Source organism: Empedobacter sp. UBA7252, assembly GCF_002472765.1.
In the GTDB taxonomy this organism is placed as follows: Bacteria; Bacteroidota; Bacteroidia; order Flavobacteriales; family Weeksellaceae; genus Empedobacter; species Empedobacter falsenii_B.
Genome location: NZ_DKSQ01000009.1, coordinates 1 through 52,689, shown reverse-complemented (window position 1 = coordinate 52,689; position 52,689 = coordinate 1). Strand labels below are relative to the sequence as shown.

The window sequence follows — 52,689 nt, the reverse complement described above, 5'->3', positions numbered from 1 at the left end:
TTCCAAATAAATTTCTTAGGAGCAGCAGGCTTGAACATTCCGTTCATATTTGCCCAAATCATAATAGGACGACCAATAATATGATCTTCTCCAACATAACCAAAGAAACGTGCATCTAATGATTGATTTCTGTTATCACCAACCATAAAATAGTAATTTTGTTTGATTTCGTATTTATCTGTTTTTTGATCATTGATAAATACATCAAACTTACCGTTTGTAGAATCAACTCTTAATGTATTGTTTTCATAGCGACGAATAATGTTAATATATTGCGCTAAAGTCTCTTTGTTAACATCAACTACATCACCTTTTTTCGGAATGTATAAAGGTCCGTATTGATCAGGATTCCAGTTTTTGTTTACTGGAAAAATAGTGTTTGTACTATCAATTTTTCCATTTACAATATGTTCCGTTTTTTCACCTACAGGTTGTAAAATAGGTTCAACAGAAACTACATTTGCATTAGATTTCATTGCTGTAACATGAGCATCAGTCAAAGCTGCAAATTGATAAATAAATGTTCCGTCACCTTGTTTTGCAGCATTATAATCTGTACTTATGATTCCAAAATTATCGTATAATAATTTATCACTGAAAGGAGTTTTTACAACAACTGTATAAGCATGCTGAACTTGTGCATCTTTTTTCGGAATGAATTTTTTATCGTTTACATATAAAACTCCATTACGAATCTGTACAGTTTCTCCTGGTAAACCAACTAAACGTTTTACATAAGCATCTTTACGATCGATCGCATTGTAAATAGAATCTGTAGGATAGTTGAAGACAACAATGTCGTTCGATTTTAAATCTCTCCAACCTGGAATACGCATATAAGGTAGGCGTGCTTTGTCGATAAAACCATCACGGTAAATAAATTCTGAGAATGGAATTCCGATTGGTGTCATAGGAACACGCGCTCCGTGACTTACTTTTTCTACAAATAAAGCATCACCAATTTTGATTGTATTTTCCATCGATCCTGTTGGAACAATCATTGGTTGGATAAACCAGTTATGAACCAAAGTTGCTAAAACAAGGGCAAAAATTAAGGAAGAAACAAATGTTGGTTTGCGTTTTTCTGGACCTAAATATTTTGGATTATCAGAATAATTAACCGCAAAAATGTATAAACCTAAAGTCAAAACCATAATGACTTTGTCTTTTGTTTCAATTTTTCCGTAAGAATCTCCTAAATCAACAAAGAATACTAACCAAAAAATAGGACCAACAATTGGCAAATAAAATAGAATAATCCACCATTTTGGACGATGAATAATTTCTAAACCTTTCCAGATATTTAGAAAAGGAATATAAGCTTGAATTGCTTGCTTTCCAGCATTTTTATATAATTTCCAAGTTGCAGCTCCAAAGATTATATTGGCAATAATAAAACCAATTAACCAGTAAATTAGTACATGCATAAGTTTTTGATATTTAGTATTTTAATTTAGTTCAGTTCAAGTACATCTTTCATTGTGAAAACACCTTGTTTATTCCAAATCCATTCCGCAGCAATCACGGCACCTAAGGCAAAACCTTTGCGAGAATGCGCCGTATGAGAAATCTCAATAGTATCTACATCAGAGTTATATTGTACGATATGTGTTCCGGGAACATCTTCGATTCTTTTTGCTTCAACTGGAATAATGTCTTTTGCTTTTTCGTCCATCGACCAAGAATTATATGTTGAATTGTCAATAATTCCTTCTGCAATTGTAATCGCTGTTCCAGAAGGTGCATCAAGCTTTTGTGTATGATGAATTTCTTCTAGATTAATTTGGTATTCGTTACGATATTTATTCATCATTCGAGCTAAAATAGAATTTAATTCGAAGAATAAATTAACGCCCAAACTAAAGTTAGAAGCATATAAAAAAGCGGTGTTATTTGAAATTGCTAAATGATTAATTTCTTCTTGTTTATCTAACCATCCTGTTGTTCCACAAATTGTTGCGATTTTATTTTCAAGTAATACTTTAAGGTTGTCGTAAGCGAATTCTGGTCTCGAAAATTCTATTGCAACTTCAACATTATTTAATTCTTCCGCAAGTGGAGTACGAGATATTTTAAGTACAACTTCGTGTCCGCGTTGAATTAAAATTTCTTCAATGGCTTTTCCCATTTTTCCGTATCCTATTAATGCAATTTTCATCTGTAATTTCTAAAATTTTAAGTTAAATGCCAATCCTAAAACTGGCTCTAATGTCATTTCATCTTGAATGACTGTTGGTTTGAATGACATTTCTGTGTCATTACGAACTGTGAATAAATGCGCATCTACTGTTGCATCTACAATATTTAATAAATAAGCTAATGCAGTTAAAGCGACACTATAATCGCGTTTTCGTTTGTAATCATCTTGAATAACTGCCAATTGCTCTGCAGATAAAATTCCTGTGAATTCGTTTGGTGTTCCTTCTCTTACCGCAATATAAGCTTTTCGGTATTTTTTGTACAAATTATTGTAATAAATCGTAAAACCTGTTCCTGTACCTACTAAACCAAGCGCAATAGGTGCTTTTAACCATTTTTTGTTATACAATTGTCCAGCACCAGGTAAAATAGCCGAATACAAAGAGGCTCTAATTGGACTTTTCTCCATTAATGCTTCTTTAGTTACGCTCATTGTATCGTTTACAATAACATTATTTTCGACAACGACTAAAGAATCCGTTTTAACTTGACCGAAAGCAAACGTCGAAGAGATCGTTAATCCAAGTAAGAATGCTTTAATTCTCATTTAAAAATTTTCTTAATCGTTCAAACTCATCATCAGAAGTAAAATTCAAAATTATTTTACCTTTTCCGTTATTTGCACGTTTTATTTCAACTTTCGTATTCAATGAATTTGAAATAGAACTTAATGCTTCTTTGTACTGAGAAGGTAATTCATTTGTTGCTTTTTTCTCAGGTTTACCTTCTTTTATCGATTTGATTAAACGTTCTGTATCGCGAACAGATAAATTGTTTTTGACAATTTTTTCGTAAATATCAAATTGTAAATCAGTATCATCAATAGCCATTAAAGCGCGACCGTGTCCCATTGAAATCATTCCGTCACGAATTCCTGTTTGGATAATTGGGTCTAATTTTAATAAACGCAAATAATTGGTAATAGACGTTCTGTCTTTCCCAACACGTTTACTTAATTCTTCTTGTGTTAACTTGATTTCATCAATCAATTGTTGGTAAGAAAGCGCAATCTCGATCGCATCTAAATCTTGACGCTGAATATTTTCGACCAATGCCATTTCCAGCATTTCTTGGTCATTTGCTAAACGTACATAAGCTGGAATTGTTTTTTTACCAGCTAATTGTGAAGCGCGAAAACGTCTTTCACCAGAAATCAATTCATATTCACCAGTTGGTTTTTTACGAATCGTAATCGGTTGAATAACGCCTAATGTTTGAATAGACGAAACCAATTCCTCTAAAGCTTTTTTATCGAAATTAGTTCGTGGCTGCCAAGGATTCGCGGTGATTTTTTCTAAATCTATTTCCAAAATGTTTCCAACCAATTTCTTTGCACCTTCATCTTGTGCTGTTTTTACAGTTGGTTCATCCTTTAATAGAGCAGATAATCCACGTCCTAAGCGATTATTTTTGTTTGGCTTTGCCATTTTATTTAAACTGTATCGTTGTTGTTAATTAAAAATTCACGCGCTAAATTTAAGTAATTTTCTGCACCTTTACTTGCTGCGTCGTACTGAATAATTGTTTCGCCAAAACTTGGTGCTTCTGACAAACGTACATTTCGAGTAATAATTGTTTTGAAAACCATTTGCGGAAAATGATTGTTCACTTCGTCTAATACTTGATTAGAAAGGCGTAAACGCGAATCATACATCGTCAACAATAAACCTTCAATATCCAGTTCTTTGTTGTGATGTTGTTGAATTCCTTTTATCGTATTTAATAATTTTCCTAAACCTTCTAATGCAAAATATTCGCACTGAATAGGAATAATCACAGAATCTGCAGCTGTAAGCGCATTCAAAGTAATTAAACCAAGTGAAGGCGCGCAATCTATAATAATATAATCATATTGATCTTTGATTTCTGATAGCGCGTTTTTTAACATGTATTCGCGGTTCTCGTAATCTACAATCTCAATCTCGGCAGCAACTAAATCTAAATGAGCAGGCATCAAGTCTAGGTTTGGCGATTCTGATTGTAAAATAGCTTTGCTCGCAAGCACTTCATTTTCCAATACTTCATAGGTTCCAGCTTCGATTTCATCCAAATCAAAACCCAAACCAGATGTTGCATTTGCTTGCGGATCTGCGTCAATTAATAAAACTTTTTTCTCTAAAACACCTAATGAAGCGGCAAGGTTTAACGAAGTTGTCGTTTTACCAACACCACCTTTTTGGTTAGCAATAGCAATAATTTTACCCATAATTTACGTTCAAAACGATTTCAAAAATACAATATTTAACCTTGCTAAACCTTAAAGAAAAAATAAATTTTTGAATAATTGTTGAATATTTGTTTTACATCATAAAACATCAGTTCTGTAAAGCTAAATTTTAATATTATTTTATCTTTTTAACAGAATTAAAAAACTTATATTTGCGACAAGTATTTTTATAATTTTTTTAATAAAAAAAGTTGATGAGTTTTAACCTTTTATTCGAAAGCGTTGAGAATAGAAAGAGCTTTAACGCAGTAGTTTTAATGAATAGAAACGAATTTAAGAATTATTCTTTCCCCTTATTGCTTCGCAATGTATATTATGCGATACGTCTGTAATACCCTAATTTTTTTGCAAAATTTTTAGAATTATTAAACACACGTAACATTTATAAAGCATAATGAAAACTAAATACATAGATTTAATCACGCAATCATTTGACTTTCCACAAGATGAATTTGAATTAGATGGAGAGTACTTAAAATTTAATGGAATTGACCTAAAAGCTTTGGTCGAAGAACATGGAACACCATTAAAATTCACATATTTGCCTAAAATTTCGCAAAACATTCAGAAAGCGAAAGGTTGGTTCGAAAAAGCGCGTGAAGAGTTAAACTATGAGGGAACTTACAATTATTGTTATTGTACAAAAAGTTCTCACTTTCGTCACATTTTAGGTGAAGCATTAAAAAACGATATTCACATTGAGACATCTTCTGCATTTGACATTAATATTGTCGAAAATTTGATTGGAGAAGGTTTGATTACAGACGATCAATATGTTGTTTGTAACGGTTTCAAGCGTGAGGAATATGTAGAAAATATTGCTCGTTTGGTAAATAGCGGACATCGTAAAACGATTACAGTAATTGACAATTACGAGGAAGTTGATTTGTTTTCTGAGGCAATTGAAGGTGATTTTGAAATCGGAATTCGTATTGCATCGGAAGAAGAACCAAAATTTGAATTTTATACTTCTCGTTTAGGAATTGGTTACAAGGATATTGTTCCTTTTTATCAGACAATGGTAAAACCTAATGAACGCATTAAATTGAAAATGCTTCATTTCTTTATTAATACAGGAATTAAAGACAATTCGTATTATTGGAATGAGTTGACAAAATGTTTGAGAGTTTATGTAAACCTTAAAAAAGTTTGTCCAGAATTAGATAGTTTGAATATTGGTGGTGGATTCCCAATCAAAAATTCGTTGAATTTCGAATATGATTACGAATACATGGCGAAAGAAATCTTGTTGCAAATTAAAATGATTTGTGATGAAGAAGGAATTCCTGTTCCAAATATTTTTACAGAATTTGGTTCGTTTACAGTAGGAGAAAGTGGAGGAGTAGTCTACAAAATTCTTTATCAAAAGAAACAAAATGATAAAGAGTATTGGGATATGATCGATTCTTCTTTTATGACAACTTTGCCAGATGCTTGGGCAATTTCGAAACGATTTGTAATGTTGCCAATTAACCGTTGGTACGATAAGTATGAACGTGTATTATTAGGAGGTTTAACATGTGATTCTGACGATTATTACAATTCAGAACAGCATGTAAATGCCATTTATCTTCCGAAATATGATCAAGCAAAACCATTGTATATCGGTTTCTTTAATACAGGAGCTTACCAAGATAATATTAGTGGTTTTGGTGGAATTAATCACTGTTTAATTCCTCAGCCCAAATATATTTTGATTGACGAAAATTATGAAGCAAAAGTATATTCAGAAGAACAAACGCATCAAGATGTGTTGAATACATTAGGATATAAATAATTAGAATTTTTAATAAAATATAAAACAAATAAAATGAGTAAAGGACCAATCAGTCAGTTTATAGAACATAACTATAGACACTTTAATGCAGCTGCTTTAGTTGACGCTGCAAAAGGATATGAGCAACACTTGTTAGAAGGTGGTAAAATGTTAATTTCTTTGGGTGGAGCAATGTCTACTGCTGAATTAGGAATTTCATTAGCGGAAATGATTCGCCAAGATAAAGTGCACATCATTTCTTGTACAGGAGCAAATTTAGAAGAAGACGTAATGAATTTAGTTGCGCATTCTCACTATAAAAGAATTCCAAATTACCGTGATTTAACACCAGAGCAAGAGCGCGAATTGTTAGATACACACTTCAACCGTGTTACAGATACTTGTATTCCAGAAGAGGAGGCTTTTCGTCGTTTACAAGAGCATTTAGAGAATGTTTGGCATGCAGCAGAAGAAAAAGGTGAGCGTTATTTACCACACGAATTTTTATACCAAGTTGTAAATTCTGGAGTTTTAGAGCAATACTACGAAATTGATCCGAAAGATTCTTGGATTGTTGCTGCTGCTGAGAAAAATTTACCTATCGTTTGTCCAGGTTGGGAAGACTCTACAACAGGAAACATTTTTGCGTCTAACGTAATCAAAGGAAATTTAAAAGCGTCTACAGTAAAATCTGGAATTGAGTACATGATTTACTTAACAGAGTGGTATCGTGCTAATTCTGATGGTAAAGGTGTAGGTTTCTTCCAAATTGCTGGTGGTATCTCTGGAGATTTCCCAATTTGTGTTGTTCCAATGATGTACCAAGATTTAGAGTGGACAGATGTTCCTTTCTGGGCGTATTTCTGTCAAATTTCTGATTCTACAACATCTTACGGATCTTATTCTGGAGCAGTTCCAAATGAGAAAATTACATGGGGTAAATTAGATGTTGATACACCAAAATATATGATAGAATCTGATGCGACTATTGTTGCTCCATTGATTTTCAACTATATTTTAGGAAACTAATCAATAGAATATATTAAGCATAAAAAAACCACTTCGATTGAAGTGGTTTTTTTGTTATATATCGTTCCGATAATTAATCTTTCATTGCTTCACCAGCTTTTCTATGCGTAAATTTTCCATAGATATGTCTTCTTGCAAAACGGCTTGGAGAATCAGAATTTACCATTTTGATGTACGTATTTTTAGGAACGCCAAAATACTCGTAATGATTTCCATCTAAATGTTCTACTTTCAAAATTTGTTCATCCATATAAAAATCATGAATGTTAGATTTTGCAGTTGTAATCGTATATTCTTCTTTGTTTTTTTCGTGCGTTTCAGGATTAATACTTACTAAAAAGTGGTATGCTTCGATCACAACTTTACTTTTTTCTTCAGCTTCTATTTTGCCTGCTTCGTCGTTGATAAATTTATCAGGATGCGCATCTTTCATCGTGTTTCTGTAAATTGTTTTCAACTCTTTTAGAGTTACATTTTTATCAACTCCAAGTAATTTTCTGTGTTCTACAACGCTTTTCATAATTATAATCCTTTTTTCGGAGTGCAAAAGTACGGATTATAAATCACGAAATACGTTTAATATCCATAAGTTTCGTTAAGGTTATGATAAATAATTTTCTTTTTGTTGAGAATTTGATATTCAATTCCAATACTATCCTTGTTTATAGAAATCAGTTTAGCTTGCTGAATAGGTTCGTTTTCGTATTCATATAGCTTTGGATCATCAGAATTAATATTTAATGTTTCAGAAACAATATCACTATAATCTGGTCTCGCGATATTGTTTGATTTTTCTAAAATAGGAAATTTAGATTCAGAATTATAGATATAAGCACGTTTCATTGCCATAACTTTTTTCGTAACTACTATTTTATATTCATCATTTACTTTAATGGTTTGAATTGTATTCATATTGAATAAAAAACTAACGATAGATAGAAACGGAATTGCCATTGGTAAAATGCTCAATCCAACTAAAGCAAAAAGTAAAAAACCATAAATTTTGATATAGATAATTTTCCAAAATTTAATAACGATGTAAAAGGTGAAAATAATCCAAGTCCAAGCAAGAATTTGATAGGTATATTCTCCTTTTAAATTCAACCCCATAAGGTTTAAACTCAATAAAAATAAAATGAGGAGAACTGAAGAAATGATGTAGATTTTGAGTGATTTTGGCATTTAGGTTATGATTTATTTTTTCGAATATACATTATTTATATGATTTAATCGTTTTGTGTAAAATGAATTATCTCGAATATTTTTGTAATTTTAAACAAGCTAACAACAAACAAAATAAGTATGAAATTGAAAGACGTTCCTGAATTGAAAAACTCTATCTTAGATCTTCCTTCAAAGGAAAAAGATAAACTTCTTTTGCGTCTTATCAATAAAGATGAAACTTTAGTAGAACATTTGCATTTTCAATTATTAGAGGGTGAAAATGATTTGCAAGATCGTGTAAAAAATATTTATGAAAAGATTGATTTGCAGTTTAAAAAGTCTCATCACTTAATTAATCAGATTAATATAAATAGAAGTCATCGTCAATTGTTGTTGACGTTAAAAACATTGAGTGGAATTGTGAATTATCATGTTCAAATTACGAAAGATAAAGTGTCAGAATTTGAATTGAGAAAATATATCATTCAAGAATCTTTTAGTCGTTATCCTTATCTTTTTGAAACTTATACAACAGGAGATAATGCAGAAAAATTATACAATTATCAACACGGGAGATTGAAATTGATTTTTTCTATTTTTGAAAAATTTCATGAAGATTTAAAATTCGATTATTTAAACGATGTTGATGAAATTAATAATTTTTTAACAAAAACTCCTATAAATTTTAAGTCTCAATAGTTCTTTTAAACAAAAGGTTGCTTATGTAATATTGTGTAAAATAATAATTAATTATGCTATAATAGCTTTATTTTTAATTTGTTTGGTCTATTTTTTGTTTGGATTTAAGATGTGAATTAACAAATTATTAATTTAATTAATTGTTAAATATCGAAAAAAGTATAGTTAGTTCTGTGTAAACCGAACTAACTATTTTATATTTGCATGGTTTTGTAGATTATACAATTATGAATATAAAAAATCAAGCATGTAATTTGGATCTTTTTTGCAGCTTTAGTGCTTTTTTGGAGAGAACTTATGGTTTTCCTCCACTGACGGCTAAGTTGCAAGCATACATGATTTTAGAATCAGATGAGGAGGGATTTACTTTCGAAGAACTTCTTGAGATTTTTAATGTTAGTAAAAGTTCCTTATCAAACTCTATTAACTACTTACTATCGATGAAACACATCGAATACATAAATAAAATTAATTCTAGAAAAAGATATTTTAGATTAAATTTTAATTATTTGACAGAGAAATTAGATTTTTTATTTGAAATGATTTCTCAAGATATAGGTTATACAAATCGAATAAAAGAACATAAACTAGCGAATAATACGCTTTCTAAAAATGTTGAAAATAGAGTAGTTGATATCTATTTGGAACATCTTAATCAAACAAAAGTGATATTAGACGAAACAATACAAAAAATAAATAAAATTCAACTAGAAAATAAGTAAAAGTAATATGAAAAACGTTAACGTTATAATGGTTGGTGCTTTGGCAATAGCTTTGAGTTCTTGTGGAAAGAAAGACAATGCTGCTGCTCAACAAGCACAAGGTCCAACGCCTTATCCGGTAGTTGATGTGCCTACGAAAGTGGTAACGAGTTATGATGAATACCCTGCAAATATTCAAGGTATTGTAAATAATGATGTTCGTGCAAAAATCCAAGGATATATTACAGAAGTTTATGTTGATGAAGGTCAATATGTACAAGCTGGTCAACCTTTGTTCAAATTAGAGACAAATGTTTTAACTCAAAATGCGGATGCTTTAAAATCAGGTGTTGGTGCAGCGCAAGCTAATGTAAAAGCGGCTCAGGCTAATGTAAGTGCAGCACAAGCGGCAGTACAAGCAGCTCAAGTAGAGGTAAACAAATTGACTCCGTTGGTACAGAAAAATATTATTAGTAATGTACAATTAGAAACTGCAAAAGCTAATCTAGCAAAAGCACAAGCGAGTTATAATCAAGCTGTAGCTGCTAAGTCTCAAGCGCAGGCTGGTGTTACTGAAGCTCAATCAAATTACAAAGGAGCTCAAGCAAATGTAGATTATTCTGTTGTTAGAGCACCTATTAGTGGAGTGGTTGGTTCTATTAATTCTCGTCAAGGTACATTAGTTGGTCCTACAGATCAAACTCCAATTACTACAGTTTCAAATACAAGTAGAGTATATGCTTATTTCTCTATGAATGAGAAAGAGTATTTAAACTTTATTTCTAAATCTGAAGGATCAACTTTAAAAGATAAATTAAACAAAATTCCAGCAGTTGAATTAGTATTAGCTAATGGAGATGTTTATCCTGAGAAAGGTAAAATACAAACTGTAACTGGTCAAATTAATCCAACAACAGGGACAATTGATTTCCGTGTTACGTTCAATAATGAGGCTAAGCTTTTGGCAAATGGTAACTCAGGGCGTATTCGTGTTCCAAAAACTTATGTTGATGTATTGGTTGTGCCAGAGGCTGCAACGTTTGAACAACAAGGTATGACTTATGTTTACAAAGTAACAAAAGATACAGCTTACGCAACGCCAATTACTGTAGTAGAAAGAGCGAATAATATGGCAGTTGTAAAAGACGGAGTGAAAAAAGGTGATAAAGTTGTTGCACAAGGTGTAGGAAAACTACGTGATAAAACAGCTGTTAAACCAACTCCAGCAAACTTTGATCAAATCGTAGAATCTACAAAAACGGTATTCTAAATTGTAAATAGATATGTTAAAAAAGTTTATTGAAAGACCCGTATTATCTACGGTAATTTCTATCCTTATATTGATATTGGGTATACTGGGGCTTATATCGCTTCCGGTAACACAATATCCAGATATTGCACCCTCTACTGTAAAAATTTCTGCTTCATATCCCGGAGCGAATGCAAAGACAGTAATGGAGTCTGTAATTATCCCGATAGAGGAACAGGTGAATGGGGTTGAAGGAATGGATTATATTTCTTCTACTGCCTCTAATAACGGTTCTGCTTCTATTGATGTTGTATTTAAACCAGGTGTAGATGGAGATATCGCACAGGTAAACGTACAAAACCGTGTGGCACGTGCTACACCATTATTACCTTCGGAGGTAACTCGTTCAGGGGTTGTGACACAAAAACAACAGACATCAGCATTGATGTTTGCTTCGTTTAGTTCAACAAACCCCAAATACGATGAGATTTATCTTCAAAATTATTTGAACATCAATATTATTCCAGCCTTAAAACGTGTAAACGGTGTAGGGGATGCAACTGTGTTTGGTGCGATGACTTATTCTATGCGTATTTGGTTAGATCCTTCTCGTATGGCAAGTTATGGTTTAGTTCCTTCTGAAGTTTCTGCAGCTTTATCTCAAGAATCTCTTGAAGCTGCTGCTGGTTCGTTAGGAGAAAACTCTGGACAGTCATTCCAATATACAATTACATATTCTGGACGATACAAGACAGAAGATCAATATCGTAATATTGTTATTAAATCTTTACCAAACGGACAGGTTCTAAGATTAAAAGATGTAGCAAATGTAGAATTTGGTGCTCAATCTTATGCAGGACGTTCTGCAATGGATGGGGATCCTTCTGCTGTATTTGCTGTTTATCAAACACCAGGATCTAATGCACAAGAAATTATTGTAAACTTGAGAGCTGAGTTAGAAAAAGCTTCTAAATTATTACCAGAAGGAGTTTCTTACACTATCTTAATGGATACAAATACATTCTTAGATGCGTCTATTTCTAAAGTTGTTCACACAATGATAGAAGCGTTTATCTTAGTATTTATTGTTGTATATATTTTCTTACAAGATTTCCGTTCTACATTAGTACCATTGATTGCGGTACCAGTGTCTATTATTGGTACATTCTTTTTCCTTAATTTGGCAGGATTCTCGTTAAACTTATTAACGTTATTTGCCTTAGTACTCGCCATTGGTATTGTGGTAGATGATGCCATTGTTGTGGTGGAAGCCGTGCATGCTCGAATGGAGTCTCATCACGAAGCTCCTATGGATGCAACAAAAAATGCGATGGATGAAATTTCTGGAGCAATCGTTTCGATTACATTAGTAATGTGTGCGGTGTTCGTACCAGTAACATTTATCTCAGGACCAACCGGAGTATTCTACAAACAATTTGGTATTACTTTAATTGTTGCCATTTTAATTTCGGCATTAAATGCCTTGACATTATCTCCAGCATTGTGTGCTTTATTCTTAAAACCACATCAAGAAGGAGAGCAAAAACGTAACTTTATTCAGCGATTCTTTGATGCTTTCAATGCTTCATTTGATCGTATGACACATAAATATGGTAATTCATTCAAATTTTTAATTAAACACAAATGGATTTCATTCTTATTGATTATTGTAAGTGGTTTAGGAATTTGGGGTGTTGGAAAGATGATGCCAACAGGTTTCGTACCAACTGAAGATAATGGGTTTATTATTGGTAATATCGAGTTACCAGCGGGTGCTTCTATGGACCGTGTATATGAAGTTGAAAAAGAATTCCAGAAAAAAATTGAAAAAATTCCTGGATTAGATAAAGCAACAATTATCTCGGGTAACTCTATTATTTCTGGAGCTGGTTCTAACTATGGTATGATGTTCATTAAATTGAAGCCATTCGAAGAACGTACAACAGATGCTTTATCAGTACAATCAATCATTGGACAATTATTTGGTGCTGCAGCTCAAATTCCTGATGCTCAAATGATTTTCTTCCAACCACCATCAATTCCAGGTTTTGGTATGTCTTCTGGTTTCGAGTTGAAATTATTAGATAAAACAGGTGGAGATATTGCTGATTTTGATAAAGTTGCAAAGGAATATATTGGTGCTTTAATGCAACGTCCAGAAATTATGTATGCTCAAACATCTTTAAACACAGGTTTTCCTCAATACGAAATCGATGTTAATATTGAAAGAGCAAAACAATCTGGTGTTTCAGTAAGTTCTATTTTCTCAACTTTACAAGGATATATTGGAGGATTATATGCAGCTGACTTTACACGTTTTGGTAAACAATACCGTGTGTACATTCAAGCTTCACCAGATGATCGTATCAATGAAACAAGCTTAAATAAAATGTTCGTGAAAACGGATGCAGGTTCAATGACACCAGTTTCACAATTTGTGACTTTAAAACGTGTGTATGGTCCTAACTCTGTTAACCGTTTCAACTTATTTACATCAGCTAATATTACAGGAGCAGTAAAACCAGGATTCTCTACAGGTGATGCGATTACAGCAATTAATCAAGTTTCTGAACAAACATTATCTACTTCTTATAGTACTGACTTTACAGGTCTTACTCGTGAGGAGATTAATTCAGGTTCTCAAACAGCAATGATTTTTGCTTTATGTATCGTATTCGTGTACTTTATCTTATCTGCACAATATGAATCTTATGTTTTACCATTCGCAGTATTATTATCTGTTCCTTGTGGTATGATGGGGGCGTATTTATCTCAATGGTTAGCTGGATTAGAAAATAATATCTATTTCCAAATTGCCTTCATCATGTTGGTTGGGTTACTCGCTAAAAATGCCATTTTGATTGTAGAGTTCGCTTTACAAAGACGTGTACACGGAATGTCAATTGTTCAGGCAGCTATAGATGGAGCTAAAGCTCGTTTACGTCCAATTTTGATGACATCTTTTGCCTTTATTTTAGGATTAATGCCATTAGTATTTGCAACAGGTGTATCATCTGCTGGTAACCGTTCTGTAGCTACTGGAGCAGCATTTGGTTTATTGGTAGGTACAATTTTAGGTTTATTTGTTATTCCAGTATTGTTTGTTGTTTTCCAAACATTACAAGAAAAAGTTAAACCAGTTAAATTTGATCGTCCACAAGAAGAAATTGAACATAATAATTCAATCTAAAAATGAAAAAGTACAGAATATTTAATATTACTTTAATCGCAGCTGGATTGTTTGCTGTTCAGTCTTGTTTCGTAGCAAAAGATTATCATCGTCCTGAAGCTGTTGTAAATGAAGCAAATTTCAGAACAGATGTTATTGCAAAAGACAGTGCAAGTGTTGCAACTGTTTCTTGGAAACAAATTTTTACAGACACTCAATTACAAGCTTTGATTAATCAAGGTTTACAAAATAATTTAGATATACGTTCAGCACTGCAAAATATTGCAGTTGCTGAGGCGTATGCTAAACAAGGTAAAGCAGGTTATTTACCAACTTTATCTGTAGGTCCGAAATATACGTTTACAGAAAACTCTCGTAATACTCAATTTGGTGCATTGATGTCAAAACGTGCACAAAGTCAATACGAAGTTTCAGGGAACTTAAGTTGGGAAGCAGATATTTGGGGTAAAATTAGAAGTAATCAACGTGCATCTGCAGCAACTTATTTGCAAACTGTAGAAGCACACAAAGCGGTAAAAACGCAAATTGTTGCATCTATTGCAAATGCATATTACAACTTATTGGCTTTAGATGAGCAAAAAAGAATTTTAGATAAAACTTTAATCAACCGCGAGCAAAGTTTAGAAACAACGAAAGCTTTGAAAGAAGCTGGGAATGTAACAGAAGTTGCAGTTAACCAAACAGAAGCGCAATTGTTCAATGTGAAATCATTATTGGTTGACGTTGAAAATGGAATTAAGATGAATGAAAATGTGATGAGTATTTTGTTAGGAACAAATCCTCAATCTATTAATCGTACAAACTTAGCTTCTCAAAAAATTGACGAAAAATTATCTGTTGGTGTTCCAGCTCAATTATTAGAAAATCGTCCTGATATCAAAGCTGCAGAGTTTGGATTGATGAACGCTTTTGAGAATGTTAACGTTGCGAATGCAAGTTTTTATCCTTCTCTTTCTATTACTGCAACAGGTGGTGTACAAGGAATTGATATTGATAAATTATTTAGTGCGCAATCTTTATTTGCAACGGTGATCGGTAGCTTAACTCAACCTTTGTTACAACAACGTAAATTGCGTACGCAAAAAGAAGTTGCTTTAGCAAATCAAGAAAATGCTTTGATTAATTATAAAAGCAAAATCTTAAATGCAAGTAAAGAGGTTTCTGATGCGTTATACACATACGATGCAGCAACGAAGAAAGCTGAATATAAACAAAAAGAATATCAATTATTCAATCAAGCAATTACCTATTCTGAAGAATTGTTAAACTACGGTATGGCAAACTATTTAGAAGTAATTACAGCAAGAGACAATGGGTTGAATGCTGAATTGAATGTTGTTGATGCGAAATTATCATCTTTATCATCAATGGTCGAATTATATCGCGCTGTTGGAGGTGGATGGCAATAAGCAATTCTAATCTTAAGAAAAAAACCTCTCAAATATTTGAGAGGTTTTTTTATACTTCTATTTCTCTAAAACTTCGCAATGAATAATATTGTGAGAAGTTCCTACAAATTCTATTAACCAATTTTCAGTAGTTTCTTCAATTCGATTTTCATCTTTCCAAATTAGATAATCAAATGAAATTGGAATCGAAACAAATTTACTTTTTGGATGAGAAGCAAGTTCACTCAAATCTTCTTCAATTTTTTGTTCCATTTCAAATAAATCTTTTGGTTTTGATTTATGAAAACTATAATAATCAATCGCGATTAATTCTAATATAATTTTGTCGTTTGTAAATGTTTGCGCAAAATCGTAAATCGTTTGAAAAACATCGTTCAAGGTATGTTTGTGAAACAAATGATGCTGCTCAAAATATTGTCCTAATCCCATCAAATAATCGAAAATAGAATACTTTTGACTAATATATTTCAGCGTTTCTGGCGTTCTTGGTTTGTTCCAATAAATCTCCAGAGCATTTTCTAAAGCAGTAATATTTTCTAAATCATTTTCACTTAAAAAATCACTTTTTATAATTTGATAAGGCGGCATTGGATCAAAATGGTAACCATAGTTTTCATATTTTTGACGAACTGGAGTCCCTTTCAGAAATTTCAGAAAACCTAATTGCAATTCTGGTGGATATAGTTTAAAGGTTTCTTCGAAACTAAATTTCAAATCATCAATATATTCCAAAGGTAAACCAACAATTAAATCTAAATGCATCTCAATACGATCTTTCAATTGATTGATAACATTTGACGTTTTTTCAAAATTTTGCTTGCGCGAAACTTCTCGATTACTTTGTTGATTAACGGTTTGAATTCCGATTTCGAAACGGAAAAGATTTTTTGGAACATTTTCGTTGATGAATTTTATAATATCAGGATGAACAATATCTGCTGTAATCTCGAACTGAAAAACATTTCCTTCACGATAATGATCCAAAATAAATTGAAACAATTCGATCGTAAAATCACGTTTTATATTAAATGTTCGATCCAAAAACTTAATTGTTTTTCCATGCTTCATCAAATACAACAAATTTTCTTTAATGGTTTCCATCGGCAAATAGCGCATTTTATTGTCTAAACTTGCTAAACAAAACTCACATTTATAAGGACATCCACGAGAAGTTTCGATGTAACAAACCTTCTTTTCCAAATCCGCTGGATTATCGTATTGATAAGGATTTCGACCTTTTAATCGATTAATATCAAATTGAATATTTTGTGCATTGAAAACAACTTTGTTCTCTTTTTTGTAAACTAAATTCGGTACATTTTCTATTGCGGGATAATTTGCTGCAAATTCCTCGAACGGAATTTCTCCTTCACCTACAATGATATAGTCGATATAATCATTTGCAATCACATCATCATATTCGTAACTAACTTCTGGTCCACCCAACAAAATTTTAGTTTCAGGAGAAATTTGTTTGATTCGTTTACAAACTTCTAACGTCTGCGTAATATTCCAAATGTAGCAACTAAAACAGATAATATTGTATTTAACGCATTTTTCTGCAACTTCATCAAAGTCAGATTTAATCGTAAATTCTTTCCAAAAAATATTTCCATGATGATGATTTAAATCGTACAAAATACGAATTGCCAAATTGAGGTGAATATATTTTGCGTTTAAAGTCGTTAATAAAATTGATGATTGCATAATTTGTAATTGATTTGCAAAAATAATAATTAAAAACCTATCGCTGTACCGCCCAAAGAAAAACTTGTTTTGTTATATTTTGTAGGCGTTTTTTTCTTTTTCACTTTGATTGAAAAAATAACAGGTTCTAATGGTAATTCGTTCTTTGTTTCAAATTCACTAATTTTCATGACTTTGTCTAAACCTTTTGTAATTTCTCCAAAAACTGTAAAATCATGATCTAAACGAGGCTGTCCGCCATTTTTTAAATATTCAGCGCGTTGTTCTGCTGTAAATTTGATTCCTTTTTTAGTTTCCAAATCATCTAATTCTTTCGCTGTAATTTTTTTTCCTACAACAAAATAAATTTGATTGTAATAAGAAGCTTTTTCTTTATTTCCATCTCGACCAGCACCTAAAGCTCCCATTTTATGAAAAGCTTTCGGATTAAATTCTGGCGCTAAACGAATCGGTTTTTGCTCTGGATGTTCGGCTTCTCGCGCCAAAATAGGATCATCTAATTCGCCTCCTTGAATGACGAAATCTTTCACAACTCTGTTAAATTGTGCATTTGTATAAGTTCCTTTATTAATCTCACTCAAAATCAAATCGCGATGTTTGGGAGTGAAATCATATAACATTACATCAAATTTTCCGTAATTAGTTTTGAATTTTAAAGTATAGGTTTGCGCAGAAACAAAACTCGAAATTGAAAATCCAATTCCGAGAGCAATATTTTTTAATAATCGATGATTCATTGTAAATTTTCTTGTTCTAAAGATAACAACAAATATAGAAATCTGAATGATTTTAAGCTAAATTCATAATCATAATTAAACTTCCAACACCAATAATTACCCATAAAATAATCGCCATTAATAACGGTTTGTAGCCGATATTTTTCATCATTTTGAATGATAAACTTGTGCCGATTAAGAATAATGTAAGCGTAAGAGCAGCTTTAGATAGATCGATAATAATTGGACTAAATTGATGGACAAAAGGTACATAGGTATTCACACAAATAGCGATTAAAAATAGACCAATAAACCACGGAATATTAATTTTTGATGTGTTGTTTTTGAAAAACAATAAGGTTAAAAACGATAATGGAATAATCCAAAGTGCGCGAGCTAATTTCACTGTTGTAGCGATTTGTAAAGCTTCTTCTCCGTATTTACTTGCTGCTCCAACGACAGAACTTGTGTCGTGAATTGCGATAGCGCACCATAAACCAAATTCGTGTTGAGATAAGTTGAATAAATGTCCAAGCGGTGGGAAAATCAATAATGCAATTGAGTTTAATGTGAAAACTACTGCTAAAGCAACCGAAATTTGATTGGGTTTTGCTTTTGTAATTGGCGCGATTGCAGCGATTGCACTTCCTCCGCAAATTGCTGTTCCAGCGGAAATTAGGTAGCCTGTAGCTTTTTCAATTTTGAAGAGTTTGGTAAATAAAAATCCTAAAATCATCAACGTAGAAATACTTACAACGGTGAATACAATTCCTTCTTTTCCTGCTTGTATAGCCGAAAAAATATTCATTCCGAATCCTAAACCTACCACAGCAACTTTCAGTAAAGTGTTTGATACTTTTCGTGATTGTACTTCGTATGGATTTCCAAATATTTGCGCAACAACAAATCCTAAAACTAATGCGATAGGAGAGCTTATAAAAGGCATTAAACATAGAAATGCACAAATTAAAAAGATAACTTTTTGTGTAGTGAATTGTTGAAATAAGCCTTTTTCTGAATGTATAATTTTCATGATTTGAATAATTTTATGGTACAAATTTCTTGTACTTATTATTCAAAAAGAAATGATAAAAAGTAATCTATTATTACTTTAAGTTATAACTATTGCAAAAATTAATAAACAAATTCACCAATTTAGATTGATCACCTTCTGGAATGATAAAATTGAAATTACGTTCTATCACAAGGTTTTTAATGTCAATAATAGTTAAAGTTTGATTTTTAAGTTCTTGTAAAATAGATTGAATTGATAAAAACGCTAAAGCATCAGAATGTAACACATACGATTTTATACTTTCTGTACTTCCCAATTGAATTTCGATATTGAGTTCATTTAGCTTTATATTTTTCGATTTTAAAGCTAAATCAATGGTTTCTAAAGTTCCAGAACCAGGTTCCCGAAAAACCAACGGAATGTTCTTTAAATCATCTAATTTGATATTATTTTTGGTAAAAATAGAATGATTTTGACGAGAAACTAACACAATTTCATCTTTCATAAACGGAAAATAATGAAACGTTCTATTTTTGATTTGAGCTTCAATTAAACCGACATCGATTTTATGATTTCCTAATAATTCTTCAATTCTTTCCGAATTTTGAATCACCAAACTCAATTGAATTTCAGGAAATCTTTTTCGAAATTCTGCCAAAATAGGAGGTAATACATATTGCGCAATTGTCGTACTTGCACCCAAACGTAAAATTCCTTTTTGTTTTTCTTGTAATTGCCCAATTTCAAATTCCATTTTTTGATAAACAGAAAAAATTTCTTCTGTATATTTTAATAGAATTTCACCAGCTTTGGTCAATTTTATTTTCGTCCCATTTCGTTCAAATAACTTAATGTTAAGATTTAATTCAATTTCTTTAATGTGTTTTGTAACAGCTGGTTGTGTTATGTTTAATTCGTTTGCTGCTTTCGTGAAATTCAATCGTTTAGCAACCGTATCAAAAACTTTTAATCTAAAATCGAACATAAGAAATTATTGAAATAAGCTTAAATTGTATTGCTTTACCAAATCCAAAATCATATGATATCCAGCTGCGGAATTCCCATGTTCGTCAAGTGCAGGACTGAAAACGCCGATACCAATTTTGTTTGGAACGGAAACGGTAATTCCGCCACCAACGCCAGATTTACTTGGTAAACCAACGGTGCGTGAATATTTGCCACTAAATTCATACATTCCAGCAGTCAACATTTGAGATTGAATTAACTGTGAGATTTCTGGATTTTTATACGTTGCATCACCATCAAAACGTGTGCATTGATGCGCAAAGAAATAACCAATTTTAGCTAAATCTTCGGCAGTTACTTCGATAGAACATTGTTTGAAATAGTTGTTCAACTTTTCTTCATCACCTTCAATCAAGCCATTATTTTTCATCAAATAAAACATTCCACGATTTTTGTGTCCCGTTTCTTTTTCAGAATTATAAACGGATTTGCTATAATCTATCGAATTATTTTTGGTGATGTAGCGAACCATTTCAAGGATTTTTTTGAAAGGAATTTCACCTTCACCATCAATCATAGAAGTTGTTAAAATCGCACCAGCATTCATCATTGGATTCAGAGGTTTTCCTGTCGTTTCAAGGTTTGCGTAATGATTAAATGGTTTATCTGTTCCGAAATAACCCATTTTAGAAAATACATTTTTCTCCCCTTTTTCTGTAACAGCAATCATCAACGCAATGATTTTAGAAATACTTTGAATTGTAAATTTTTGATTGATATCGCCAACATTTATCACTTTACCATTTTCATTAACTACAGAAAAAGCAATTTTATCCGCTTGCATTTTTCCTAATTCTGGAATATAATCGGCAACTTTTCCTTCTTTGTAAAAAGCTTTATTTCTCTCAAGAATATCGTTTAATGTTTTTTCATTAATCTGTAAACTTCTCGAACTATTTTTTGACATATTTTGTCCATAAACAGTTTGATTAATTGGATTAAAACATGTTAAAGTAAGACTTAGAAGTAATGTTGAGAATGTATATCGTTTCATTTTATTTGATGTAAAACACAAACTTAAAAAATATTTGGTTGATTCGCCGAGATAAAATAGTTTTATATAAAATGTAGAATCTAAAATTTATAAAAAAATGAAATATTTCGTCCTATTGTTATCGAGTTTGTCTTTTGCGCAAACCTATCAAGTGATTAATGAGGAAAATTCGTCTGTTAGTTACCGAGGTTTGGCTTTTCAGGATGCAAAAACGTTTATTGTTTCTGGCTCAAAAAATACAATTGGTAAAACGATAGATGGTGGTAAAACATTTAGTTGGATTAACCCGAAAGTTGTTGAAAATAGAGATTTTAGAGATGTAGAAGTTTTAGGAAAAGATAACTATTTAGCTTTAGGAATTGATTCTCCTGCTTATGTTTTGCAAACGAAAGATGGCGGAAAATCATGGAATAAAGTGTATGAAAATAATGAAAAAGGTATTTTTTTAGATGCAATTTATGTGGATAAAACTTCGAAAAAGATTATTGTCTTGGGCGATCCAATGTCGCCAGATAAACCATTTGTATTAACGTCTTCGATTACTGATCCGACAAAATGGGAAGTTGCAAAATCGCTTCATGGTCAACCTTTGCGTTTAAAAAATCCGAAAGAAGCTTTTTTTGCTTCAAGTGGAAGTAATTTGTATGTAGATGCAAAGCAAACCTTGATTGTGACAGGAGGAGAGCTATCGAATTTATACTATTATACGCCAAAAGGTGGTCAAATGTATGCGTTAGAGAAAACAAAAAGTTCTACTTCTGGAATTAATGGAATGGCTTATGACGCAACAAATAATGTAGGATATTTGGTTGGTGGAGATTTTACAAAACCAGAAGATTCGAGCTATAATTTCTATAAATTTAAGTTGACAAATGGTAAAATTGCTTTTCAAGATTCATGGAAATATCCAACAGGATATAAATCTGGCGTAACAATTATTTCAAAAGATAAAGTCTTGGTTTGTGGATATTCTGGAGTGGATTATTCAGCAGATGGAGGACATAATTGGACAACTATTACACAAGATAGTTACAATACGTGTACAGTTTCGCCAGATAAGAAATATGTGATTTTGGTTGGGAATAAAGGAAAGATAGGAAAAGTTACGTTATAAAGATTTTCTAAAATTAAAATTAGATTAGAAATTGATTTTCAATTTTATAAATATTAGTTTCTTAGTAAATTTGAATAACCTAATACAATTCATAGTAAAGGGTGGTTAGTAGTTTTTTTAGTAAAAGTTCAGATATTTTTTATCTGAACTTTTTTCGTTAAAATTATTCTTAAAGTTGAGAATTAATTCTTCTTATGATTTCATAATCTTTAACTTTAATAAAATTCAATCTAAAAAATATTCAAAATGAAAAGAAGTGCAAAAGCAGTTTGGAATGGTTCGGTTACAGAAGGATCAGGAACATTAACCACACAAAGTACAGTATTAGATAATACGCAATATTCGTTCAAAAGTCGATTTGAAGAAGGAGTAGGAACAAACCCAGAAGAACTTCTGGCAGCGGCTCATGCAGGTTGTTTTACAATGAAAACTTCTGCATTACTTGGAGACGCAGGTTATACAGCAGAAAAATTAGAAACCGATTGTAAAATTGTTTTTGAAGGAGGAAAAGTTGTTCGATCAGAATTAAGTTTAACAGCAAGTATTCCTTCGATTACAGATGAAGAATTTCAGAAAATAGCAAAAGAGGCAGAAGAAACCTGTCCGATTAGTGTTTCATTTAGTTTCGAAAAAGTGTTGATTTCTGCAGTTTTAGTTGAATAAATTGATAGAATCAAAATAGAAAATCCAACAAATTACTTGTTGGATTTTTTGTTATTTCAAAACTGGAATTTCGATGTAAGAATCGTGATAAATTCGTTGTGTTTGTTTCAAGAAATCTTTCGCGGTTGCTTCATAAACATTCATAAATTGTTGCGGATTGCGGTCTGCTAAAGGAAACCATGTATTTTGAACTTGAATCATAATACGATGTCCTTTCTTGAAAGTATGTCCAACATCTGGCATAGAATACGTTACATTTGTTTTCAGATTAGGAACCATTGCTTCGGGTTTTTCAAAACTATTGCGGTATTTTCCTCGCATAATTTCGGCACGAATCAAATTTTGATATCCAGCCATCAATTTCCCATTATATTTTGGTGTATCTTCAGGAAAAACATCAATCAATTTTACTACATAATCAGCATCTGTTCCTGTTGATGAAACAAATAAATGATTTATAATTGGACCTGTGATTGTCATATCTTCCGTTAAAATATCGGTTTGATAAACCATAACATCAGGACGAGTTGACGCAAATCGTTGATCATCGACCATATATTCTCGTGGACGACTTTCTAAAACACCACCTTGATATGGAACAGGATTATTTGGATCTGCTACATATTCATCAAAACTTGTATTATTAGTCTGTTGAAAAGATATTTTTCCGTTGGCTTGCAAATACATTTTCTGAGTTGTCACATTCTTTGGTGGCCAAGTATCAAACTGTTTCCATTCGTTAGAACCTGTGATAAAGATTTGCGCTTCTGTCGGTTTGAAATTTCCTTTATCTTTTAAATAATAATTGAAAAAAGGTAATTCAATTTGTTGCTGATAATATTCACCTGTTGGCGTTCCAAACTGCATATCGCCAAACGTATCGGCTTTAGAGCGAACCCAACCACCATGAAACCATGGTCCAGCGACCAAAATATTTGTCGCATTCGGATTTTGCTTTTCAATTGCTTTATAAGTTTCAAAAGCACCATAAACATCCTCTGCGTCAAAGAAACCACCAACCGTCATCACAGCAGGTTTCACATTGGTAAGATGTGGCAAAGGATTTCTATCTTGCCAAAATTGATCATAATCAGGATGTGCAAACAAATCATTGTAGAATTTGATATTATCTTGAAAATATTTATCCTTCAATTCCTTTACAGATCCACCTTCTAAATAAAAACGGTAATTATCTTTGATTGGATATTCTAATGATTTTGGACCTTTATCTGGCGTAATTGGTTGCGGACGTTTTACACCAAATGACGACATAAATTTGAAAGAATCATTCAGAAATAATACACCATTGTGATGAAAATCGTCGCCTAAAAACCAATTCGTAACTGGTGCTTGTGGCGAAACAGCTTTCAAGGTTGGATGCGAATTAACTAAACTCATTGTTGAATAAAAACCAGGATAAGAAATTCCATAGATTCCAGCTTTTTGGTTGTAATTTTTCATGTTTTTTGCCAACCATTCCAATGTGTCGTACGTATCTGTACTTTCGTCAATCGCTTTTTTATTTTTCGTTTTATTAACAGGTCGTACATCTTCAAATTCACCCTCGCTCATCCATTTTCCTCTCACATCTTGGTACACGAAAATAAAACCTTCGCGCATTTCTGCAGGGAAATTTCCAAGCGATTTTTTATACTCATTTGCTCCATAAGGCGCTACGGTATAAGGTGTTCGATTAAGTAAAACAGGATATTTTTTGGTTTGATCTTTTGGCGTATAAATAGCCGTGAACAATTTCGTTCCATCTCGCATCGGAATCAATTGTTCGGTCTTTTCATAATGCTCTCTAACATAGGCAGAATCTGCTTTTGCAACTTGCGCATAGCTAATTCCACTCATCAAAATAAGACTAAGTAGAGTTGCTTTTTGAGTAAATTTTTTCACGTGTTTATCAATTTTACAATACTATAAATGTAAAAAACTTTTAAATTTTACACTTATAAATCGAATTATTTTCTACAAATGATTTCAATATCGATAAAGTTTTAATTATTTTTTATGAATTTGAAAATTCGAACACTTTTTTTGACTAAATTAGTTAGCCAAAATCAATTGAAATGAAGTTAACTGCAAAAGCAACAATTCAAATTCAGAAACCTAAAAATGAAGTTTTTGATGCGATTGTTAATCCAAATAAGATGAATCAATATTTTATCGCTTCTTCTACGGGTGCTATCGAAACTGGAAAAATTGTTGAATGGAAATTCCCTGAGTTTGATGATATTTTTCCTGTAATGGGAGGCGATTTAAAACAAGATGAATACATTTCGTTTGATTGGAGTGGCGGTGTTGATGATATGTTGGTGGAAATTTTTCTTGAAAAAGGAGAAAATGATTCGACAATTGTCAAAGTCATTGAACATGAAATGAATGATGATGAAGCTGGAATTAAGCAATTGATGGGACAAACAGAAGGTTGGGCTAATTTCTTGGCTTGTTTGAAAGCTTATCTCGAATATGGAATTAATTTGCGCAAAGGTGCTTTTGATTTTATGAAACCTTAAAAATGAACAAAAGACATACGTATGATCACAATCGAAACAATAATAAATGCTCCAATAGATCAAGTTTGGAAAGCTTTTAATTCTCCTGAAGATATTGTAAAATGGAATCAAGCTTCTGATGATTGGCATTGTCCGAAAGCAGAAAATGATTTGCAAGTTGGTGGAAAATTAAAGAGTACGATGGCTGCGAAAGATGGCAGTTTTCAATTCGAATTTGAAGCTAAATATGATGAAATCATTCCAAATAAATTTATTCGTTATTACATCGCAGATGGTCGTAAGGTTGAAATTAATTTTCATGAAGAAAATAATTTAACCAAAATCACAGAAAAATTTGAACCAGAAAGTCAAAATCCTACTGAAATGCAACAACAAGGTTGGCAAGCTATTTTGAATAGTTTCAAAAATTATGTTGAATCAAATCGATAAAAATAGTAGAAGATGGAAGAAAATAAATCGAAAATTGGTCAAATGGTTTGGGCTGATTTAACTGTTGAAAATTCGACTGAATTAAAAGATTTTTACAAAGAAGTGATTGGTTGGGAAGTCAAAAATGTTGCGATGAAAGATGGCGAAGAAGAATACAATGATTATGCAATGATGTCTTCTCCAGAAAATGCGGCTGGTGGAGTTTGTACGAAACGTGGTATGAATAAAGGAATTCCTTCTCAATGGATTATGTACATTAGTGTAGAAAATGTTGCGGAAAGTTTACAAAAAGCGTTGGAAATGGGAGGGAAATCTATTCATGAGATTAAAAATAAAGAAGGAAATCTTCAATTTGCAATTGTAGAAGATCCTGCTGGAGCTGTTTTTGGATTAGCAAATGCTTAAAATATGAAAAAAGTATCGTTTACAGAAGTAATTTATGCGCAGCCTAAACATGTGCATAAAGTAATGATTGCGCCAGATTCGTATAAAATTTGGACGAAATCGTTTAGTGAAACTTCAGATTTTAAAGGAGATTGGTCCGAAGGTTCTCATGTTTATTTCACTTATGATACCGAGAAAGGTTCGGCAGCGATGATTGCTACAATAGATGAAAATATTATTGGAAAATCAATCAAAATGCGTCATATAGGAAAGCTGAATGAAGAAGGTCAAGAAATTTTTGATGGACCAGAAATTGATGCGTGGAAAAATACAGAAGAAACCTATAAAATGGAAGATGTAGAAGGTCACACACGATTAACCTGTTCGGTGGAGATAGATGATCAGGTTTTTCCAGAAACTCAAGTCAGAGAAATGTGGATAAATGCACTGCGCAAACTGAAAGAGATTTGCGAAGATTAATTATGATGACAGATAATTTCACAACTATTGATGAATATATTCTTGGGTTTGATCAAGCTAAACAGGAGATTTTAGAAAACGTAAGAAAAATTATTCATGAAGCTGTACCAAGAGCAATGGAAACGATTAATTATAAAATGCCAACATTTCGTTTGAATGGAAATGTGATTCATTTTGCGATGTTCAAAAATCATGTAGGGATTTATCCTGGAGCAGAAACAATCGAACATTTTAAAAATGATTTAACCGATTATAAAACATCAAAAGGTACAATACAACTTCCTTTGGATAAAGTTTTACCGAAGAAATTATTGAGAGAAATTGTGTTGTATAAAGTTAGTTTGATGAAAGATCAGAAAGCTGAAGAATGGACGAAATACAATGGTAATTGGGCAGAAGCGAATGAGAAAATTCAACAAGTTGTAAATGAAACGGAACTTGTAAAAGAGTTTAAATGGGGTGGAGATATTTATACGTTTAACAAGAAAAATGTGTTGGCATTTAGTGGTTTCAAAAATCATTTTGCGTTGTGGTTTCACAATGGCGTTTTCTTGAAAGATCAATATAAAGTTTTGGTGAATGCGAATGAAGAAAAAACGAAAGCTTTGCGTCAATGGAGATTTAATTCTGCCGATGAAATTGATGTCGAAAAAGTAAGAGAATATGTCTTAGAAGCGATTCAATTGGTGAAAGACGGAAAGGAAATAAAACCTCAAAAATCTGTACCAAAAGAAGTTGATGGGATTTTGAAAGAAACTCTAAATCAAAACAATAAATTATTTACTTCATTTAAAGCTTTAACTTCAGGAAGACAAAAAGAATACATCGAATATATTGATGAAGCAAAACAAGAGAAAACGAAAATTTCTCGCATCGAAAAAATAAAACCTATGATTTTAGAAGGAAAAGGTTTGAATGATAAATATCGAAAATAATGCAATATGAAGTCGCAAATTTAGAAGAATATTTAACGTCAATTCCAGTAGAAAGAAAAGAAGCTGTTGAGAAATTAATTAAAATTTTGGCAGATAAATTACCCACTGGTTTCGAGTTGCAGTTGAGCTATGGTCATCTTGGGTTTGTTGTACCGTTTTCACTTTATCCGAATGGTTATCATTGCGATCCGAAATCACCGTTGCCGTTTATCAATATTGCTTCTCAAAAGAATTTCATTGCGTTATATCACATGGGAATTTATATGGACAATAAATTGCTGAATTGGTTTGTTGATGAATATCCAAAATACTCAAAACGTAAATTAGATATGGGAAAAAGTTGTATTCGTTTCAAAAAAGTAGAGGATATTCCGTTTGAATTAATCGGAGAATTAGCGCAAAAAATTACGCCACAACAATGGATAGAAAATTATGAAAAAGTACTACTTAATCGAAAAAAATAAATCATGTCACAAATCGATAAATTTTTAAAAAAATTAGAAAAAAATAATAACCGCGAATGGTTTACAGAACATAAAGTTGAATTTGATACAGCGAAAGCTGAAGCAGATTCAATTTTCAATGTGATTTACCAAGAATTAAGTAAAAAGGAAGAATTAGAACCGCTTAAAATTTATAGAATTTATAGAGATGTTCGTTTTTCTCATGATAAAACTCCTTATAAAACTCATTTTTCTGCGCAAACAGGTCGCAAAAAGCCACTTAATAGAGGTGGGTATTATTTCCATATTCAACCGAATCATAATTTTATAGGTGTTGGTTTTTGGGGACCAGAGCGCGATGATTTGCTTCGTATTAGAAAAGATATTGAAGTTTCGGATGAATTAGCGAAGATTCTTCAATCCAAAACAATTATGAATGAGTTTGGAGAAATGCAAGGAGAAGAAGTGAAATCTGCTCCAAAAGGTTTTTCGAAAGATCATGAGCGAATTGAATTGTTGCGTAAAAAGCAATATTTATTTATCAAGAATTTCACGGATGAAGAAGTTTTAGCAAAAGATTTTCCGCAGAAAGTGGCGAAATCAATTCAGGTTCTTCAACCATTTTTGAATTATATGACAGAGGTTTTAACAACCGATGAAAATGGTCAACCATTATATTAAAAAAATAATCACAAAAAAACACTATATTATGGCTAAAGTACACGCTTACTTAAATTTTAACGGAGATTGCGAAAAGGCATTTCAGTTTTATGAAACTGTTTTTGAAACGCAAAATATTGGGATGTATAAAATGGTAGATATGCCGCCAAATCCAGAATTTCAGATTCCAGAAAGTGCAAAGGATAAAGTTTCGCATGTGGCATTGTTTATTAATGAAACAACAATGTTAATGGGTTCTGATATTATTGAAGAATTTGGACATCAATACAAAGCTGGAAATAATAATTACATTATGCTTGATGTTGATAATCCCGCAGAAGCGCATCAATTATATGATCGTCTTTCGGTAAATGCAAAATCGTTAGAAATGCCTTTGGCTGAGCAGTTTTTTGCTGAGCTTTATGCGTCTTTTATTGATCAATTTGGAACACCTTGGATGATTCATTTCGAAGGAAATAAAGCGCATTCGATGTAAAATATAGTTTAAGAATAAAACATAAAACCTCTCAACTTGAGAGGTTTTTGTTTACTATACATTTACGTTCGTTGCTTGTAACATAAGTTGATGAAGATCTGTATTTTTTACAAATGGCTTCAACAAATCACTTCCTGGTCCATACATAGCTAATTCTACATAATCGCCCGAGTGATCCATACTTATCCAACCTACATTGTTGTGTTTTTTCTGAATTTCAGAGAAAAATTTGAACGGAAGCTTTTTGAAATTATATAATCCTTCTTCTTTATCCAAACCTTTGTAAAAATCTAACATATGTTTTGCTTCATCATCAGTTAAACTAAAACCATTTGTTTCGACAATCCAATCTTTGATTTCTTGTATATTAAAATCTTCGTGAATTTCATTCAAAATATGTTCGTTGGTATATTTATAATTAACAATACTTTCAAATTTTTTGTTTACATCAGCTCCATAAATAGTTCCTGGATTTGCATTTCCGTGATCAGTTGTGATGATAACTAACGTATTTCCATCCTTTTCAGCAAAATCCATTACAGTTTTGATTGTTTCATCAAATGCAATTTGATCATTTATTAATCCTGCAACATCATTTGCATGTGCCGCCCAATCCACTTTTCCAGCTTCTACTTGCAATACAAAACCATTTTGATGATCTTTCAAATTATCAATCGCAACCTTAGTCATTTCGGCAAGTGTAGGAATAGATTTATTTTTTGAGAGATTTTTATGATCGATTGCGTAAGGAATTGCTCCAGTATTGAAAATACCTAATAGAGATTTATTGTTTTGAGATTTTCCTAATTCCTCCTTTGTTTTCGCAATTTGATAGCCTTTATTTTTATAAATAGCATACAAATCTTTCTTGTCTTCTCTTTTGGATGAATTAAAAAACTCATCACCACCACCTAATAAAACATCAATGCCAATTTCGGCATATTTTTCAGCTATCTCTGGTTCTGCATTTCTACTTGCAGAATTTATACAAAAACCAGCTGGAGTGGCATGAGTAATAGTAACTGTAGTCACACACCCTGTTCTTTTACCCGCTTTTTTGAACTTTTGCCAAATCGGAACATGATGTTCTCCATTCGTGCTAATATTTAATACGCCATTTTTCACACGAATTCCACCTCCAAAAGCTGAACTTGCAGCAGCTGAATCGGTAACAATAGAACTTGCAGAAGCGGTGTCCATTAAAGCTCTTTTTACTTTATTTTCTTCATAAAGATTTATCCAATTACCATTTTTTCCATGCAATTGTATGTTGTACAAATTAGCCATAGCAAGAGTTCCGGAACTCATTCCATCACTTATCATAAAAATAATATTCTTTGCAGAATTTGTAGAAAGATTAGGTTTGATTTTATTTTGAGCAAATAAATCGAAAGGATTTAGAATTAAGCCTGTAGAAATTAATGCCGATCCTCTAAGAAATTTACGTCTATCCATTTTATTATTTTTGTAAATGAATAGATTATTTCTGAGAAGTGTTTTAGCTTATTGTTAAATCTTATTAATGATACAATCTAAATCCTAATTTCAGGCATATATTGGCGTGTTTATCAAACAATGCATGTACAAGCTCTTCTTCGTCATCAATTTCTTTTGCTAAACAAAAATAATATTGATCTAAAATTGTACTCAAAATTGGAGAAGGGTTTACATATCCAGATAAGGCTTTTGCTCCTGTAACATCAATAAAATATTGAAAACTTTCGTCTTCCAAATTTAAACTCATTGTATTTGCAAAATGAACAATTTTATCGGTTAGTTTTCCTTGAAAAATTTCTGCTACTTCTTCCAAACTATAGTAATAATCATCAATTTGAATTTGATTTCCTTCGCCTTCAAAAACTAAATAAATGATTTTATAATCTCTAAAATATTTATCATGATAAAGAAGATTGGTCAAACTTTCTTCGAAACCTTCAAAGCTATCAGTCGTTTTATAAACATTTGTAATCTGAAATTCTCGAGCCAAATGTTCCAAAAATTCCAATAATTGCGAATCATTTTGCTCTTCAATATCTGCTACAGATTCCAAACAAAACAATTTGAAATCATCTTCGTCTTCAGTTCGTATAATATCCTTCATCTATTTTACTATTTTTCAAAGGTAAGATGTAATTTTTAAATGATTAAAATCACGCGAACAATGATTAATATTTATTAATTTAGAATTATTCTATATAAATAAATTTAATGAAAAATAATATTGATTTACAAAATCTTGCGGAACAATTGAGTTGTCCAAATGGAGACGAAGGAATTGAAGTTGGTGAGCAAATGAATGAAAGTAATTTTGGTATGATAAAAACGACAATAGATCATTTACAATTACAAAATAAAGAACAAATATTAGAGTTAGGTCATGGAAATTGTAAGCATTTACCTTATGTATTAAATCAAGCAAAGGATTTAGAATATATTGGTTTAGAACTTTCACAGGTCATGAAAAATAGTGCTATCACGAACAATTCTGATTATTTGAATGCAAATATTAGATTTGAAATAATTATGGATGAAAGAATTCATTTTTATGAAAAACGTTTTGATAAAATTTTCACAGTGAATACAATCTATTTTTGGAAAAATCCTAAATTTTTCTTGAGTGAAATTTATAGAGTCTTGAAATTCAATGGGGAATTTGCTCTTACTTTTGCTAAAAAGGAATTTATGGAAACTTTACCTTTTACTCAATTTGGCTTCAATTTATACACAGAAGACGAAGTGATAAAACTATTGAAATCAGCTAAATTTTCTATTGAAAATAGAAAAACATTTTCAGAAAGTGTAATTAGCAAAGCTGGCGAAAAAGTTGAAAGAGAGTATAGTATAATTATTGCAAAAAAATAAAATGATTTTTATTGATAATAAACTTAATTTTTTTGAGAAAAGAATGAGTAAATAATTTCTAAAGTAGAAAGAATTAGCAGAAATTTGTATCCTTATTTCAAGAATATGAAACAACCACAAAGAGTATTCGATTTATCTCGATTTCAAGAAAAAAATACACCTAACATTTCGATTTTTAATTACAAAGAAAAAGGAGAATGGAAGGGAATTTCGACAACAGATTTTATCAATCGAGTAAATAATATTTCGAAAGGTTTGATTGCAAATGGTGTTCAACAAAATGATAAAGTTGCGTTAATCAGCGAAAATCGTTTAGAATGGAATTTAGTAGATTTTGCAATTCAGCAAATTGGAGCTGTTGTTGTGGCAATTTATCCCAATATTTCGGATAATGATTACGAATTTATTCTAAATGATGCCGAAATCAAACTTTGTTTTGTGAGCAATGATGCGTTGTATCAACGATTATTAGGAATCAAAGATCGTATTCCAAATCTTGAACAAGTTTATACATTTAATACTTATCCGCATACACCAAATTGGATTGAGCTAATTTCGAAAGGAATTTCTATTTCTGATGAGGTTTTACAAACGAAGATGGACAATGTAAAACCAACTGATTTAGCAACTCTTATTTATACTTCTGGAACAACAGGAAACCCGAAAGGCGTTATGCTTTCTCACGAAAATTTATTGGCTGATGTCAATAGTTCCGAATATTCTTTTCCTGTAAAAGCGTATGATAAAGCGTTGTCTTTTTTACCTGCTTGTCATGCGTATGAACGCGTCTTTCAATACGTGTACATCAAAATGGGATTACCAATCTATTTTGCACAATCAATGGATACGATTGGGCAAGATATGAAAGAAGTTCAACCACATATTTTTTCGGCTGTTCCACGTGTTTTAGAGAAAGTTTACGATAAAATAATGGCGACTGGAGAACAATTGACAGGAGTAAAAAGAGCTTTATTCTTTTGGGCAATTTCGTTAGGAGAACAGTATGATTTAGACGAATCAAAACTTTCTGCTTGGTATAAATTTCAATTAAACATTGCTCGAAAATTAATTTTTTCGAAATGGAAAGCGGCGCTTGGCGGTAATGTCAAAGGAATTGCATCGGGAAGTGCAACTTTACAAACTCGTTTATTAAAATTGTATTTAGCAGCCGGAATTCCAATTTACGAAGGTTATGGTTTAACAGAAGCTGGACCTTGTTTATCTGTAAATTGTATCAAACGTGGAATGAAAATCGGAACCGTTGGTATTCCTTTGATTGATATTGAGATTAAATTAGCTGAAGATGGAGAAATCTTAGCAAAAGGTAAAAATATCATGCAAGGATATTATAAAAATTCTGAGGCGACGGCTGAGGTTTTGAAAGATGGTTGGTTGTATACGGGCGATATTGGAGAATGGGTTGATGATAAATTCTTAAAAATTATCGATCGTAAAAAAGAAATGTTCAAAACTTCTGGAGGAAAATATGTTGTGCCACAACAAATTGAGAAAATTCTTTCAGAATCTAATTATATCGAACAAATTATGGTAGTTGGAGAAGGACGAAAATTCCCTGCTGCTTTGGTTATTCCTTCTTATGAAAACTGTATTGATTGGGCAAAAGCAAATGAATCTTCATTGATTAATTTACCTCGTGAAGAGTTTTTAACGCATCCAAAAATTTATGAATTGATAGGAAATGAAATCAATAAATTAAATGTCAATTTTGGAAATTGGGAAAAAATTAAAAAATTTCATTTACTGCCTTATGAATTTACAATTGAAGCTGGAGAATTAACGCCAACTTTGAAGATGAAACGTAAAATCATTTCAGAAAAATATAAAAAAGAAATTGACGGAATTTATCAATAAAAACATCAATTTTTTAGAAAAATAACGAAGCAAGATTTTTATTAATCTTGCTTTTTTCGTGAAATAAAACTGATTTATGAAAATTTTGCACCAAATTTGCACTCTTTTTTATAAAGTTTAGTATTTAAAAAATGAATAATCCTACACGAATTTTTGACTTAGCTTATCGTCAACAAGAACTTTACCCCAATCATAATATGTTTGCAAGTAAAATTGATGGCGAATGGAAGTTTACAAAACCAGCCGAATTTATTGCGCAAACAAGAGAAATTTCGAAAGGTTTATTAGCTCTGGGAGTTAAACCTGGCGATCGAGTAGGACTTGTGTGCGAAAGCCGCTATGAATGGCATGTGATTGATTTTGCAATTCAGCAAATTGGTGCGGTTGTGGTAGCGATTTATCCAAATATTACAGATTTTGAATATCAATTTATCTTCAATGATGCCGAAATACAATTGTGTATTGTAAGTACAAAAAATTTGTATGAACGTATCAATAATATGTTTGGGACAATTTATAGTTTAGAATATGTTTTTGCAATTAATGAGTTCCCAGATTCTAGAAATTGGTCAGAATTAAAAGAAATTGGAAAAGATATAACAGACGAATATGTAAATAATCTTAGTTCAATTGTTCGAAATTCAGATTTAGCAACTTTAATTTATACGTCTGGAACAACAGGAAAACCGAAAGGTGTAATGTTGTCTCATAATAATTTGGTTTCGAATTTTATTGCGGCAAAAGAAATTGTTGTGTTAGAAGAAGGAACAAGAGGTTTGACTTTTTTACCGCCTTGTCATACATACGAAAGAACTGTAATTTATACCTATTTATATATTGGTGTAACGGTTTATTTCGCCGAAGGTTTTGAAAAAATTGGTGATAATATCAATGAAGTACAACCTCATATCATGACTGCTGTACCTCGAGTGATGGAAAAAGTTTATGAGAAAATCCTAAAAACAGGTAGCGCTTTAACAGGAAAAAAACGAAAAGTTTTTGATTGGGCGATTAATATTGCTTCTCAATATGAACCTGATGCGAAGAAACGATCTTTGGTGTATAATGTGAAGTTAGCTTTAGCTCGAAAATTAGTTTTGAATAAATTTTATGAAGCGTTAGGAGGTAATTTCAAATATATTATTTCGGGAAGTGCTTCGTTGCAAGGTAAAATTGCGCGTGTTTTTATGGCGGCTGGATTACCATTTTTTGAAGGATATGGAATGACGGAAACTTCGCCTTTAATCACTGTAAATAATCCGCATAAATTAGGTGTTCGAATAGGGACTGTGGGTTCACCAATAAAAGATGTTAAGGTAAAATTAGCCGAAGATGGAGAAATTTTGGTTCAAGGTCCTAATGTGATGATGGGCTATTATAAAAATCAAAAAGCGACCGATGAGGTCATTATTGATGGATGGTTGCACACAGGTGATATTGGAGTTTGGGAGGAAGGAGAAGGTCATTTCTTGAAAATCATTGATCGTAAAAAGGAAATGTTCAAAATTTCTGGTGGAAAATATGTTGTTCCTCAACCAATTGAAACAAAACTTGTCGAATCAAATTTTATTGAGCAAGCAATGGTTGTTGGTGATGCGCAAAAATTTGCGTCAGCTTTTATTGTTCCGAATTATGCAAATCTGAAAGAATGGGCAAAAGAAAATGCACCTGAAATTAGTAATCTTTCTCGCGATGAATTCATAGCATCTACAGAAGTTCATAAAGTAATTAATCAAGAAGTTCGTAAAGCAAATCAGTTTTTTGGAAATTGGGAACAGATTAAGAAACCAGCAATTTTAGCGCATGAATTTACGATTGAAGGTGAAGAATTAACTCCAACTTTGAAATTAAAACGTAAAGTTATTCTAAAGAAATATCAGAAAGAATTCGAAGAAATTTATAAATAAAAAAATCCCTCAATTCATAATGAGTTGAGGGATTTTTTTATGGATTCATTCTTTCGTTAGTATAACCACGAATCACAGTATAATCTACTTTTTCAATACTATCCATAAAAGAAGCGTTATCGGTATATATAATAAAATCTACTTTCTCTTAGCTATTTCCATGAGTTTCAAATTCATTATAAAGTGAATTAACTTGAAGTTTACCATTATTCTCTCTTAAGAATAATTCAAAAAATGAATCATTTTCTCCTTTTGGAATAAAATAATTAGTTGGTAAATGTTTACAATCACAATTATCAGTGCTTAAATAATAGTGTCCAGAACATTGTAATTCATATAATTTAATATCTCCAATTATATAAGACTTTTTAAAATCAGAACTGCAAGAGTAAAATAATAAGAGAAATAAAATTAGATATTTCATAATTGTAATAGTTATGACGAATATAATTCTTTTTAAGTTGAAGATAAAATTTTTGAAAAACTCATCATTTTACGCTATTTTCGACGAATTCTTTTCAAAATTACAAAACTATAAGTACGCTATGGAAGCAACCAGAATTTTTGATTTACCAAAACGTCAGCTGGAAAAGTTTCCTGATTTATCCATGTTTGTATCCAAACAAAATGGAGAATGGAAACCAATGAAAACCACAACTTTTTTAGAACATGTTGATGCAATCTCAAAAGGATTAATCGCTTGTGGAGTTCAACCAGGTGAAAAAGTGGGATTAATCTCAGAAAATCGTGTCGAATGGAATATGATAGATTATGCGATACAACAAATCGGAGCTGTTGTGGTAGCGATTTATCCGAATATTTCTGACAGCGATTACGAATATATTTTTAGCGATTCGGCTATAAAATTGTGTTTTACAAGTAATCTCGATTTGTATACGCGAATCAATCAACTCAAAACAAAATTGCCTTCATTAGAGCAACTGTACTCGATTGATGAATTTGAAAATACAGAAAGTTGGAATGTTTTAATCGAAAAAGGAAAAACAATTCAACAAGAAGAAATAGACAAACGTGCCGCAAATGTAAAGCACGAAGATTTAGCTTTTTTAATCTATACATCAGGAACAACGGGAAATCCGAAAGGTGTGATGTTGTCGCACAAAAATATTATTGCAGATGTTATGGCTTGCGAATATTCAACACCACTTGATCCTTATGATCGTGCTTTGACCTTTCTTCCTGCTTGTCATGCGTATGAGCGAACAATTCAGTATTTGTATGTGTACATGGGGATTTCGATATATTTTGCAGAATCGATGGAGAAGATTGGCGATAATTTAAAAGAAATTAAACCGCATATGATTACGGCTGTTCCTCGTGTGATTGAAAAAGTTTATGAAAAAATCATGCAAACGGGAGCTCAATTATCAGGTTTTAAGAAATCTATTTTTGATTGGGCTGTAAAAGTTGGCGATGAGTTTGTGTTAGAAGATGATCAGCGTTCTACAATTTATAATTTGAAATTAGCAATTGCCCGAAAATTAGTTTTACACAAATGGTACGAAGGACTTGGTGGCGAATTAAAAGCCATTGTAACGGGAAGTGCAGCGATTCAACAACGAATTGTTCGCGTATTTTTAGCTGCCGAAATTCCAATTTATGAAGGTTATGGATTGACAGAAGCTTCGCCAGTAATTGCGGTGAATTGTTTTCGTCGAGGTAAAAAGATAGGAACTGTTGGACCTCCGTTGAAAGGTGTTGAAGTAAAATTGGCTGATGATGGCGAAATTTTAGTAAAAGGTGATATTGTGATGATGGGTTATCATAATTTACCAGAAAAAACTGCCGAAGAAATCAAAGATGGTTGGCTATACACGGGTGATATTGGAGAATGGATAGACAATAAATTCTTGAAAATTGTTGACCGTAAAAAAGAAATGTACAAAACTTCGGGAGGGAAATATATTGTTCCACAACAAATCGAAATGAAAATGGTAGAATCGCCATTCATCGAGCAATTGATGGTTGTTGGAGAAGGTGAGAAGTTTCCTGGAGCTTTTGTGGTTCCGAGTTATACAAATCTAAAAAAATGGTCGCAGTCAAATGCTCTTGAAATTGTAAATCTTCCTCATGATGAATTTCAGAAAAGCGATGTTGTCAAAAAGAAATTAGAAGAAGAAATCAATCAACTGAATAATCATTTTGGACATTGGGAACAAATCAAAAAGATTGCAATTATTCCAAATGAAATGACCGTAGAAGGTGGAGAATTAACGCCAACGTTAAAATTTAAACGTAAAATTATTTTAGAAAAATACAAGAAACAATACCAAGAAATTTTTGGATAATTAATAAGAGTCTCAGTTTTTTGAGACTCTTTTTTATAACCTTTAATTAAGATTAAAATCTATATTTTTGTAAAAACAAAATCAATTGAATTCAGTTAAAGTTTACGCAAAACAAACAAGCAATTGGGGATTATTATTCGGTAGTCTTTTATTTTTTGCTTGTTCAATTTATTTATTTCTAAACGCCAATCAAGTTAATTCTCCGCAAACTGCAAAAATTTTAAGCGGAGTTTTATTTGTTCCAAGTTTACTATTCATCATCGTTTCAATCAAAAAATTGATGAAAAAACAATTGATTTTATTGATTGATAAAAAAGGAATTGTTTACAAACCTACGGATCATTTGAATTATATTGAATGGGGAAAAATTTTAGAAATTGAAGAACTGAAATTGCCTCGCCAACGTGTCATTAATATAAAAATTATTGATGCAGACGATTTTATCCATAACGAAACGCAGAAATTCTTACAAGCACGTATGAGATTTTGGAATAAAATGTATGGCGCTGTTGTTTCGTTTGACGCAAATACTTTAGATAAAAATCACTTCGAAATCATGAATCTTTTTGATGAATTTATGGAAGATTATAAGATTTCTACAGCTTCAAAAAATGATTAATTCGAAAGAATAGACTATTTTTGCAGCATGCAAATCGATTTACTTTATAAAAATTTGGGCATCAAAGATATGAATGCAATGCAACGTTCAGCATTCAAAATGTCCGAAAATCAACGAGATTTAATTTTATTATCACCAACAGGATCTGGTAAAACATTGGCGTTTTTATTTCCGACTTTAAGAGATTTAAATCCAGATGTAAAAGGTGTTCAAACCTTAATTTTAGTTCCTGCGCGTGAGTTAGCTTTACAAATCGAAACAGTTTTCAAATCGATGAAGTCTGATTATAAAGTAACGTGTTGTTATGGAGGTCACAATACAAAAGTTGAGCAAAATACTTTGTTAGAAGCTCCAGCTGTATTAATTGGGACTCCAGGACGTATTGCGTATCATTTGCGTAACGAAAATTTTGATCCTTCGACTGTTCAAACTTTAATTTTAGACGAGTTTGATAAAGCGTTAGAATTAGGTTTTCAAGAAGATATGAGCTTTATTGTAGAGCAACTTTCTGGTTTGAAACAACGTATTTTGACTTCTGCTACAGAAATGGAAAATATTCCAGAATTTGTTGGATTGAATGACGAAAAAATTGTGAGCTATCTAAAACAAATCGAGGTAAAGCCTGATTTACATATGAAAGTGGTTAACACCATTTCAGAAGAAAAATTGGATACTTTATTTAATTTGATTTGCAAAATTGGAAGCAAACGCATGTTGATTTTCTGTAATCACCGTGATGCTGTCGACCGTATTAGTAATTTGTTGCATGAAAAAGGAATTGCGCGTGAAAGTTTTCATGGTGGAATGGAACAAGACGAACGCGAACGTGCGTTACTGAAATTCAGAAATGATTCGGTTCGAGTTTTAATTACAACAGATTTGGCTGCGCGTGGTTTGGATATTCCAGAAGTAGATTCGATTATTCATTATCAATTACCTGCAAAAGAAGCCGCTTTTATTCACAGAAATGGACGTACAGCACGTATGAATGCGAAAGGTTTTGTGTATTTAATTATTAGCAATGAAGAACATTTTCCGTTTGTAAATGAAAATTTACCTGTCGAAAATTTAGGTGGAACATATAAGATTCCAGAACGTACACCTTACCAAACGATTTATATTTCTGCAGGAAAAAAAGACAAAGTAAACAAAGTTGATATTGTTGGATTTTTGTTCAAAAAAGGAGGTTTAGAAAAAAACGATGTCGGAATTATTGAGGTAAAAGATACCACTTCGTATGTTGCGATTAACCGTAAAAAAGTTCCGGACTTATTGAAAAAATTGAACGGTCAAAAAGTAAAAAATAAGAAAGTAAAAATGCAAATTGCATATTAAAAATAGAATTTTATGTTAGCACACCACGTACTATTTTGGTTAAAAGATGACGCTACAGAAGCTGAAGTGAATACATTTCATCAAGCTTTGAAAGATTTAGAACCAATTGCTCCTTCAGTATTTTTTCATGTTGGAACACCAGCAAATATCGAAAGAGATGTTATCGACGCTTCGTATTCGTTTTCTTTGTTTGCAGCTTTCGAAACGATGGAACAATTTGAGACGTATCAAAAACATCCACAACATATCGAGTTTTTGAATGGTCCAAATAAATTAGCAAAACGAGTATTAATCTATGATGCAGATTAATCGTTAGAAAAATATAACCTTAAATCCGTCATTTGACGGATTTTTTTATTTTCTAAAACTTTATAAATCAAGTTTATTTATAATTAATTATACTTATTTTTGTACAAAATATTGTACATATGTTGATAACAAATATTTCTGAATTTAGAAAAGATATTAAAGAATATTTTGATCGTGTGACGAATAATTTTGAAACATTGATTATTAATCGTGGAAAAAATTCTGGTGTTGTTATTATGTCATTAGAAGAGTATAATTCGCTAATGGCTACGAATCATGAGCTTTCTTCTCGCAAAAATGAAGAGCGTTTGGATGCTGCAATTGAGAAATTAAAAACTCAGAAAACGTTTACAAAGGAGTTAATTGAAGAATAGATGAAAATCGTTTTTGTTGATTAATCATGGGAAGATTATTTGTATTGGCAAAAAACAGATAAATCTAAATTGAAAAAGATCAATGAATTGATTAAAGGTATTGCTCGAAATCCTTTTGATGGTCTGGGGAAACCAGAAGCTTTGAAACATAAATATGCAGGATTTTGGTCGAGAAGAATAGATCATGAACATCGGTTAATATATCGTGTTGTAGAAGATGAAATTCAAATTGCGAAATGTCGTTTTCATTATGATTGATATACTTCTTTATCAATCAACAATATAATCTATCATACAATAATCACGAATTTCTATCAAAATAAGCAAATAATCGTTACAAATACCCGTAAATTTGCAAATGATTTCTGAAAAGGAAATCAATAGAATTTAAGCAATGATTATAGAGACAGAAGAAGAGTTAATCGGAATGAAAAAAGTCAGCGAAGCTGTAGCCGTTACTCTTAAAGAGATGAAAGATTATGTAAAACCTGGAATGTCAACAAAAGAATTGGACGATTTTGGTGCGAAGATTATGCACAAATTTGGTTGCAAATCAGCTCCTTTCGAGACGTATCAATTTCCTGGTTATACTTGCTTAAGCGTGAATGAAGAAATTTGTCACGGAATTCCAAGAGCCGATAAAATTTTGAAAGACGGAGATGTGATTAATATTGATGTTTCTGGAGAATTAGGTGGTTTTTGGGCTGATAATGGAGGTTCTATTGTTGTTGGAGAAGATGTGAATGGTTATCAAAAAATTGTTGATGCATCTATTTCTGCGCTTCAAAAAGCAATTGCGGCTGTAAAATCTGGAGTTAAAATCGCTGATATTGGTGGAATTATTGAGAAAGAAGCAAAAAAACATCATTATCATGTGATTGAGAATTTAACTGGTCATGGAGTAGGGCGTTCATTGCACGAAGAACCATTGGATTTGATGAATTTCAGAGACCCTGATGATAAACGTCGATTCCGTAAAAATTCAGTTATTGCATTGGAAACTTTTATTTCAGAAAATTCTTACGAAGCAATTGAGCAAGCGGATGGTTGGACAATGATAGGAAATGCACCTGGCGTTTTTGCACAACACGAACATACTGTTTTGGTTACTTCTGAAGGTCCTATGATTTTAACGCACATGAATGGTAATTGGTAAAATTATATGAAGAGAAACGAATATATTAAAGTAGACCGCGAAGTGGTCAAAAAAATGAGCGAAGATATTCAGGCTTATTTAACAGAAAATAAGTTGGAACGTGTAAAAACTAAGGATATGATGCCTTTCTTAATTGAAAAAGGATATTTTCCTCACGACCGTAAAAAAGGATATCCTTTGCGTCAGATTCTAACAGATTTGAAAAAATCGGAAGAATTACATTTATTACCGCAAGCATTTCCAGAATATTTGGAAATCGAGAATAAAAAAACATCTACCTACTGGTATTTTAGTCCAGTAAAATAATATTAAACACTTCTATTGAAGTGTTTTTTTTATTGCTAACAAATTCAAAATCTTTACTTTTTGGAATATTAATTGATACAATTTGATCGTTTATTAGATGAAAAATCAAGCTTTTTAATTTCTTATCTTATGTCAATGAAATCTCGCTGATGACTGAGCTAAATTTGTCCTATCAAAATAAATAATTAATTAAAAACAATCAAATAATCATTCGTTATGAAAAAATTATTATTCACGTTAATGTTATCAGCAGCTTCAATGTCTGCATTTGCTCAAAATTATACAAATGATAAAGCGCACTCAAAATTAGGCTTTTCTGTTTCTCACATGACAATTTCTGATGTTGAAGGACAATTCCAAAATTTTGATGTTCATTTAAACTTTACAAAAGAAGATTTAAGCGATGCAAAATTTCATGTAGTTGCAGATATCAATTCAATCAATACAGGAGTTGAGGCACGTGATAATCATTTAAAATCAGCAGATTTTTTCAATGCAGCAAAAAATTCAAAACTAGAATTCTCTTCAAAAGGAATTACACGTGTTAAAGGAAATCAATTTAAAATGGTTGGTGATTTAACATTAAACGGAGTAACTAAACCAGTTGCATTAAAATTAGTTTACAACGGAAGCATCAACAATAACGGAGTTAAAACGTACGGATTTACAGTAAAAGGAAATGTAAAAAGAAGTGATTTTAACATCGGTGGTAATTTCCCAGAAGCTGTTGTAGGTGATGTTGTTACATTAACATCAAACTTAGAATTTTCAGCTTCAAAAGCTAAATAATAATAAATAAAATATATTATAAAAATCGTGGATTTCAATACGTTAAAATCAATTACTTCAAGTTTTTCTACAACTGATAAAATGCCAGTTTTATTTTTAGGACATGGCTCTCCGATGAACGCAATCGAAGAAAATATTTTTGTAGAAGGATGGAAGAAGATTGGAAAAACAATCCCAAAACCAAATGCGATTATTTGTATTTCGGCACATTGGGAAACGAAAGGAACTAAAGTTACGGCTTTAGAACAACCCAAAACGATTCACGATTTTTATGGTTTTCCGCAAGCTTTATTCGATGTTGAATATCCAGCGCCAGGAAGTCCAGAATTAGCAACAGAGGTCAAAAATTTAATTAAAACAACAGAGGTTGATTTAGACAAAATGTGGGGATTTGACCACGGCTCTTGGAGTGTGATTAAATTTTTGTATCCAGAAGCAGATGTTCCGATGATAGAACTGAGTTTGGATGTTTATAAAACGCCAAAAGAGCATTACGAATTAGCGAAGGAATTAGACGCTTTGCGTAGTAAAGGGATATTAATAGTAGGAAGTGGGAATGTTGTACACAATTTGAGAGCATTAAATTGGAGCGAGCCAAATGCTGGTTATGATTGGGCTTATGAAGTGAATGATACATTCAAGAATATTGTTCAAACAGGTAATCACGACGAATTGTTCAATTTTGTACAAAAAGGTAGCGCATTTAATCTTGCTGTCCCATCTATGGAACATTATTTGCCAGCTATTTACGCATTAGCATTACAAGGAAAAGAAGAGGAGCTAACACTTTTTAATGATAAACTAATTTATGGATCATTAGGAATGTTATCATTCAAAATAGGATAAATAAAATCAATTTAAATAACAAATAAAAACAAAACATTATGGCAACAAAATGGAATTTAGACCCTTCTCATTCAGAAGTCCAATTTAAAGTAAAACACATGGTAATTTCTACAGTAACAGGAAATTTTGATCATTTCAATGCTGATGTAGAAGCTAATTCAGATGATTTTTCTGATGCAAAATTTGAATTTGATGCAAAAGTAGATTCAATCAATACAAAAAATGCAGATCGTGATGGACATTTAAAATCAGCTGATTTCTTTGCTGCTGAGCAATTTCCAGAAATGAAATTTGAAAGTACTTCAGGTATTCAAAACGGAAAAATTAATGGAACTTTAGAAATTCGTGGTGAAAAACAGCCAATTACATTAAATGCAGATTTTGGTGGAGTTATCACTGATCCATGGGGATTACAAAGAGCTGGATTCGAATTTTCAGGAGAAATCAACCGTAAAGATTACGGATTAGGATGGAGCCAAGTAACAGAAGCTGGAGGATTAGTGGTTTCTGATAAAGTAAAATTATTGGTGAATTTAGAGTTTACTCAAGCCCAATAATCATAATTTTTAATAGCAAAAAAACCACTTCAAACGAAGTGGTTTTTTTTGTGTTATTTATTTTTGTTCTCCCAAAAAGTAGCATTTTTAATTCCGATTTCTGTAGGATTAAAATCAGGATTTTTAATTCCTTTTTTACGTTTGTCTTTATAATCTTTCCAGACCTTAAGCCCAACTCCGCTTAATAATAAAATAGCAATAATATTTACCCAAGCCATCAGACCAACACCAATATCTCCAATTGCCCAAGCAGTTTCAGCAGTTTTGATTGTTCCGTAATACGTAGCACCTAAAAAACAAATACGTAAAATCCATACATATACTTTTCTATTTCCTTTCTTGAAAATGTATGTAATATTCGTTTCAGCATAATAGTAATAAGCCATAATCGTTGTAAAAGCAAAGAAAAACAAAGCAATCGCAACAAAACTATTTCCGAATGAAGGAAAATGACTTGAAACAGCTGCTTGCGTAAAACCTGTATAATCTACTCCAGGAAGATTTTGAGTAATGAAACTTCCCGCTTTTTCTGGGTGATTCACATTGTATTTTCCTGTAAATAAAATCATAAAAGCAGTTGCAGTACACACAAATAATGTATCGATGTAAACAGAAAAAGCTTGTACCAAACCTTGTTGTGCAGGATGGTTTACTTCCGCAGCCGCAGCCGCATGAGGAGCAGTTCCTTGACCAGCTTCGTTAGAATAAATTCCACGTTTTATTCCCCAAGCAATTGCAGATCCAAAAACACCACTATAAAGTGATTCTTGATTGAAAGCTGATGAAAAAATTAATCGTAAAACTGATGGAACTTGATGGATATTCATTCCAATAATAATGATTGCCATTAAGATGTAAGCGCCTGCCATAAAAGGAACGATAAATTCAGAAGCTTGTCCCAAACGTTTTACACCTCCAAAAATAATCAAGGCTAATAATCCAATAATGACGAATCCTACAATGTTGATTGGAATTCCTACAAAATTATAAATAGGAATATCAAACGCGTTATTCAAAGCAGATGAAATACTATTCGACTGAACGCCTGGTAATAATAATCCACAACTCATAATTGTAATGATTGCAAACAAAACCGCGTACCATTTGATTCCTAAACCTTTTTCGATGTAGTATGAAGGACCTCCACGATATTCTCCATCGATTTCTTGCTTGTAGACCTGTCCTAATGCAGATTCTATGAATGCAGATGCACTTCCTAAAAATGCGATAAACCACATCCAAAAAATTGCTCCAGGGCCTCCCATTGCGATTGCGGTTGCAACACCAACAATGTTTCCGGTTCCGACACGACCAGAAATTGCTAAAGAAAAAGCTTGGAAAGGAGTGATTCCTTTGTCCGATTTTTCGCCACTAAATAGCAAGCGAACCATGTCTTTTATGTAGACTATTTGTAAAAATCCGGTGCGAATAGAGAAGTAAATTCCTGTTAAAGCGCAAAGTCCAATCAAGGCATATGACCAAACGTAGCTACTTATTAGATTGATGATATCATCCATTTGAGTAAAAAATTTTGTTCTTGTGTTTATTTGTGGTGCTAAAATGCTAAAAAAATCTTAATTATAAGATTTAATCTGTTTATTTATTCGAAAAAATAAATACAAGCAAGAATTTTATTCTAAATTTTGAAGATATATTATTTAAACCTTTAGTTTGATAAAAGGTGTGTAATTGGTTAAATACAAATAAAAAAGGTTGCAAATTACTGTAACCTTTTTCTGTTTTTTTATTATGATCGAATGATTTTTAGTTTTGCAAAATTTAAGAGTAATTTTTTTTCTCCTGCATTATCAAAATGAATAATTGCTTTCATATCTGATGGTTCTCCTTGCAAATCTTTCACAATTCCTCGTCCAAAACGATCGTGAACAACAACTTGACCAACTTGCAAACCTTGTGCATTTGCTGTTGATGAAGCGTTACTTTTTGTTTGATTTACTGGTTTGAAATTTGACCTTGGTTGAGCTGGTTCTACACGAGCTCTTGGATTTGGTCTTGCAACTGATTTTTCTCGTTGTTGATAGTTTTGTGGTGTTGGTTCATCTCCAAATAAATCAGCCGATAATCCACTATTATTAGAAGCTCTTGCAGAAATATTCAGATTTTTCCATTCTAAGAAACTATCATCAATTTCTTCTAAGAAACGAGAAGGTTCACAATCGATAATTTTTCCCCAACGAAAACGTGAAACAGAATAGGTCATATAAGCCACTTTCTCAGCGCGTGTTAAGGCAACATAAAATAAGCGACGTTCTTCTTCTAATTCAGCGCGCGTGTTAACACTCATCATAGAAGGGAAAAGATTTTCTTCTAAACCTGCAATAAATACAACAGGGAATTCTAAACCTTTTGCTAAGTGGACCGTCATCAAATTGACCTTATTATCGTCATCTTCTTCGTTATCCGCATCAGTTGCCAAAGCAATATTTTCTAAGAAACCACCTAAAGAAGCATCTCCTTCGTCTAATTGTTGTTGTTCTTCGACATAACCTTGGATCGAATTTAACAACTCTTGAACGTTCTCTAAGCGAGAAACACCTTCTGGTGTAGAATCTTCTTTCAACGCATTCAACAATTGTGTTCTTTTAGCCATTTCCATTGTTACTTCATACACATCATGTGATTTTAGCATCACTTGGAAACGCTTAATCATCAACACAAAATCATTCAATTTGTTTGATGTTCCTGCATTTATTCCAATGGTTGGAGCATACATCGCAATATTTTCAATCAAAGAAAATAAACTAATTTGATGTTGATCTGCCGCAACCAAAAGTTTTGAAATAGTCGTTTGACCAATTCCACGTGCCGGATAATTGATTGTTCGCAATAAAGCTTCTTCATCATTTTGATTAATCAATAATCGCATATAACCAACCATATCCTTAATCTCTTTGCGTTGATAGAAAGATGTTCCGCCATAAACACGGTACTGAATTCCTCTTTTTCTCAAGGCTTCTTCTAACGCACGAGATTGTGCATTGGTACGATAAAGAATAGCAAAATCTTTTGGTTGAAGATGTTCATTTATCTGTCTTTCCCATATCTGCGTTGCAATATAACGCGCTTCATCAGCATCAGAAAGTCCACGATAAACGGCTATTTTTTCACCAGTTTCATTCGCAGTCCAAACATTTTTTTCTAATTGATCTTGATTTTGTTTGATAATCTGATTCGCAGCTTCCACAATCATTTGCGTCGAACGGTAATTTTGTTCCAATGGATACAATTTCGCATCAGGATAATCGGATTTGAATGATAAAATATTTCGAATATTTGCACCACGGAAAGCATAAATAGATTGCGCATCATCACCAACTACACATAGGTTTTCGTAACGAGAAGCCAATGCTTTTACAATCAAATATTGAGAATGATTGGTATCTTGGTACTCATCTACCATAATGTATTTGAAACGTTCTTGATATTTTGCTAAAACCTCAGGAAAACGCGTCAAAATTTCGTTGGTACGCAACAATAAATCATCAAAATCCATTGCACCAGATTTGAAACAACGATCTACATAAGCTCTGTAAATATCACCCATTCGAGGGCGCATTGCTTCATTATCTGCTTCAATTAAAGCTTGATTATTGTGATAAGCTCTAACTGTAATCAAGTTATTTTTGTATTGAGAAATACGTCCCAAAACTTGTTTTGCTTTGTAAATATCTTTATCTAAATGCATTTCGTTAATAATCTTTGTCATTACAGAAACTGCATCTTGTTGATCGTAAATTGTAAAATCTGATGGATAACCTAAAAGCGGAGCTTCAACACGTAGAATACGCGCAAAAACAGAGTGGAAGGTTCCCATCCAAAGTGCTTTTGCATTCGCTTCACCAACCACATGTCCGATACGTTCTTTCATTTCTCGGGCAGCTTTATTGGTAAATGTTAAAGACAATATATTGAAAGCATCAACTCCTTTATTTAGTAAATGAGCAATGCGATAAGTTAACACTCTCGTCTTTCCAGAACCCGCACCCGCAATTACCATTACTGGACCTTCGGTAGCTTCTACAGCCAAACGCTGTGGTTCGTTCAGTTTTTCTAAATAATTTTCTTCCATCGTGTGCAAAGTTAACCTTTGTGGTGTAAAGGATAAAATAATTTTGAAAGATTATACGTTTTCTTATATAGATATATTGTTAATTATACGTTGTTATAAAGATTTACTATCAAGAGATAGAAAAAACGTACGAATTGAAAGTTGTTTCGTTACATTGATAAGGAAATATTCTGTATATTTACACAAATTTTTTATATGACAGACGAATCAGTAAAATCAAGTAATTACGAAATAGTAAAGCAAGTGTTTACGAATTTTTTGGAAGACAATGGACATCGTAAGACACCTGAACGTTATGCTATTTTAGAGGAAATTTATTTTACAGATGATCATTTTGATATTGATATGTTGTATATCAAAATGAAAAATAAGAAATACCGCGTTAGTCGTGCTACTTTATACAATACTATCGAGCTTTTGATGGAAGCAAAATTGGTGCGTAAACATCAGTTTGGAGATCAACAAGCGCATTACGAAAAATCATATTTCGACAAAAATCATGACCATATTATTTTGTCTGATACAGGAGAAGTATTGGAGTTTTGTGATCCAAGAATCCAATCTATCAAACAAACGATAGAAGATATTTTTGATATCAAAATTGATAATCATTCATTATATTTTTACGGAACTCGTAAGAATAAATAACCTTGATTTTATAAAATCAAAAGACCTTTTACGATTTCGTAAAAGGTCTTTTTTGTTATTTTTAATTAGAAAATTGATCTAACAAATCAAAAGAAGGAACAAAAAATAAAGTTCCAGTTTTAGCTTTACTAAAATCTAATATTCGATCATAGTTTCCGATAGGTTCACCAACAAACATGCGTTCTAACATTTCTTCTACAATGCTAAACTTTCTAGCATAAGCAATAAAATAGGTTCCCATTTCATTTGTCGACATATTTCCAAAAGGCATATTATCGCGAACAATTTTTTTGTCATCTCCAACATTTGCTAATGCAGAATGTGAATTCGAGGGTTTTTCATCGTCATTCATTTCAATATCATCAACTTTAGATCTTCCAATTACTTTTTCTTGTTCAGAAATTGGTAAATCTTTCCAAGCTTGCATATCATGAATGTATTTTTGCACAAATAAATAACTTCCATTTGTATAAGCAGAATCTTCATTGCCAATCAAACCAAAATTTATTCTTTCGTTACCTTGTGGATTTTCAGTTCCATCAACAAAACCTAAAATACTACGACCATCCCAATATCTAAAACCATGAATTTCTTCTTGACAAGTAGCAACATCATTCAATAAATCAGTCAAATTAGAAACAATATCAACGCAATAGCTTTGTTGCGTAGAGCGGATATGAAAATGAATATCGCCTTTTGTAGAAACGGCTTCATGCTTTTCTCCTTTAATGGCAACAAAAGGTTTTAATTCTTTCGGCAAAGGTTTTGGTAAATTTAATTTTATCCAAGCATCGTAACTAATTCCTAAAATAACGCTCGATTGCGTTTTCGGAAAACGTGTATTGGCTGAATGATTGAGATTGATAATTAAAGCGCAAAGCTTTTTGAAAGCATCTTTGTAAGCAGTATTTTCCTTAAAATTCCAAACCATAAAAATAGTATTGGTGTTTGGACTGTCTAATACATTTTGATATTGAGGCATTTAATAGATTTATAAAATTGAATATGAAGTTAAGAATTTTAAAACTGAATTTGATGAATAATCGTTATTTTTTTAATTAAATTAAGACTTGAAAATCTATCATATTGATTAAAATATTATGAAAATTTTAAGTATTAAAGCACGTTTTAACGTAATAATTAATTTTTAGGACTAAAAAAATAATACTAATTTTGGTTAGCACTTTTTTGAAGTGAAATAGAGATTAAATAAAAATAATAAGTAATTGTTAATTAATTATATAAATAGAAATAAAACAGGCTTGAAAGTTGCTTTTTTACTTTCATGTTTTATGACGATAAGTGCTTTTGCGCAACAGAAACCTAAAAAAGAAAAAGTTAATCTAAGGCATGCTGATTTAGTAGAACATGATCCGAAACGTTTTGAGGGAAATGATTTTTTATCAGGAAATGTTGTAATCGAATATAAAGGTGATGTAATTTCGGCTGATAGTGCGGTTTTGTATCGTGATAAAAACTTGGCTGTTGTTTGGTCGAATGCACGTTTGGTGAGCAAAGACAAAACAATTACGGCGCATAAAATGGAGTATGACGGAAACACAACAATTGCAAAAGCTTTCAAAGATGTGGTGTTGACTGATCCAAGTTCTCGTATTACGGCAGATTATATGGATTATAATCGTACAACCGAGATTGCGACTGGTATTGGGAAAGTAGAAGTGAAGATACCTACGCAACAAATAAGTTCTGAGAAAATGATTTACGAACGATTGACAGGAAATATTATTGTAAATGATACTTACAAAACAATTGGTTCTGATGGAACTTTAGTCGAAGGACGAAATGTTGTGTATAATGTAAAGTCTAAATCGGCAAATTTTGGTTCAGAAGTTTTTATTACGAATAAAGATTATACGATTTATTCGAGAAAAATGACGACGAATGATATTACGGGAATTACAACTTTCCGCGATTATTCTAAAATTACACGTCGAAATGATCCATCACAATATATCATTACTTCGGATGGAGATTTTAATAAAAAAACAGGTGAAGCTTGGTTAAGAGGAAATTCAAAAGTTTATTATCAAAACAAAACGTTGACGGCTAAAAAACTTTATTTCAACGATAAAACAGGTTTTGGTAAAGGTGAAGGCGATGTTTTTTTGGATGATCCATTAGAAAAAAGATTTTTGAAAGGTGATTACGGAGAAGCTTTTAAATACTTAGATTCGGCTTTTGTAACGAAGAACGCGTATGCTGTGAAAGCGTTTGATAAAGATTCGCTTTACATAAGTGCTGATACGTTGTTGGCGGTAAAACGTCACGATGTTGATTCGACTTCATTGGTGAAAGCTTTTCATAAAGCGCGTTTTTACAAATCGAATGCGAACGGAAAAGCAGATTCTTTGGTGTACAATCAAACTAAAGGATTGATGCAATTTTACAAAGATCCAATTTTATTTTCTGGTGATAACCAAGTTACAGGAGATTATATCGAAGCGTATACAAATGCGAAAACAGAAAAATTAGACTCGATGAAAGTGTTTAATAATGCTTTTGTGATTGCTAAAGTGGATTCGCTTGTGGAAAATGAATATCATCAAATCAAAGGAAAATATTTAACTGTTCTTTTTCAGGATGATAAAATTGATTTTATAAATGTAGAAGAAAATGCTGTCGCGTTGACGTACATGGATGATACGGATCAAAAAACGAAAGTGAAAGAACGTTATGGAGTTAATATTTCTTATTGCGGAATTATAGAAGTTGATGTTGTAGGAAAAGATGTTGAATTGGTTGCATGTCGCATAAAATCGGACGGAAAAATGTATCCATTGTCTAAATTTCCTGAAGAAATGCGTTATTTACCCGATTTTAAATGGCGAATTTCTGAACGATTAAACACTTGGCGAGATATTTTTATCGAATCGAAATAATCTTTTCATAAATTAATCGTTTAATTTCTAAAACTATAAATGAAAACTACATCTATCATATTATCTATTCTATTATTATCAAGTTGTTATACATACAAAGCTTTTGATCCTGACGAATATGCTTTGGAAATGTCTAAAGGCAATAATCAGACGGCTAACTCTAATGAAAGAAGTCGTTCCAGAGCTGATATTGCTGAATTGAGAAGAGAACGCAAAAGTGCTAATGAAAATGCAATTAGTTCATCTCTTTCAGAAAGTAAAGAAGAATTAGCTGCATTAAAAGCTAAAAAACAAGAGAATAAAGAAGAGAAAGTAGTGATAGATCCTTCTACAATTAAAATTTCGGATGTTATCAAACCCGATCAATTTTATAAAGTAGATGCGCAAGGAAAAGAATATACAATAGAGGCAAAGCAATGGAAAGCTGATACCTTATATGCTGTTGTAAAAGGAACAGAAAAAGAATTGAAGTTTCATAAAAATGATATTTCATCGTTCAAAATAAGAAAATTTTCGAAAGGTAAATCAGATTCTCTTACTGTTGCAGCGTATGCAATGGGCGGTGCAGCTGTGCTTTTTTTATTAAAATAAAATGGGAACATT

At 31.9% G+C, this 52,689-nt stretch carries 51 protein-coding genes and 1 pseudogene; 34 read left to right on the top strand and 18 right to left on the bottom strand.

Going from position 1 to position 52,689, the window contains the following annotated elements:
• From lepB to B2X73_RS02215, 5 genes are all read right to left on the bottom strand, one after another.
• On the bottom strand, positions 1–1,427 hold a 1,427-nt coding region (lepB, locus tag B2X73_RS02235; RefSeq protein ID WP_291095623.1), incomplete at its 3' end, for a signal peptidase I.
• Between the two features lie 26 nt (positions 1,428–1,453).
• Positions 1,454–2,158 carry a 4-hydroxy-tetrahydrodipicolinate reductase gene (gene dapB / locus B2X73_RS02230; protein ID WP_115000386.1) on the bottom strand — a complete coding sequence of 235 codons (705 nt, stop codon included), beginning with the start codon at positions 2,156–2,158 and terminating at the stop codon, positions 1,454–1,456.
• A gap of 9 nt (positions 2,159–2,167) precedes the next feature.
• Positions 2,168–2,746 (bottom strand): DUF5683 domain-containing protein, encoded by a 579-nt coding sequence (locus B2X73_RS02225; protein WP_180904451.1) that lies wholly within the window; start codon positions 2,744–2,746, stop codon positions 2,168–2,170.
• Positions 2,736–3,626, bottom strand: coding sequence for a ParB/RepB/Spo0J family partition protein (locus B2X73_RS02220; protein ID WP_038330580.1), 891 nt, complete (start codon positions 3,624–3,626; stop codon positions 2,736–2,738). Before B2X73_RS02220 ends, B2X73_RS02225 begins: the two co-directional genes overlap by 11 nt.
• 5 nt (positions 3,627–3,631) lie before the next feature.
• Positions 3,632–4,405 (bottom strand): ParA family protein, encoded by a 774-nt coding sequence (locus B2X73_RS02215; RefSeq protein ID WP_038330582.1) that lies wholly within the window; start codon positions 4,403–4,405, stop codon positions 3,632–3,634.
• A 415-nt stretch (positions 4,406–4,820) separates the two neighbouring features.
• Between B2X73_RS02215 and B2X73_RS02210 the strand changes: the two genes are divergently transcribed.
• Both B2X73_RS02210 and B2X73_RS02205 read left to right on the top strand, forming a co-directional pair.
• The gene (locus B2X73_RS02210; RefSeq protein WP_180904450.1) at positions 4,821–6,203 is read left to right on the top strand and encodes an arginine decarboxylase; all 1,383 of its coding nucleotides are present in this window, start codon (positions 4,821–4,823) and stop codon (positions 6,201–6,203) included.
• A gap of 33 nt (positions 6,204–6,236) precedes the next feature.
• Entirely contained in the window at positions 6,237–7,211 is a 975-nt protein-coding gene (locus tag B2X73_RS02205) for a deoxyhypusine synthase family protein (RefSeq protein WP_219033979.1), read from the top strand.
• Positions 7,212–7,284: 73 nt separating this feature from the next.
• On the opposite strand, the gene B2X73_RS02200 is transcribed toward B2X73_RS02205, so the two are convergent.
• Together B2X73_RS02200 and B2X73_RS02195 are read right to left on the bottom strand one after the other, a co-directional pair.
• On the bottom strand, positions 7,285–7,731 hold the full coding sequence (locus tag B2X73_RS02200; RefSeq protein ID WP_038330588.1) for a KTSC domain-containing protein: 447 nt from the start codon (positions 7,729–7,731) through the stop codon (positions 7,285–7,287).
• A gap of 56 nt (positions 7,732–7,787) precedes the next feature.
• Positions 7,788–8,321, bottom strand: coding sequence for a hypothetical protein (locus B2X73_RS02195; RefSeq protein WP_286494913.1), 534 nt, complete (start codon positions 8,319–8,321; stop codon positions 7,788–7,790).
• A gap of 192 nt (positions 8,322–8,513) precedes the next feature.
• Here B2X73_RS02195 and B2X73_RS02190 point away from each other — a divergent pair, with 192 nt between their 5' ends.
• From B2X73_RS02190 to B2X73_RS02170, 5 genes are all read left to right on the top strand, one after another.
• Complete coding sequence (locus B2X73_RS02190; protein WP_291048559.1) at positions 8,514–9,074, top strand: hypothetical protein; 561 nt, start codon at positions 8,514–8,516, stop codon at positions 9,072–9,074.
• Positions 9,075–9,301: 227 nt separating this feature from the next.
• Positions 9,302–9,796 (top strand): GbsR/MarR family transcriptional regulator, encoded by a 495-nt coding sequence (locus tag B2X73_RS02185; protein ID WP_291048556.1) that lies wholly within the window; start codon positions 9,302–9,304, stop codon positions 9,794–9,796.
• A 7-nt stretch (positions 9,797–9,803) separates the two neighbouring features.
• Complete coding sequence (locus B2X73_RS02180) at positions 9,804–11,045, top strand: efflux RND transporter periplasmic adaptor subunit (protein ID WP_291048553.1); 1,242 nt, start codon at positions 9,804–9,806, stop codon at positions 11,043–11,045.
• Between the two features lie 13 nt (positions 11,046–11,058).
• Positions 11,059–14,214 (top strand): efflux RND transporter permease subunit, encoded by a 3,156-nt coding sequence (locus B2X73_RS02175; protein ID WP_291095621.1) that lies wholly within the window; start codon positions 11,059–11,061, stop codon positions 14,212–14,214.
• A 2-nt stretch (positions 14,215–14,216) separates the two neighbouring features.
• The gene (locus B2X73_RS02170; RefSeq protein WP_291059976.1) at positions 14,217–15,623 is read left to right on the top strand and encodes an efflux transporter outer membrane subunit; all 1,407 of its coding nucleotides are present in this window, start codon (positions 14,217–14,219) and stop codon (positions 15,621–15,623) included.
• 57 nt (positions 15,624–15,680) lie between these two features.
• On the opposite strand, the gene B2X73_RS02165 is transcribed toward B2X73_RS02170, so the two are convergent.
• The 5 genes from B2X73_RS02165 to glsA all read right to left on the bottom strand — a co-directional run bounded on the left by B2X73_RS02165 (position 15,681) and on the right by glsA (position 20,994).
• On the bottom strand, positions 15,681–17,330 hold the full coding sequence (locus tag B2X73_RS02165) for a B12-binding domain-containing radical SAM protein (RefSeq protein ID WP_219033972.1): 1,650 nt from the start codon (positions 17,328–17,330) through the stop codon (positions 15,681–15,683).
• A gap of 29 nt (positions 17,331–17,359) precedes the next feature.
• Complete coding sequence (locus tag B2X73_RS02160; RefSeq protein WP_291059974.1) at positions 17,360–18,067, bottom strand: peptidylprolyl isomerase; 708 nt, start codon at positions 18,065–18,067, stop codon at positions 17,360–17,362.
• 52 nt (positions 18,068–18,119) lie between these two features.
• Positions 18,120–19,079 carry a YeiH family protein gene (locus tag B2X73_RS02155; protein WP_115000367.1) on the bottom strand — a complete coding sequence of 320 codons (960 nt, stop codon included), beginning with the start codon at positions 19,077–19,079 and terminating at the stop codon, positions 18,120–18,122.
• A gap of 73 nt (positions 19,080–19,152) precedes the next feature.
• A complete protein-coding gene (locus tag B2X73_RS02150; RefSeq protein WP_219033970.1) occupies positions 19,153–20,046 on the bottom strand; it encodes a LysR family transcriptional regulator in 894 nt (297 codons plus the stop codon).
• 6 nt (positions 20,047–20,052) lie between these two features.
• Positions 20,053–20,994 carry a glutaminase A gene (gene glsA, locus B2X73_RS02145; protein ID WP_371875726.1) on the bottom strand — a complete coding sequence of 314 codons (942 nt, stop codon included), beginning with the start codon at positions 20,992–20,994 and terminating at the stop codon, positions 20,053–20,055.
• 184 nt (positions 20,995–21,178) lie between these two features.
• On the opposite strand from glsA, the gene B2X73_RS02140 reads away from it, so the two are divergent.
• Both B2X73_RS02140 and B2X73_RS02135 read left to right on the top strand, forming a co-directional pair.
• The gene (locus B2X73_RS02140; protein ID WP_219033968.1) at positions 21,179–22,195 is read left to right on the top strand and encodes a YCF48-related protein; all 1,017 of its coding nucleotides are present in this window, start codon (positions 21,179–21,181) and stop codon (positions 22,193–22,195) included.
• A 246-nt stretch (positions 22,196–22,441) separates the two neighbouring features.
• Positions 22,442–22,858 carry an OsmC family peroxiredoxin gene (locus tag B2X73_RS02135; RefSeq protein WP_115000360.1) on the top strand — a complete coding sequence of 139 codons (417 nt, stop codon included), beginning with the start codon at positions 22,442–22,444 and terminating at the stop codon, positions 22,856–22,858.
• A 51-nt stretch (positions 22,859–22,909) separates the two neighbouring features.
• On the opposite strand, the gene B2X73_RS02130 is transcribed toward B2X73_RS02135, so the two are convergent.
• Positions 22,910–24,715: a CocE/NonD family hydrolase gene (locus B2X73_RS02130; protein WP_219034004.1), complete on the bottom strand. Its 1,806-nt coding sequence runs from the start codon at positions 24,713–24,715 to the stop codon at positions 22,910–22,912.
• A gap of 218 nt (positions 24,716–24,933) precedes the next feature.
• Here B2X73_RS02130 and B2X73_RS02125 point away from each other — a divergent pair, with 218 nt between their 5' ends.
• The 8 genes from B2X73_RS02125 to B2X73_RS02090 are packed head-to-tail and all read left to right on the top strand — an operon-like array spanning position 24,934 to position 29,207.
• Entirely contained in the window at positions 24,934–25,380 is a 447-nt protein-coding gene (locus B2X73_RS02125; RefSeq protein ID WP_219033967.1) for an SRPBCC domain-containing protein, read from the top strand.
• A gap of 21 nt (positions 25,381–25,401) precedes the next feature.
• Complete coding sequence (locus B2X73_RS02120) at positions 25,402–25,809, top strand: SRPBCC family protein (RefSeq protein WP_125350071.1); 408 nt, start codon at positions 25,402–25,404, stop codon at positions 25,807–25,809.
• Positions 25,810–25,821: 12 nt separating this feature from the next.
• Positions 25,822–26,214 (top strand): VOC family protein, encoded by a 393-nt coding sequence (locus B2X73_RS02115; protein ID WP_125350072.1) that lies wholly within the window; start codon positions 25,822–25,824, stop codon positions 26,212–26,214.
• A 3-nt stretch (positions 26,215–26,217) separates the two neighbouring features.
• Entirely contained in the window at positions 26,218–26,673 is a 456-nt protein-coding gene (locus B2X73_RS02110) for an SRPBCC domain-containing protein (RefSeq protein WP_125350073.1), read from the top strand.
• A 2-nt stretch (positions 26,674–26,675) separates the two neighbouring features.
• Positions 26,676–27,608, top strand: coding sequence for a DUF1801 domain-containing protein (locus B2X73_RS02105; RefSeq protein WP_291059971.1), 933 nt, complete (start codon positions 26,676–26,678; stop codon positions 27,606–27,608).
• Positions 27,608–28,072: a DUF1801 domain-containing protein gene (locus B2X73_RS02100; protein ID WP_038330627.1), complete on the top strand. Its 465-nt coding sequence runs from the start codon at positions 27,608–27,610 to the stop codon at positions 28,070–28,072. The genes B2X73_RS02105 and B2X73_RS02100 overlap by 1 nt, the downstream gene beginning before the upstream one ends.
• Positions 28,073–28,075: 3 nt before the next feature.
• Positions 28,076–28,732, top strand: a complete 657-nt coding sequence (locus B2X73_RS02095; protein WP_038330630.1) for a DUF2461 domain-containing protein — start codon at positions 28,076–28,078, stop codon at positions 28,730–28,732.
• 28 nt (positions 28,733–28,760) lie between these two features.
• Entirely contained in the window at positions 28,761–29,207 is a 447-nt protein-coding gene (locus B2X73_RS02090; RefSeq protein ID WP_280050962.1) for a VOC family protein, read from the top strand.
• Positions 29,208–29,261: 54 nt separating this feature from the next.
• Here the strand turns inward: B2X73_RS02090 and B2X73_RS02085 are convergent, their stop codons facing one another.
• Together B2X73_RS02085 and B2X73_RS02080 are read right to left on the bottom strand one after the other, a co-directional pair.
• On the bottom strand, positions 29,262–30,662 hold the full coding sequence (locus tag B2X73_RS02085) for an alkaline phosphatase (RefSeq protein WP_219033963.1): 1,401 nt from the start codon (positions 30,660–30,662) through the stop codon (positions 29,262–29,264).
• A gap of 64 nt (positions 30,663–30,726) precedes the next feature.
• On the bottom strand, positions 30,727–31,308 hold the full coding sequence (locus B2X73_RS02080; protein WP_219033962.1) for a DUF6642 family protein: 582 nt from the start codon (positions 31,306–31,308) through the stop codon (positions 30,727–30,729).
• 107 nt (positions 31,309–31,415) lie between these two features.
• Here B2X73_RS02080 and B2X73_RS02075 point away from each other — a divergent pair, with 107 nt between their 5' ends.
• From B2X73_RS02075 to B2X73_RS02010, 14 genes and pseudogenes are all read left to right on the top strand, one after another.
• The gene (locus B2X73_RS02075; RefSeq protein ID WP_221855054.1) at positions 31,416–32,069 is read left to right on the top strand and encodes a class I SAM-dependent methyltransferase; all 654 of its coding nucleotides are present in this window, start codon (positions 31,416–31,418) and stop codon (positions 32,067–32,069) included.
• 105 nt (positions 32,070–32,174) lie between these two features.
• Positions 32,175–33,941 carry an AMP-dependent synthetase/ligase gene (locus B2X73_RS02070; RefSeq protein ID WP_291048521.1) on the top strand — a complete coding sequence of 589 codons (1,767 nt, stop codon included), beginning with the start codon at positions 32,175–32,177 and terminating at the stop codon, positions 33,939–33,941.
• 131 nt (positions 33,942–34,072) lie between these two features.
• Positions 34,073–35,848 (top strand): AMP-dependent synthetase/ligase, encoded by a 1,776-nt coding sequence (locus tag B2X73_RS02065; RefSeq protein ID WP_291048518.1) that lies wholly within the window; start codon positions 34,073–34,075, stop codon positions 35,846–35,848.
• Positions 35,849–36,393: 545 nt separating this feature from the next.
• Positions 36,394–38,157, top strand: coding sequence for an AMP-dependent synthetase/ligase (locus tag B2X73_RS02060; protein WP_221855060.1), 1,764 nt, complete (start codon positions 36,394–36,396; stop codon positions 38,155–38,157).
• An 85-nt stretch (positions 38,158–38,242) separates the two neighbouring features.
• Positions 38,243–38,776, top strand: coding sequence for an STM3941 family protein (locus B2X73_RS02055; protein WP_221855062.1), 534 nt, complete (start codon positions 38,243–38,245; stop codon positions 38,774–38,776).
• Between the two features lie 27 nt (positions 38,777–38,803).
• Positions 38,804–40,111, top strand: coding sequence for a DEAD/DEAH box helicase (locus B2X73_RS02050; protein ID WP_180906721.1), 1,308 nt, complete (start codon positions 38,804–38,806; stop codon positions 40,109–40,111).
• A gap of 12 nt (positions 40,112–40,123) precedes the next feature.
• The gene (locus tag B2X73_RS02045; protein WP_221855064.1) at positions 40,124–40,420 is read left to right on the top strand and encodes a Dabb family protein; all 297 of its coding nucleotides are present in this window, start codon (positions 40,124–40,126) and stop codon (positions 40,418–40,420) included.
• Between the two features lie 119 nt (positions 40,421–40,539).
• Entirely contained in the window at positions 40,540–40,794 is a 255-nt protein-coding gene (locus B2X73_RS02040; protein ID WP_221855065.1) for a type II toxin-antitoxin system Phd/YefM family antitoxin, read from the top strand.
• Positions 40,795–41,052 (top strand): annotated as a pseudogene (locus tag B2X73_RS02035) (Txe/YoeB family addiction module toxin).
• Positions 41,053–41,188: 136 nt separating this feature from the next.
• Complete coding sequence (gene map, locus B2X73_RS02030) at positions 41,189–41,950, top strand: type I methionyl aminopeptidase (protein ID WP_115000652.1); 762 nt, start codon at positions 41,189–41,191, stop codon at positions 41,948–41,950.
• Positions 41,951–41,956: 6 nt separating this feature from the next.
• Positions 41,957–42,256 (top strand): hypothetical protein, encoded by a 300-nt coding sequence (locus B2X73_RS02025; protein WP_125350083.1) that lies wholly within the window; start codon positions 41,957–41,959, stop codon positions 42,254–42,256.
• Positions 42,257–42,472: 216 nt separating this feature from the next.
• Positions 42,473–43,045, top strand: coding sequence for a YceI family protein (locus B2X73_RS02020; RefSeq protein WP_221855071.1), 573 nt, complete (start codon positions 42,473–42,475; stop codon positions 43,043–43,045).
• 27 nt (positions 43,046–43,072) lie between these two features.
• On the top strand, positions 43,073–43,891 hold the full coding sequence (gene ygiD / locus B2X73_RS02015; RefSeq protein WP_221855074.1) for a 4,5-DOPA dioxygenase extradiol: 819 nt from the start codon (positions 43,073–43,075) through the stop codon (positions 43,889–43,891).
• A 38-nt stretch (positions 43,892–43,929) separates the two neighbouring features.
• Positions 43,930–44,448 carry a YceI family protein gene (locus B2X73_RS02010; protein WP_125350085.1) on the top strand — a complete coding sequence of 173 codons (519 nt, stop codon included), beginning with the start codon at positions 43,930–43,932 and terminating at the stop codon, positions 44,446–44,448.
• A 53-nt stretch (positions 44,449–44,501) separates the two neighbouring features.
• Here B2X73_RS02010 and B2X73_RS02005 read toward each other — a convergent pair whose 3' ends face one another.
• Entirely contained in the window at positions 44,502–45,965 is a 1,464-nt protein-coding gene (locus B2X73_RS02005; RefSeq protein WP_221855076.1) for an alanine/glycine:cation symporter family protein, read from the bottom strand.
• Positions 45,966–46,195: 230 nt separating this feature from the next.
• Positions 46,196–48,538, bottom strand: coding sequence for an ATP-dependent helicase (locus tag B2X73_RS02000; protein ID WP_286494898.1), 2,343 nt, complete (start codon positions 48,536–48,538; stop codon positions 46,196–46,198).
• Positions 48,539–48,733: 195 nt separating this feature from the next.
• Here B2X73_RS02000 and B2X73_RS01995 point away from each other — a divergent pair, with 195 nt between their 5' ends.
• Positions 48,734–49,186, top strand: coding sequence for a Fur family transcriptional regulator (locus B2X73_RS01995; RefSeq protein WP_038331681.1), 453 nt, complete (start codon positions 48,734–48,736; stop codon positions 49,184–49,186).
• A gap of 61 nt (positions 49,187–49,247) precedes the next feature.
• Here the strand turns inward: B2X73_RS01995 and B2X73_RS01990 are convergent, their stop codons facing one another.
• Positions 49,248–50,168, bottom strand: a complete 921-nt coding sequence (locus tag B2X73_RS01990) for a Dyp-type peroxidase (RefSeq protein ID WP_115000647.1) — start codon at positions 50,166–50,168, stop codon at positions 49,248–49,250.
• 244 nt (positions 50,169–50,412) lie between these two features.
• Here B2X73_RS01990 and B2X73_RS01985 point away from each other — a divergent pair, with 244 nt between their 5' ends.
• A complete protein-coding gene (locus tag B2X73_RS01985; RefSeq protein WP_291048470.1) occupies positions 50,413–52,086 on the top strand; it encodes an OstA-like protein in 1,674 nt (557 codons plus the stop codon).
• Between the two features lie 39 nt (positions 52,087–52,125).
• Positions 52,126–52,677 (top strand): hypothetical protein, encoded by a 552-nt coding sequence (locus tag B2X73_RS01980; RefSeq protein ID WP_291095619.1) that lies wholly within the window; start codon positions 52,126–52,128, stop codon positions 52,675–52,677.
• Positions 52,678–52,689: the final 12 nt, after the last annotated feature.

What these genes read in the sequence shown, in the direction of transcription:
- B2X73_RS02200 (WP_038330588.1), bottom strand. Translation starts at nt 7,731, where the DNA reads ATGAAAAGCGTTGTAGAACACAGAAAATTACTTGGAGTTGATAAAAAT.
- B2X73_RS02155 (WP_115000367.1), bottom strand. Translation starts at nt 19,079, where the DNA reads ATGAAAATTATACATTCAGAAAAAGGCTTATTTCAACAATTCACTACA.
- B2X73_RS02075 (WP_221855054.1), top strand. Translation starts at nt 31,416, where the DNA reads ATGAAAAATAATATTGATTTACAAAATCTTGCGGAACAATTGAGTTGT.
- B2X73_RS02160 (WP_291059974.1), bottom strand. Translation starts at nt 18,067, where the DNA reads ATGAATCATCGATTATTAAAAAATATTGCTCTCGGAATTGGATTTTCA.
- B2X73_RS02150 (WP_219033970.1), bottom strand. Translation starts at nt 20,046, where the DNA reads ATGTTCGATTTTAGATTAAAAGTTTTTGATACGGTTGCTAAACGATTG.
- B2X73_RS02020 (WP_221855071.1), top strand. Translation starts at nt 42,473, where the DNA reads ATGAAAAAATTATTATTCACGTTAATGTTATCAGCAGCTTCAATGTCT.
- B2X73_RS02095 (WP_038330630.1), top strand. Translation starts at nt 28,076, where the DNA reads ATGTCACAAATCGATAAATTTTTAAAAAAATTAGAAAAAAATAATAAC.
- B2X73_RS02185 (WP_291048556.1), top strand. Translation starts at nt 9,302, where the DNA reads ATGAATATAAAAAATCAAGCATGTAATTTGGATCTTTTTTGCAGCTTT.
- B2X73_RS02120 (WP_125350071.1), top strand. Translation starts at nt 25,402, where the DNA reads ATGATCACAATCGAAACAATAATAAATGCTCCAATAGATCAAGTTTGG.
- B2X73_RS02125 (WP_219033967.1), top strand. Translation starts at nt 24,934, where the DNA reads ATGAAGTTAACTGCAAAAGCAACAATTCAAATTCAGAAACCTAAAAAT.
- B2X73_RS02205 (WP_219033979.1), top strand. Translation starts at nt 6,237, where the DNA reads ATGAGTAAAGGACCAATCAGTCAGTTTATAGAACATAACTATAGACAC.
- B2X73_RS02115 (WP_125350072.1), top strand. Translation starts at nt 25,822, where the DNA reads ATGGAAGAAAATAAATCGAAAATTGGTCAAATGGTTTGGGCTGATTTA.
- B2X73_RS02045 (WP_221855064.1), top strand. Translation starts at nt 40,124, where the DNA reads ATGTTAGCACACCACGTACTATTTTGGTTAAAAGATGACGCTACAGAA.
- B2X73_RS02210 (WP_180904450.1), top strand. Translation starts at nt 4,821, where the DNA reads ATGAAAACTAAATACATAGATTTAATCACGCAATCATTTGACTTTCCA.
- glsA (WP_371875726.1), bottom strand. Translation starts at nt 20,994, where the DNA reads ATGTCAAAAAATAGTTCGAGAAGTTTACAGATTAATGAAAAAACATTA.
- B2X73_RS02080 (WP_219033962.1), bottom strand. Translation starts at nt 31,308, where the DNA reads ATGAAGGATATTATACGAACTGAAGACGAAGATGATTTCAAATTGTTT.
- B2X73_RS02135 (WP_115000360.1), top strand. Translation starts at nt 22,442, where the DNA reads ATGAAAAGAAGTGCAAAAGCAGTTTGGAATGGTTCGGTTACAGAAGGA.
- B2X73_RS02040 (WP_221855065.1), top strand. Translation starts at nt 40,540, where the DNA reads ATGTTGATAACAAATATTTCTGAATTTAGAAAAGATATTAAAGAATAT.
- dapB (WP_115000386.1), bottom strand. Translation starts at nt 2,158, where the DNA reads ATGAAAATTGCATTAATAGGATACGGAAAAATGGGAAAAGCCATTGAA.
- B2X73_RS01980 (WP_291095619.1), top strand. Translation starts at nt 52,126, where the DNA reads ATGAAAACTACATCTATCATATTATCTATTCTATTATTATCAAGTTGT.
- B2X73_RS02220 (WP_038330580.1), bottom strand. Translation starts at nt 3,626, where the DNA reads ATGGCAAAGCCAAACAAAAATAATCGCTTAGGACGTGGATTATCTGCT.
- B2X73_RS02065 (WP_291048518.1), top strand. Translation starts at nt 34,073, where the DNA reads ATGAATAATCCTACACGAATTTTTGACTTAGCTTATCGTCAACAAGAA.
- B2X73_RS02170 (WP_291059976.1), top strand. Translation starts at nt 14,217, where the DNA reads ATGAAAAAGTACAGAATATTTAATATTACTTTAATCGCAGCTGGATTG.
- B2X73_RS02175 (WP_291095621.1), top strand. Translation starts at nt 11,059, where the DNA reads ATGTTAAAAAAGTTTATTGAAAGACCCGTATTATCTACGGTAATTTCT.
- B2X73_RS02215 (WP_038330582.1), bottom strand. Translation starts at nt 4,405, where the DNA reads ATGGGTAAAATTATTGCTATTGCTAACCAAAAAGGTGGTGTTGGTAAA.
- B2X73_RS02100 (WP_038330627.1), top strand. Translation starts at nt 27,608, where the DNA reads ATGCAATATGAAGTCGCAAATTTAGAAGAATATTTAACGTCAATTCCA.
- B2X73_RS02005 (WP_221855076.1), bottom strand. Translation starts at nt 45,965, where the DNA reads ATGGATGATATCATCAATCTAATAAGTAGCTACGTTTGGTCATATGCC.
- B2X73_RS02180 (WP_291048553.1), top strand. Translation starts at nt 9,804, where the DNA reads ATGAAAAACGTTAACGTTATAATGGTTGGTGCTTTGGCAATAGCTTTG.
- B2X73_RS02000 (WP_286494898.1), bottom strand. Translation starts at nt 48,538, where the DNA reads ATGGAAGAAAATTATTTAGAAAAACTGAACGAACCACAGCGTTTGGCT.
- B2X73_RS02050 (WP_180906721.1), top strand. Translation starts at nt 38,804, where the DNA reads ATGCAAATCGATTTACTTTATAAAAATTTGGGCATCAAAGATATGAAT.
- map (WP_115000652.1), top strand. Translation starts at nt 41,189, where the DNA reads ATGATTATAGAGACAGAAGAAGAGTTAATCGGAATGAAAAAAGTCAGC.
- B2X73_RS02225 (WP_180904451.1), bottom strand. Translation starts at nt 2,746, where the DNA reads ATGAGAATTAAAGCATTCTTACTTGGATTAACGATCTCTTCGACGTTT.
- B2X73_RS02105 (WP_291059971.1), top strand. Translation starts at nt 26,676, where the DNA reads ATGATGACAGATAATTTCACAACTATTGATGAATATATTCTTGGGTTT.
- B2X73_RS02090 (WP_280050962.1), top strand. Translation starts at nt 28,761, where the DNA reads ATGGCTAAAGTACACGCTTACTTAAATTTTAACGGAGATTGCGAAAAG.
- B2X73_RS02085 (WP_219033963.1), bottom strand. Translation starts at nt 30,662, where the DNA reads ATGGATAGACGTAAATTTCTTAGAGGATCGGCATTAATTTCTACAGGC.
- B2X73_RS02070 (WP_291048521.1), top strand. Translation starts at nt 32,175, where the DNA reads ATGAAACAACCACAAAGAGTATTCGATTTATCTCGATTTCAAGAAAAA.
- B2X73_RS01990 (WP_115000647.1), bottom strand. Translation starts at nt 50,168, where the DNA reads ATGCCTCAATATCAAAATGTATTAGACAGTCCAAACACCAATACTATT.
- B2X73_RS02060 (WP_221855060.1), top strand. Translation starts at nt 36,394, where the DNA reads ATGGAAGCAACCAGAATTTTTGATTTACCAAAACGTCAGCTGGAAAAG.
- B2X73_RS02165 (WP_219033972.1), bottom strand. Translation starts at nt 17,330, where the DNA reads ATGCAATCATCAATTTTATTAACGACTTTAAACGCAAAATATATTCAC.
- B2X73_RS02025 (WP_125350083.1), top strand. Translation starts at nt 41,957, where the DNA reads ATGAAGAGAAACGAATATATTAAAGTAGACCGCGAAGTGGTCAAAAAA.
- B2X73_RS01995 (WP_038331681.1), top strand. Translation starts at nt 48,734, where the DNA reads ATGACAGACGAATCAGTAAAATCAAGTAATTACGAAATAGTAAAGCAA.
- B2X73_RS02140 (WP_219033968.1), top strand. Translation starts at nt 21,179, where the DNA reads ATGAAATATTTCGTCCTATTGTTATCGAGTTTGTCTTTTGCGCAAACC.
- B2X73_RS02195 (WP_286494913.1), bottom strand. Translation starts at nt 8,321, where the DNA reads ATGGGGTTGAATTTAAAAGGAGAATATACCTATCAAATTCTTGCTTGG.
- B2X73_RS02110 (WP_125350073.1), top strand. Translation starts at nt 26,218, where the DNA reads ATGAAAAAAGTATCGTTTACAGAAGTAATTTATGCGCAGCCTAAACAT.
- B2X73_RS02010 (WP_125350085.1), top strand. Translation starts at nt 43,930, where the DNA reads ATGGCAACAAAATGGAATTTAGACCCTTCTCATTCAGAAGTCCAATTT.
- B2X73_RS02130 (WP_219034004.1), bottom strand. Translation starts at nt 24,715, where the DNA reads ATGAGTGGAATTAGCTATGCGCAAGTTGCAAAAGCAGATTCTGCCTAT.
- B2X73_RS02190 (WP_291048559.1), top strand. Translation starts at nt 8,514, where the DNA reads ATGAAATTGAAAGACGTTCCTGAATTGAAAAACTCTATCTTAGATCTT.